At 35.8% G+C, this 43395-nt stretch carries 36 protein-coding genes and 1 pseudogene; 16 read left to right on the forward strand and 21 right to left on the reverse strand.

What is annotated here, in order from left to right:
* Nucleotides 1–64: 64 nt before the first annotated feature.
* The gene (locus M0Q17_RS02010; RefSeq protein WP_295082766.1) at nucleotides 65–1888 is read right to left on the reverse strand and encodes a hypothetical protein; all 1824 of its coding nucleotides are present in this window, start codon (nucleotides 1886–1888) and stop codon (nucleotides 65–67) included.
* A gap of 127 nt (nucleotides 1889–2015) precedes the next feature.
* Here M0Q17_RS02010 and tgt point away from each other — a divergent pair, with 127 nt between their 5' ends.
* Nucleotides 2016–3134, forward strand: a complete 1119-nt coding sequence (gene tgt, locus M0Q17_RS02015; RefSeq protein ID WP_295082768.1) for a tRNA guanosine(34) transglycosylase Tgt — start codon at nucleotides 2016–2018, stop codon at nucleotides 3132–3134.
* A gap of 20 nt (nucleotides 3135–3154) precedes the next feature.
* On the opposite strand, the gene M0Q17_RS02020 is transcribed toward tgt, so the two are convergent.
* Together M0Q17_RS02020 and M0Q17_RS02025 are read right to left on the reverse strand one after the other, a co-directional pair.
* Nucleotides 3155–3391 (reverse strand): DUF465 domain-containing protein, encoded by a 237-nt coding sequence (locus M0Q17_RS02020; protein ID WP_295082770.1) that lies wholly within the window; start codon nucleotides 3389–3391, stop codon nucleotides 3155–3157.
* Between the two features lie 36 nt (nucleotides 3392–3427).
* On the reverse strand, nucleotides 3428–4624 hold the full coding sequence (locus tag M0Q17_RS02025; protein WP_295082772.1) for a dihydroorotase: 1197 nt from the start codon (nucleotides 4622–4624) through the stop codon (nucleotides 3428–3430).
* Between the two features lie 128 nt (nucleotides 4625–4752).
* Between M0Q17_RS02025 and M0Q17_RS02030 the strand changes: the two genes are divergently transcribed.
* The 6 genes from M0Q17_RS02030 to M0Q17_RS02055 are packed head-to-tail and all read left to right on the forward strand — an operon-like array spanning nucleotide 4753 to nucleotide 11156.
* On the forward strand, nucleotides 4753–6972 hold the full coding sequence (locus M0Q17_RS02030; RefSeq protein ID WP_295082774.1) for an ATP-binding protein: 2220 nt from the start codon (nucleotides 4753–4755) through the stop codon (nucleotides 6970–6972).
* Between the two features lie 30 nt (nucleotides 6973–7002).
* The gene (locus tag M0Q17_RS02035; RefSeq protein WP_295082776.1) at nucleotides 7003–7368 is read left to right on the forward strand and encodes a c-type cytochrome; all 366 of its coding nucleotides are present in this window, start codon (nucleotides 7003–7005) and stop codon (nucleotides 7366–7368) included.
* Nucleotides 7365–8420 (forward strand): lipid-A-disaccharide synthase, encoded by a 1056-nt coding sequence (gene lpxB, locus M0Q17_RS02040; protein WP_295082778.1) that lies wholly within the window; start codon nucleotides 7365–7367, stop codon nucleotides 8418–8420. The genes M0Q17_RS02035 and lpxB overlap by 4 nt, the downstream gene beginning before the upstream one ends.
* A complete protein-coding gene (locus tag M0Q17_RS02045) occupies nucleotides 8410–9501 on the forward strand; it encodes a DegT/DnrJ/EryC1/StrS family aminotransferase (protein ID WP_295082780.1) in 1092 nt (363 codons plus the stop codon). Before lpxB ends, M0Q17_RS02045 begins: the two co-directional genes overlap by 11 nt.
* A gap of 3 nt (nucleotides 9502–9504) precedes the next feature.
* Nucleotides 9505–10413 (forward strand): Gfo/Idh/MocA family oxidoreductase, encoded by a 909-nt coding sequence (locus M0Q17_RS02050; RefSeq protein ID WP_295082782.1) that lies wholly within the window; start codon nucleotides 9505–9507, stop codon nucleotides 10411–10413.
* Entirely contained in the window at nucleotides 10413–11156 is a 744-nt protein-coding gene (locus tag M0Q17_RS02055) for an acyl-ACP--UDP-N- acetylglucosamine O-acyltransferase (protein ID WP_295082784.1), read from the forward strand. Before M0Q17_RS02050 ends, M0Q17_RS02055 begins: the two co-directional genes overlap by 1 nt.
* A gap of 34 nt (nucleotides 11157–11190) precedes the next feature.
* Here the strand turns inward: M0Q17_RS02055 and metE are convergent, their stop codons facing one another.
* Nucleotides 11191–13470, reverse strand: a complete 2280-nt coding sequence (metE, locus tag M0Q17_RS02060; protein WP_295082786.1) for a 5-methyltetrahydropteroyltriglutamate--homocysteine S-methyltransferase — start codon at nucleotides 13468–13470, stop codon at nucleotides 11191–11193.
* Nucleotides 13471–13886: 416 nt separating this feature from the next.
* The gene (gene dsbD, locus M0Q17_RS02065) at nucleotides 13887–15686 is read right to left on the reverse strand and encodes a protein-disulfide reductase DsbD (protein ID WP_295082788.1); all 1800 of its coding nucleotides are present in this window, start codon (nucleotides 15684–15686) and stop codon (nucleotides 13887–13889) included.
* 184 nt (nucleotides 15687–15870) lie between these two features.
* On the opposite strand from dsbD, the gene M0Q17_RS02070 reads away from it, so the two are divergent.
* The 4 genes from M0Q17_RS02070 to pdxA all read left to right on the forward strand — a co-directional run bounded on the left by M0Q17_RS02070 (nucleotide 15871) and on the right by pdxA (nucleotide 20912).
* A complete protein-coding gene (locus tag M0Q17_RS02070) occupies nucleotides 15871–17070 on the forward strand; it encodes a cation:proton antiporter (RefSeq protein WP_295082790.1) in 1200 nt (399 codons plus the stop codon).
* A gap of 77 nt (nucleotides 17071–17147) precedes the next feature.
* A complete protein-coding gene (locus tag M0Q17_RS02075; protein WP_295082792.1) occupies nucleotides 17148–19082 on the forward strand; it encodes a thioredoxin domain-containing protein in 1935 nt (644 codons plus the stop codon).
* A 127-nt stretch (nucleotides 19083–19209) separates the two neighbouring features.
* Nucleotides 19210–19992, forward strand: a complete 783-nt coding sequence (locus M0Q17_RS02080; RefSeq protein WP_295082794.1) for a pyridoxine 5'-phosphate synthase — start codon at nucleotides 19210–19212, stop codon at nucleotides 19990–19992.
* Nucleotides 19989–20912, forward strand: a complete 924-nt coding sequence (pdxA, locus tag M0Q17_RS02085; protein WP_295082795.1) for a 4-hydroxythreonine-4-phosphate dehydrogenase — start codon at nucleotides 19989–19991, stop codon at nucleotides 20910–20912. The genes M0Q17_RS02080 and pdxA overlap by 4 nt, the downstream gene beginning before the upstream one ends.
* Here pdxA and M0Q17_RS02090 read toward each other — a convergent pair.
* The 6 genes from M0Q17_RS02090 to M0Q17_RS02115 all read right to left on the reverse strand — a co-directional run bounded on the left by M0Q17_RS02090 (nucleotide 20899) and on the right by M0Q17_RS02115 (nucleotide 27008).
* On the reverse strand, nucleotides 20899–21525 hold the full coding sequence (locus M0Q17_RS02090; protein WP_295082797.1) for a YceI family protein: 627 nt from the start codon (nucleotides 21523–21525) through the stop codon (nucleotides 20899–20901). The genes pdxA and M0Q17_RS02090 overlap by 14 nt on opposite strands.
* A gap of 105 nt (nucleotides 21526–21630) precedes the next feature.
* Complete coding sequence (locus M0Q17_RS02095) at nucleotides 21631–23601, reverse strand: ATP-binding protein (RefSeq protein WP_295082799.1); 1971 nt, start codon at nucleotides 23599–23601, stop codon at nucleotides 21631–21633.
* Between the two features lie 67 nt (nucleotides 23602–23668).
* Nucleotides 23669–24724, reverse strand: a complete 1056-nt coding sequence (locus M0Q17_RS02100; RefSeq protein ID WP_295082801.1) for an HD domain-containing phosphohydrolase — start codon at nucleotides 24722–24724, stop codon at nucleotides 23669–23671.
* Nucleotides 24724–25008 carry a hypothetical protein gene (locus M0Q17_RS02105; RefSeq protein ID WP_295082809.1) on the reverse strand — a complete coding sequence of 95 codons (285 nt, stop codon included), beginning with the start codon at nucleotides 25006–25008 and terminating at the stop codon, nucleotides 24724–24726. The genes M0Q17_RS02100 and M0Q17_RS02105 overlap by 1 nt, the downstream gene beginning before the upstream one ends.
* 128 nt (nucleotides 25009–25136) lie before the next feature.
* On the reverse strand, nucleotides 25137–26126 hold the full coding sequence (locus tag M0Q17_RS02110; RefSeq protein ID WP_295082811.1) for a hypothetical protein: 990 nt from the start codon (nucleotides 26124–26126) through the stop codon (nucleotides 25137–25139).
* Between the two features lie 219 nt (nucleotides 26127–26345).
* Nucleotides 26346–27008, reverse strand: coding sequence for a class I SAM-dependent methyltransferase (locus M0Q17_RS02115; protein WP_295082813.1), 663 nt, complete (start codon nucleotides 27006–27008; stop codon nucleotides 26346–26348).
* Nucleotides 27009–27052: 44 nt separating this feature from the next.
* Between M0Q17_RS02115 and M0Q17_RS02120 the strand changes: the two genes are divergently transcribed.
* On the forward strand, nucleotides 27053–28177 hold the full coding sequence (locus M0Q17_RS02120) for a metallophosphoesterase (RefSeq protein WP_295082815.1): 1125 nt from the start codon (nucleotides 27053–27055) through the stop codon (nucleotides 28175–28177).
* 9 nt (nucleotides 28178–28186) lie between these two features.
* On the opposite strand, the gene M0Q17_RS02125 is transcribed toward M0Q17_RS02120, so the two are convergent.
* From M0Q17_RS02125 to M0Q17_RS02140, 4 genes are read right to left on the reverse strand one after another with little or no spacing between them, the layout of a single operon-like run.
* Complete coding sequence (locus M0Q17_RS02125; RefSeq protein ID WP_295082817.1) at nucleotides 28187–28900, reverse strand: class I SAM-dependent methyltransferase; 714 nt, start codon at nucleotides 28898–28900, stop codon at nucleotides 28187–28189.
* Nucleotides 28872–29498, reverse strand: coding sequence for an ATP phosphoribosyltransferase (gene hisG / locus M0Q17_RS02130; RefSeq protein ID WP_295082819.1), 627 nt, complete (start codon nucleotides 29496–29498; stop codon nucleotides 28872–28874). The genes M0Q17_RS02125 and hisG overlap by 29 nt, the downstream gene beginning before the upstream one ends.
* Nucleotides 29492–30109: a type III pantothenate kinase gene (locus M0Q17_RS02135; protein ID WP_295082821.1), complete on the reverse strand. Its 618-nt coding sequence runs from the start codon at nucleotides 30107–30109 to the stop codon at nucleotides 29492–29494. The genes hisG and M0Q17_RS02135 overlap by 7 nt, the downstream gene beginning before the upstream one ends.
* Entirely contained in the window at nucleotides 30109–30429 is a 321-nt protein-coding gene (locus tag M0Q17_RS02140) for a hypothetical protein (protein WP_295082823.1), read from the reverse strand. The genes M0Q17_RS02135 and M0Q17_RS02140 overlap by 1 nt, the downstream gene beginning before the upstream one ends.
* A 219-nt stretch (nucleotides 30430–30648) precedes the next feature.
* Here M0Q17_RS02140 and M0Q17_RS02145 point away from each other — a divergent pair, with 219 nt between their 5' ends.
* The 4 genes from M0Q17_RS02145 to M0Q17_RS02160 are packed head-to-tail and all read left to right on the forward strand — an operon-like array spanning nucleotide 30649 to nucleotide 36085.
* Nucleotides 30649–32019: a TolC family protein gene (locus tag M0Q17_RS02145; RefSeq protein WP_295082825.1), complete on the forward strand. Its 1371-nt coding sequence runs from the start codon at nucleotides 30649–30651 to the stop codon at nucleotides 32017–32019.
* Complete coding sequence (locus M0Q17_RS02150) at nucleotides 32016–32804, forward strand: efflux RND transporter periplasmic adaptor subunit (RefSeq protein WP_295082827.1); 789 nt, start codon at nucleotides 32016–32018, stop codon at nucleotides 32802–32804. Before M0Q17_RS02145 ends, M0Q17_RS02150 begins: the two co-directional genes overlap by 4 nt.
* Before the next feature lie 10 nt (nucleotides 32805–32814).
* A complete protein-coding gene (locus M0Q17_RS02155; protein WP_295082829.1) occupies nucleotides 32815–34404 on the forward strand; it encodes an efflux RND transporter permease subunit in 1590 nt (529 codons plus the stop codon).
* Entirely contained in the window at nucleotides 34397–36085 is a 1689-nt protein-coding gene (locus M0Q17_RS02160) for an efflux RND transporter permease subunit (RefSeq protein WP_295082831.1), read from the forward strand. The genes M0Q17_RS02155 and M0Q17_RS02160 overlap by 8 nt, the downstream gene beginning before the upstream one ends.
* 93 nt (nucleotides 36086–36178) lie before the next feature.
* On the opposite strand, the gene serA is transcribed toward M0Q17_RS02160, so the two are convergent.
* The 6 genes and pseudogenes from serA to M0Q17_RS02190 form a co-directional block, all read right to left on the reverse strand.
* The gene (gene serA / locus M0Q17_RS02165; RefSeq protein WP_295082833.1) at nucleotides 36179–37768 is read right to left on the reverse strand and encodes a phosphoglycerate dehydrogenase; all 1590 of its coding nucleotides are present in this window, start codon (nucleotides 37766–37768) and stop codon (nucleotides 36179–36181) included.
* A complete protein-coding gene (locus M0Q17_RS02170; RefSeq protein ID WP_295082835.1) occupies nucleotides 37768–38247 on the reverse strand; it encodes a hypothetical protein in 480 nt (159 codons plus the stop codon). The genes serA and M0Q17_RS02170 overlap by 1 nt, the downstream gene beginning before the upstream one ends.
* A gap of 5 nt (nucleotides 38248–38252) precedes the next feature.
* Nucleotides 38253–39908: a 30S ribosomal protein S1 gene (locus tag M0Q17_RS02175; RefSeq protein WP_295082837.1), complete on the reverse strand. Its 1656-nt coding sequence runs from the start codon at nucleotides 39906–39908 to the stop codon at nucleotides 38253–38255.
* Between the two features lie 103 nt (nucleotides 39909–40011).
* Complete coding sequence (locus M0Q17_RS02180) at nucleotides 40012–40851, reverse strand: 4-hydroxy-3-methylbut-2-enyl diphosphate reductase (protein ID WP_295082839.1); 840 nt, start codon at nucleotides 40849–40851, stop codon at nucleotides 40012–40014.
* Between the two features lie 16 nt (nucleotides 40852–40867).
* Complete coding sequence (gene aroA / locus M0Q17_RS02185; protein WP_295082841.1) at nucleotides 40868–42154, reverse strand: 3-phosphoshikimate 1-carboxyvinyltransferase; 1287 nt, start codon at nucleotides 42152–42154, stop codon at nucleotides 40868–40870.
* Nucleotides 42151–43395 (reverse strand): annotated as a pseudogene (locus tag M0Q17_RS02190) (phenylalanine--tRNA ligase subunit beta); the annotation flags it as partial. The gene aroA and the pseudogene M0Q17_RS02190, both read right to left, overlap by 4 nt.

Consider the following 43395-nt stretch of genomic DNA (forward strand, 5'->3'; position numbering starts at 1 on the left):
ACATGAGATTGAGGAGATCTGAGTTTAGTGTTATTATATTGAGTTTGTATTGTTGATGTTACATTCATGATTTATCCTTTGTATTCATTTCATCAAGTACAGAGTTGTCAAATATTTTATCTCCGTATTTCTCTAAAATCTCTTTAGCGTATATAGCGTTGTCATATTTTGTTTGAAAACTACTTTTAAAATTTTCGTTGAACTTACCATCTTCATTTCGCCAGTCATACCAATCTTTACCGTTTTCGCTCTCGTAAGCTCTATCTTTAAGCTCGGCTAGTTTTGTATCTACTATATCTTCATTTTCAAGTAAAAATGAATAAAGTTCTATATCATATAAAATTCTCGACTTAACTCCAACAGAGTCATTTCCATAAGTGTCTAAGTAAGCATCACTCCAAAAATTATGCTCAAAACCATAATCACTTAGATTTATCTGTTTGTCATAGTCTATCTCCTCTTCTGCTATCTCTGTTGCTGCTTCTATGTCTTCAGGTAAGCCTGAGAAGAACATCAGAGAAAAACTTTGAGCTTGATTACCACCAAATGTAGATAGTAAACTACTTGCCTTTGCGGTCGCCTCGCCAATACTCAAACCACTCTCAAGTCCCTCATAAACTGCAAAATTATACGCTTTACTTGACTCTTTTGAAGCTGCCATAAAACCTCCAGTGGACATATCTAAGTCATGTTTTTCTCTTAAGTATTTATTGTAAGCTTGATAATCCCAAAACATCTCTTCAAAGGCTTCTTTGTCCTGCTGTGTTCCACCCATATAAGCTTTTTCTCTCATCGCTCCAAACTCTGGAAACTGAGCGTTTAGTTCTTGCCCTATTTTATCGGCTTTTTCGGTTGTGTAGTTAGAGTAGATCGGAGTAAAAACATCTTTATACTTCTCATAATGTTCATACTCTTTTTGGAAGTAAGGCTCATGTTTTGCCAAAGATGCAGCTCTTTGTTCTTCAAACATTCCCTCGTAAGCGATTCCGCCCTGCCCGGGCATCGCTCTATACTCCGCTATAATCTCCTCAGGAGTTCTTGTCTCTACTTTTGTACTTTTTATAGCTACTGCTAGTGGTTCTTCTTTTACTTCGTTTTTATTCTCTTTTATTTCTTGTTTTATCTCTAATTCTTCTGCGGTGCTTAGTTTCTGGGCTTTAGCTTCAACTTCTTCTATGGCATTTTGTAAAGCTTCCCTTAAACGCTCTAACGATTTAATAAGTTCAGGAGATGAATATCCCCCATCAGTTGAATTTATTTTCGCATCTACTTCATCTAAAACATCCAATACACTAAGAGTTTTTGGGCTATATGGTTTAGATAGTGTTTCATTTATAAAAGCTCTTATATCAAACGAGGCACTCTCTTGCATCTTATCTATTTGAGCATCAGACATTTGACTTAAGTGACTAGCTATTTGACGGTTATTGAATTCTTCATTTAAACTCATGGTCATTACACTTATACCCATTAAGTCATCACCCATGGCGTTTAAAGCCTTGACCCAAGCCTTTTTTGCTTCATCATCCATATGCTCGGGAATATGTGCTAAAGTTTTTGCCGCACCACGCATAACAGCGCCATCGCCATTAAAATCATACTTTTCATAATCATGAACTAGTAAATTATAAGCACCCTCATCACTCAAACTCCCTACATCTATAGCATCAGCCAAACCCTCAAACTTTTGTAAAGTTCTAAGTTCATCGCGTGATAATTCACTAAGAAACTCTTTTGCATCTGAGAGTTTTACATCTGCTTCTTTTGCTTGTGCATAGATAACTTCAAATTTATCTTCAAAGGGTTTTTGATTTTCTCTAACTCTGTTGTATAGATTCAAATCTTTTACTATATTTACATGATTAATATAATCTATTGAATTTTCCACTTCTTTTCCTTAAGTATCAATCCTTTGATTTATTTTTGTTATATTCAAGCAAAAAACATTCCATTAAGTCTTGTAAAACAACATTTAGATATAATTCAATTAAATATTACATAGGATATTAACAAGTATGAAATTCACTCTAGATGCTACAAGTAAAAAAGCCCGCGCATGTACAATAACAACCGCCCACTCAACTATTAAAACACCGGTTTTTATGCCTGTTGGGACTGTAGGGAGCGTTAAGGCTCTTGATATGGAAGATGTTTTAGACCTTCTAGGTGCTGAGATAATCCTTGCAAACACTTACCACATGTATCTTCGTCCCGGGGATGAGACGGTTGCCAAAATGGGCAAACTTCATGGCTTTACGACTTACCCTAAGAGTTTTTTAACAGATAGTGGCGGTTTTCAGGCATTTAGTCTTAGTGACATCTCTAAGGCATCAGAAAATGGCATAGAATTCAGAAGCCACATTGACGGTAGTAAACACTTCTTTACTCCTAAAAAAGTTATAGACATCCAGCATAATCTAGGTTCAGACATTATGATGATTTTAGATGATTTAGTTGCACTTCCAGCAACTCAGGAGCGCATTGCTCTAAGCATTGAGAGAACTACTGCATGGGCGAAAGAATCCATAGATTACTTTAGAGAAAAGCAAAAAGAGGGTGTTGGAGTAGAGCAAAATATCTTTGCAATTATCCAAGGCGGAACGGACAAGACTTTTCGTACAAAGAGTGCGACTGAACTCTGCGCGCTTGATTTTGATGGTTTTGCCATCGGAGGTCTTAGTGTCGGCGAAGCAAATCAGGACATGTACGATACAGTAGAACATACAGTAAAACATATGCCTAAAGATAAACCTCGCTATCTTATGGGAGTAGGAACTCCTGAGGATTTGCTAGAAAATATTGAGCGTGGGATTGACATGTTTGACTGTGTTATGCCGACACGAAACGCAAGAAACGGTACTCTTTTTACATCCTTTGGAAGACTTAACATAAAAGGTGCAACATATAAAGAGGACAACTTGCCCGTTGATAGCGAGTGTGAATGTCTTACATGCAAAAGATACTCCAGAGCCTACCTCAACCACCTCTTTCGTGCTCGTGAGATAACATACTTCAGACTTGCAACTATTCACAATCTTCACTACTATTTAAACTTAATGAGAGAAGCAAGAGAGGCGATTTTGGAAGATAGATTTGGGGAATTTAAAGCAGAGTTTTATGCAAAAAGAGGTTAATCCATCAAAAAGATGATGGATTAAAGATTGTGCTCTTTTTTATATTTTATAAGAATACCGTACGCCTCATCTTTTAACAATAGTTTCTCTTTTTTAAGAGTCTCTACCTCTTTATCAGTTAGTATGACATCACCTTTTTCAGCTTTTACAATTTTATCATCAAGCTCGTTGTGCTTGTTGAAAATTCTCAAAAAGTGAGCATTCTCAGCTCCCGTTTCTTTCATATGTGTAATAATATCTCGATATTCATGTAACATTTTGACTCCTTATTTTTTTTGAATTCTAGCATATAGTTAGTTAAAAATCTTCTCAACTTCGCCGTAGAGTTCTTCCCCGCAGTACAAAGAGAGCTTTTCTTCCATTATAACTTTTTTATTTGGATTAAAAAGCATTGCACTTACTCTCTCTTTGGTTTTTATCTCGCCTGCGCTTTGCCCAATAGCGTTAGCGGGATTTTTCACGCAGAGCCTTATAAGTTCTTGCATAGGTATGATACCGCTCTTTATGAGTTTCGTGTAGTAAACACTCATGGCATTTTTAAGACCTTCGCACCCATAAGCTGCATCATAAAAAGCAACCTCTTTATTTAGTGGAGAACTTGGTTGATGAAGAGTTGTCAATATATCTATTTTACCACTCTTTAGAGCCTCTTGCAAAAGTTGTAAATCCTCTTTTGAAGCAAGCGGGGGATTTAGCTTTGCAGCGGTATTAAAATTTTTACAAGCTTCATCCGAGTTGCTAAGATGATGGATAGATACCTCACATGCAACATTTACGCCATCTTGCTTTGCCTTGTTTATAAGATAAATAGAACGAGGAGAAGCGATTGATTTGAAAAGTATCTTTATCTTAAAGTGTCTTGCTATCTCTATCATGCGTGAGACATGCAAAACTTCGCTCAAGTCAGGTATGCCGGCAAGTCCTAGTTTTGAGCTAACATCACCTTCTAGCATCACGCCGCTATTTATAAGAGAGTTATCCTCCGCCTTGCAAAGGAGCGTTATCCCGTACATCTGACAATACTGCGCTATTTTTATAACAACATCATTCTTTGCAATGGTGCTCATATAAGGCGCAATAGCTCCACGCTTTAGTAAAATAGCAATATTACTAAGCGTGTTATCCTCCTTTAGAGTGTTTAGCATCAAATCGACCTTTGCACCGCTTAACGCATGCAATCCATTTTGAGCAAACTCTAAAACTATCTCGTTATCTATTGCAGGAGTGCTCTGGGCATTTAACACAACATGCCCTATACCGCCCAAAAGTGCCTCCTCTGAGAGAGCTTTAATGTTTTTTGCATTAAGAGAAGAGTCTTGAACCCTTACATTTATATCCACTAAAAGAGGGAGAAAATATAGCCCTGTGGCATCTATAGTTTCCTTACAAAAAAGGTCTGCACCTATCTCTGTAATCATGCCCTCTTCTATACGGATATCAACCTCTCTTTGCCCATTTACGTCACAAACTGTTGAATTTTTTATTACCATCGCTTGAACCTTTGATTTGATAATGAAATTGTAGTCGATTCTCCCTTATAAATAAGATTGATTTTACGACCTTTTAATCAATTTTGGTTATACTAAATCCGACATATATTTTGCAAATAAGGTAACTATTGATACACTCTTTGAAAATAATCAAAATACTTATTATACTTATATTTTTATCTATATATTCTAGTGTCTATATTACCACTACAGCAGATAAAAACTCCCGTCTAAAACTTCTTTTAAATCAAGAAGTTGAGAATCTAACAAACAGCTATGAAGTAACAAAGGATAGATACGACGATATATCCAAGATTATAAACCAAGAAGTTTTTAACAGCAACAAAGTTCTAGAACTTTTTTACAATGCAGAAAATACAAAAGATGAAAATGAGCGCAATATACTTCGTGCAATTCTCTACCGGGAACTTTTGCCTCACTTTAAAAATCTTCAAGAGACGGGGATAAATATTATCCATTTTGTCTTTAGAGACAACAAATCATTTCTAAGAGTTCATGAAAAGGATGTATATGGGGATGATCTCTCGCATACCCGTCCCTCTATTGCACATGTAAACGAAACACACAAACCTATAAGCGGCTTTGAACAAAATAGTCAAACGCACGCTTTTAGCAATATTTTTCCGCTCTTTTATAACAATGAATTTATAGGAAGCGCAGAGGTCTCTTTTTCATCACAGAGTATGCAAAAAGCAATGCTAGAGCTTCATTATACATACACAAATTTTATAATTAAAAAAAGCGTTTTTGACTCATATCTTTATAAAAATGACTTTTTTGCACACTATATCCATAGCGTTGAACACGAAGATTTTGTTTTATTAAAAACAGATAACAATAAAAAAAATATAGCTGTCAAAAATATACTCTCAGATAAAAAATTAAAAGCAGATGTAGTTAAAAATATTGAGCATCAAAACCCTTTTTCACTCTATACTCACCACCTTGATGACTTCTACATTATTTCATTTTTACCCATTAAAGATATAGAAAAAAAAGAGACTTTAGCATATCTAATCTCCTATAAAAAAAACAGATATATCTATGACATGACGCACGAATATCTTATAGTAAACAGTGTGGCATTTTTTGGTTTATTAATCCTCTTTATTGTTGTTTATTTCAACATAAAACAGCGCATCAACCTAGAGATGATAGTAAGCGAAAGAACGCAGGAGCTTGAGAGTGAAAAAACTATAGCTCAAAACGCAACAGAAGCAAAGTCTCAATTTTTGGCAAATATGTCACATGAAATCCGAACACCAATGAATGGGATTATAGGGATAACTCATCTGCTTTTTAAAACCGGCTTAAACGAAAAGCAAATAGATTATCTTACAAAAATTGATGACTCGGCAAAATCACTTCTAAATATTATTAACGATATTTTAGATCTCTCAAAGATAGAAGCAGGAAAATTAACTATTGAGAGTGTGGAGTTTAATCTCAAAAAAGCAATAAGTCAGACTTTAGCTCCCCTAGAGATAATCGCGAATCAAAAACATATAAAAATCACAATTGAGTATGCTAATAATGTAGGAGATTTTTTCATAGGAGATAGCTTGAGAATCTCTCAGGTTTTAACAAATCTTATAGGAAATGCAATTAAATTTACACATAATCAGGGCAACATAAATATCTATGTTTCAAAGATTGATGACTCCGTATATAGATTTAAAATTCAAGATTCTGGAATAGGTCTTAGCGAAAAAGAGCAAAAAAAACTCTTTAAACCATTCTCGCAAGCTGATGAGAGCACTACAAGAAAATATGGTGGAACTGGACTCGGTCTGGTAATCTCAAAACAGCTTGTAGAGTTAATGAGTGGCAAGATTTGGGTTGAGAGCAAGGAGGGGTTAGGAAGCAGTTTTTTCTTTGATATCAAACTAAAAGAGATAAGCTTACCTAAAGTGAAAAATGAAGTCAAAAAGATAGAACATAACAAAAATTTCATAAAAGCAAAAAAAATACTTATAGTTGAGGATAACGTCACAAATCAACTTGTTCTGCTTGGTCTTTTAGAAGATTATGTAGAAAAAATTGATGTAGCAAAAAACGGCAAAGAGGCGGTTGAGATGTATGAAAAAGGCAAATATGAGCTTATTTTTATGGACCTGCAGATGCCTGTTATGGATGGATATGAGGCAACTAAAATCATTAGAGCAATGGATGAAAAGATTCCTATCATTGCGCTAACAGCAAATGCCATGAGCGAAGAGATGCAAAGAACAAAGGCTCTTGGAATGAACGGACATCTTGTTAAACCCATAAATTTAGAAAAACTTTTTGATACTTTATTTAAACATATTAACTCAAATACGAAATAATTTTATTCTAAGAAAGCACGGGAGAGAGTATTGAAAATAATATTTTTATATATAATGTCATTTTTACTTTTAAATGCACAAAGCGACAGATATGAGCTGGGAAAAGAGCTATATATTAAAAATGGCTGCTATAGTTGCCATGGGATGAAGCTAGAAGGTCTTCACCAATATCCATATCTTGCAAATCGAGCAAAAGGTTACATGGTGCACAAACTAAAGAGATTTCGCTCAAAACTATCAGACAACCAGCAGCAAGAGATGATGATACCCTTTGCAGTAGGCTTGAGCGATGAAGATATAGAGAATCTCTCAATATACATAAATGAATTTGTAGAAGAAAAAAACAAAGAGAGGTATGATGACAGTTATCAAATCCATGGAGACGGTGATTCATGAAGATTTTAGTTAGCGCACTGGAGCACTCGGCAAATATCCATCTTAAATCCCTGAAAAAAGAGTTAAGCGATAGTGTGGAGTTTATAGGTATATTTGACAGAGAGCTTGGAGAGAGCATAATTGATTTGAGAAGTTTGGCGATAATGGGCTTTGTTGATGCTATAAAGAAGTTAAGGTTTTTTTTAAAACTAAACAATCAAATGGTCAAGTTGGCAAAAGATGCTGATAAGGTTCTACTGATAGACTCCTCAGGATTTAATCTCCCACTTGCCAAAAAAATCAAAAAAAAGTACCCAGACAAAGAGATAATCTACTACATTCTGCCACAAGCATGGGCTTGGAAAAAAAAGAGGATTCAGGTACTTGAAAAAACAATAGACCGCCTAGCCTCAATCCTTCCGTTTGAAAAAGGGTACTACTCAAAAAATGCACCAATTGAGTATGTCGGGCATCCTCTACTAGATCAGATAAAAGAGTTTAAAGGGAGCCTAAATGATGAGAAAAAAAGTATAGTATTTATGCCAGGTAGCAGAAAAGCAGAGATAAAAAAGCTTCTTCCTGTTTTTAAAAATGTTCAAAAAAAGCTAGATATTGAAGCCATAATTATTATCCCAAAACACTTCTCTGAAGAAGAGATAAAAGAAGTTTATGGTAGCCTTTCAGATTTTAAAATAGCTTATGATGCACACAAAACGCTTTTTGAGGCAGACTTCGCATTTATATGCAGCGGAACTGCCACTTTGGAAGCCTCGCTCATTGGAATTCCTTTTGTGTTAACATATATTGCTAAACCACTAGACTACTTTATTGCAAGCAGACTTGTGAAATTGGAGTATATAGGGCTAGCAAACATAATGTTTTCTAAGTTTAAAAACAGGGCGTTGCATCCGGAGTTTATACAAGAAGAAGTTACTGCCGAAAATCTCATAAAAGCATATCAAGAGTATGACAGAAGCAGATTTTTAAGTGACTCAAAGGCACTAAGAGAGTATTTAGTTCACGGCAGCTCAAAAAAAGTAGCTGCAATTATAGAGGAAAAAGATGAAAATTAATTTTATAGATTTACAAGCACAGTATCAAGAATATAAGTCAGAGATAGACAAAGAAGTTTTAGAGGTTTTTGCTTCAGCACAATTTATAGGCGGAGAGAAGCTAAACTCCTTAGAGAAAAATCTTGCAGCTTATACAGGCTCTAAACATGCAATAGGTTGCAGTAGCGGGACAGATGCTCTTTTGTTAGCCCTTATGGCGCTTGGTGTGGGAGCCGGTGATGAAGTAATCACGACTCCTTTTACTTTTATCTCTACTGCTGAAGTAATTGCGCTCTTGGGTGCTAAAAGCGTATTTGTCGATATAGACGAAGATAGTTACAACATAGACCCCACAAAAATAGAATCGCGCATTACTGACAAAACAAAGGCAATAATGCCAGTCTCTCTTTACGGGCAATGCGCCAATATGGAAGCTATAAACGAGATAGCCGCAAGGTATGAGCTTCCTGTTATAGAAGATGCCTGCCAGAGTTTTGGCGCGATATATAGAGGCAAAAAGTCATGTAACCTCTCAACCATAGGATGTACAAGCTTTTTTCCCTCAAAACCTCTTGGTGCTTACGGGGACGGTGGAGCTATCTTCACGGATGATGATGAGCTTGCCACTAAGATGAGAATGCTTTTAAACCATGGTCAAAATGAGAGATATAAGCATAAATACATAGGTATAAACGGTCGTCTTGATGCAGTTCAAGCCGCTATCTTAGATGTAAAACTAAGACATTTTGACAAAGAGGTAAAACTAAGGGATGAGATAGGCTCAAGATATAGCGACCTACTTGAAAATGTTGATGTCATAACTCCAAAAATTGCCGAAGCAAACACAAGCGTTTATGCACAGTATTCAGTAAGAGTCAAAGATAGAGAAGCCATGATTGCTAAGCTTGCAGAACAAGAGATTCCGACTGCCGTTCACTACCCTGTTCCGCTTCATCTTCAAGAAGCATTTGAGCATCTAGGCTATAGAGAAGGTGACTTTCCTATTAGCGAGCTTGTCTCAAAACAGATAATGTCGCTTCCTATGAGTGCTTATCTAGGCGAAGCCGAACAAGATTTTATAGTTCGCGCTATTAAAGGTTAACTATTGAAAAAAGTTGCTATCCTCGGTCTTGGCGCCATGGGAAAAAATCACTACAACACCCTTAAAAATATAAGCGGTGCTAAAATAGTCGGACTATGTGACGTTGTAAAAAACTCTGAGTTCAACGAACCGTTTTTTACAGATTTACAGAGTATGTTAGATAGCGTAAAACCGGATGCTGTTATTATCGTGACACCCACGTTTCTTCATAAAGATGCAGCTCTAAAGTGTGCCGAGCGTAAGATTGATATCTTTATAGAAAAACCTGCTGCTTCAAATATAGAAGATGCCAAAGAGATACTAAGAGCGGTAGAAAAAAACTCCATAAAAAGTTGTGTCGGACATATTGAGAGATATAATCCGGTTGTAAATTCCCTTATAAATGAGATAGCTGACCATGAGATACTATCTATCTCAATAACAAGAAGCGGCTCTTTTCCCGAGCGCATAGCAGATGTCGGGATTTTAACCGACCTCTCTGTTCATGACAGCGACTTGATACGCTTTATAACCAAAAAAGATATTGTAAATAGTGCTGTATTTAAATCTCAAAAAATTCACAAAACACATGAAGACAACGCAATTCTTGCATTTGAGCTAGAAGGTCAAATTATCGGTGACATATCTACAAACTGGTTAACTCCCTACAGAAAAAGAACTATTGCCGTTGCATGTAGAGAAGATGAACATAGCAAGATAAAATATTTTGAAGCCGATTTGATTTCTCAAACACTTACAGAGAGAATCAATATAAATCCAAACTCACACATAACAAAAAACTGCTTTGTAAATAGAAGCAATGCACTTCATGATGAACTCGAAGCCTTTATAAACTACTTACAAACAGGCAACCGCGGCTCCTTGGCAAGTGTACAAGATAGCATAATTACTCTAGAGATTGCGAGCAAATAGTGTCGGATAAAAAATTAAATATTCACAAATCAACCATCGTAGAACATGGGGCAAAGATAGCTTCTGATGTTACGATAGGTCCGTTTTGTTTTATCGATAAAGATGTAGAGTTAAAATCAGGGTGCACTTTAGAGTCAAATGTCATATTAAAAGGCAAAGTGAGCGTTGGTGCGAATGTAAAAATATTCAGCTTTGCCGTTATAGGTAGTGATGACTCAGAGATACACATAGGCGAGAAAACACACATAAGAGAATTTGTACAAATAGGTGCTCAAGAGAGTCTTGATAATAAAAAGATAGTTATAGGTGCTAACAATTTTCTCATGGGGTATGTTCAAATTCTTAGCGGCGTAGAACTTGGTGATTTTTGTATCATAACAAATGCCGTTAAACTTTACGAAAATGTTAGATGCGAGGAGAGAGTCATCATCGGCGGTCTTAGCACTATTGAAGCAAACAACAAGATAGGCACCGGTGTTATGATAGGCGGAGCATCAGTTGTAAACTCAGACATCCCTCCATTTATGCTTGTCGAGGGAAACAAAGCGACTATAAAAGGACTCAATGTTATCGGTCTCAGAAGAAGGCTGGAGAAAAAAGGAGACATTGAGGAGATAAAGGGTGTCTTTAAAAAGATTCTCGGTGATGGTGCGGATAAAATCTTAGCTCAAGAGATAGCAGATACAAACACCAATGAATTTATAAAAAAACTAGCATCTTTTGTCGCGTCTAGTAATATTTAGAGCCCTGCTTACTTGCAGGGTTCCGTTTTTAAAATTATAAGCCAGCGCGTTCTCTTATAATGTTAACTGCTTCAACCATGTTTTTCAGACTTGGTTTTACCTCCTCCCATTTTCTTGTTTTTAGTCCACAATCCGGGTTTATCCAAAGTTGCTCTTTTGGCAATACCTCTAGTAAAAGCTCTATCTGTTTTACTATCTCCTCTACACTTGGAACTCTCGGTGAGTGTATGTCATAAACCCCAGGTCCAACCTCATTTTTATAGCCGACCTCTTTAAAAATCTTAAGTAGTTCATTTCCGCTTCTTGCCGTCTCTATGGAGATAACATCTGCGTCCATATCTTCTATGGTATTTATGATATCGTTAAACTCGCTATAGCACATGTGCGTGTGAATTTGCGTCTCTTTTTTAGCACTGCTAATGGCGATTTTAAAATCTCTAACTGCCCATGCTTCATAAGCTTTTATCTTATCCTCTCTTAGCGGATATCCCTCTTTAAACGCCGCTTCATCAACCTGTATAATTTTTATACCTGCTTTTTGCAAATCATCTATTTCATCACTAAGCGCAACTGCAATCTGTTTAGAGACTTCGCCTCTTGGCATATCGTCTCGCACAAATGACCAGTTTAAAATCGTAACGGGACCCGTTAACATCCCTTTCATAATCTTGCTTGTTTTGCTTTGTGCATAAGTTATCCAATCAACCGTCATGGACTTAGGTCTACTTATATCTCCATAGATAAACGGCGGTTTCACGCATCTGCTCCCATAACTCTGAACCCATCCGTTTTGTGTAAATCCGTATCCGTTTAACTGCTCGCCGAAATACTCAACCATATCGTTTCTCTCAGGTTCCCCATGAACCAAAACTTCTAAGCCGCACTCCTCTTGAAACGCCACACAGTCGTCTATGTAGTTTTTAATCTCTTTTTCATACCTCTCTTTTGAGATAAGAGAATTTTTAAAGTCGCTTCTAGCCTTTCTCAGCTGCGGAGTTTGAGGAAAAGAGCCTATGGTTGTCGTTACCAAATCTTTATACCCCAAAATCTCTCTTTGATGCGCTATCCTCTCTTTTGCGCTGCCCTCTCTTTGAACTTTTGTATGATTTTTTACCCTTTCCTGCACGGTTTTGTCATGTATAAGAGTGGATTTTTTTCTGTTTTTGTTTGCTTTTATATTTCTTTCTAACATCTCTTTTCGAACCTCATTCAGGCTCTGTTGAGTGTAAAAGAATATTTTTGAAACAAGAGAAATTTCATCCAGTTTTTCAAGTGCAAAACTTAACCACTTTTTTATCTCGCTACTCATCTTTTCTTCATATTTTAAAGTAAAGGGGGAGTGAAGAAGAGAGCAAGATGAACCAACCAAGATATTCTCTTTTTTCACTACTTTTGAGATATTTTTCAAAAGCTTAAGACTCTTTGTGATATCACATCTCCAGATATTTCTGCCATCAACTACTCCAGCTATAAGTTTTTTACCGCTATTTGCAATAATCTCAAGGGATTGTAAGTTTTCATCTCCATGTAAAAAATCTACTCCTAACGCCCATACAGGCGTATGAACCAAAATTTTTGTAGCTTCATTTGAGTGTTCAAAATATGTAACAAGCGCAATTTTTATATTTGATGAAACATTTGAAAGCCTCTCATACGTCGGTTTTATAAGACTAAGAATTTTCGTATTTAACTCCCTAGCAAAAATCGGCTCTTCTATCTGAATAGTTATCTCATCATCAAGGATGCTAATAATCTTCAAAAGCTCTTCATATATCGGCAACACCTTATTCCACAGTTCATAGGCATCACCGCGATCAACTCTTTTACTAAGTCCCAGATATGTAATGGGCCCTATAATATTTATCTTTGTTTTTATTCCTAGCTCTTTCGCCTCATTATATTCATCTATAATTTTTGAAGCATTTAGCGAGTAACTATCTTCCACACTAAGTTCTGGGACTATATAATGATAATTTGTATTAAACCACTTTGTCATCTCCATAGCCACGCTTGAAGCATTACCTCTTGCCATTGCAAAGTAAAGCTCTTCGTCGCTTAGATGTTGAAATCTTTTTGGAATAGCTCCCAGCATAATTGAAGTATCAAGCATGTTATCATAGAGAGAAAAATCATTTGAACTTATAAAATCTACTCCGGCATCCCTTTGATACTTCCAATGTCTATTTTTCAGCTCTTTTGCTACTATTTCAACATCCTTAAATGAACATTTATTTGCCCAAAACTCCTCTAAAACTCTTTTTAACTCTCTTTGCTCCCCAATTCTTGGGAATCCAACTATATAATTTTTTGACATTAAAATATCCCTTCTACTATTTATAATGCTAAAGGAAGTAACTCCTTTGGCTACGCTAGCCACTGTGGCACAAAACTGTTTTCAGTTTCTTTAGAAAAGCTTCATATCTGAAGATATGAGAATTATTATGGTAATTTTGTAAAAAAGGGTATTAAAGTGGAGGGTGCACGCCGGTGCGTCTGAATGCAAAATATGTCGTATAATATGGACATCTAGGGATGAAGTGATTTATTAGAAGCGAGATTCTTACCTTATTGGCAAAAAAGATATTACAGTAACAAGGCTTAGAATCTGAAATGAACAACAATTTTGACAATTTAAAACTATCAATACCATAAACTGATTTCAAACACTCTCTCCTTATTAAATAAATTTTTTAAATTATACCAAATTTGTTTTTATTTTCATGCACTATCTTACATACTCTTTATATTCTCTAAAAACTCTTTAGGCTCTATAAAACCGACTATAGTTTTTGACTCTATCACATTTAGCTCTTTATCAAAAAATATCAAAACGGGCGGACCGAAAACTCCGTACTTCTTGCTTAACTCTTTTTGCTCTTTATTGTTTTGAGTAATATCTGCTGCGATAAGTACAAATTCGCCGAGTTTTGCTTTTACAGTCTCATCTGAGAATGTTTTTTTATCAAGCTCTTTACATATTGCACACCACTCAGCCGTAAAATCAAGCATAATTTTTTTGCCTCTGTTTGCCTCTAAAACTTTATTAAGCTCCTTGATTGAGGTTACCTTTTCAAACTTTAGATGTTTTGCACTATCAGACGTTGTCGTCACTGATGGTTTTAAAAACTCCAATGGTCTTGTCATACTGCTCGAACCACCCAGAACCCCTATAAAAAGAGCTACAGAGTAGATAAAAATAATGATTGCGGTGCTTTTTCTAAATGTATGTGCATCCTTCTCAAACGCACCAAAATATACGGCAAAACCAATTCCCAAAATAGAGTATAGAAGCACAATGAGGTGGTTATCTAAAACTCTCTCAAGCATCCAAATAGCAACGCCGAGCATCATTACGCCAAATATTGCACTAACCATAGTCATCCATGCACCAGGACGCGGCATAAACTTACCTGCACTTACACCTACTAAAATCAGCGGAAGCCCCATTCCGATGCTCATGGCAAATAAAGCCCCACCTCCAAGAAGCGCATCTCCGGTTTGACCTATATATACTAGAGCGCCAGCAAGAGGAGCCGCAACACATGGACCTACTATAAGAGCCGACAAAAAGCCCATTATAGCAACACCGACATAACCGCTTTTGTTTGCATTATTGTTTGAACTTATCTTTGCCACAAAGGAGTCAGGAAGTTTCAGTTCATAAAATCCAAACATGCTAAGTGCCAATGCAACAAAAATTCCTGAAAATGTATATATAGCCCATGGCGCTTGAAGAGAAGCTTGCAGATTTGAACCAAAAAGACCCGCCAAAACTCCCGCAATCGTGTATGCAACCGCCATAGCAAGAACGTAAACCAAGGAGAGCATAAATGCTTTTTTTGTTGTTATTCCCTCGCCTTGAGATATGATAATTCCTGAGATAATTGGAATCATAGGAAATGTACAAGGAGTAAGTGCTAGAAGAAGTCCAAAACCCAAAAAGCTAAGGAGCACAAACATGATGCTTCCTTTTTTAATAGTATCGGCAATAGAATCACTCTGTGAGTGCTCTTTTATTACTTCAGTTTTTTCTACAACTTTTTCTACAACTTTTTCTACAGTTTTTTCCTCTGATTTTACCTCTATTTTACTCAAAACCTTTCCGATATCAAGCTTTGTGCTATCTACCTCTAGGCTAAAAGACTCTGTATATGGCTCATAGCAAAGGCCCTGCTCCGAGCACCCTTGGTAGGAGAGTTCAAAAGTGATATTTCTCACACCCTCTACATCACTATCTTTGTTTAGATGAACTAAAAAAACAGGCGATTGAAGATATGTCATATCTCCATGATGTTCTACGCTCTTAGGTTTTTCAATCTCTTGAATATTTATGCCACTTCCATCTTTTATGACTAACTTTAGCGCATCTTCATAAAGATAAATATCCTTTGCTAAGACAATAGTAGCCTCTATCTGCATCTTGTCGTTTAGTTTTGCAGAGGGCTTAAAAGCCTCTTCGGGCATCAAAAATTTAGGTTGTGCACCAAAAAGCAAGAGGGATGAGAAGATAAGTAAAACAAGTTTTTTCATAATGTATCTATCCAATTTTTTAAATTTTGCAAATTATAACAAATTTATACCAATAGCAGAGATGCTAATTTTTTGACAAAAGATTGTAATCTTTAATTTGTTTAGAGACTTCAATAACAACTCCAATTTTATTACTCTTTAGAGCCTCTTTATTGTTTTAGAAAAAAAAACAGTACAATTTGACATGGATGTACATAACTTTTTTTTAACACTATTTCTTATCTTAATAGTAGCAAGAATATTAGGCGAGCTTTTTGCAAGAGCAGGCATACCTTCCGTTCTTGGCGAACTTTTCGCAGGAATCCTTCTAGGTTCATCTGTTTTAGGCATTATTGAACCCAGCGAAATTTTAAAAATACTAGCAGAAATCGGTATTATCTTGCTCCTTTTTGAAGTTGGTTTAGAGACAGATTTTACTCGCCTCAAAAATGCCGGAACAAAATCTCTCGTAGTTGCACTACTAGGCGTTATTTTGCCTTTTAGCTTTGGATTTGTTACGGCACACTACTTTTTTGAACTTGCTTTTGATATCTCTCTTTTTATAGGCGGAACGCTTACTGCCACAAGCATAGGCATAACGATAAGGGTTTTAAAAGATATCCACATGCAAAACACCAACATCGCTCAAATCGTAATCGGTGCGGCTGTTATTGATGACATCATAGGGATTATACTCCTTGTTTTTATCTATGATTTTTCTATCTCGCAAGAAGCAACTTTTAATCATACTCTGTCCGTAGCAGGAATGATTGTTACCTTTTTGTTTTTGGCTCCGATATTTGCCAAAATTCTTTCCTATATGATACATAAGTTTCATGGAAACGATTTGGTTCCCGGATATATTCCTACGATTATCATCTCGCTTATTCTTCTTTTTTCATATATTTCATATCTTGTCGGTGCACCCGCTATTTTAGGCTCCTTTGCAGCTGGAATTGCACTCTCAAGAAGATTCTTTTTACCCTTTGGAACACTTTTGAGTGCAAATGAACCTCTTCTTAGAGTGGTGCGTACTAATATGACGCCTATAATTCAAATATTTACACCTATTTTTTTTGTTATGGTCGGACTCTCTATGGATTTAAGTATTATAGATTTTTCATCATCATCTTTTTGGATAATGGGGCTCTCTTTTATCTTCATAGCCTTTTTAAGCAAATTTTTAGGTGCATTTTTTATTATTCAAAAATGTGCAAGAAACAATGCACTTATAGGAATATCTATGGTTCCACGAGGGGAAGTGGGTCTTATATTTGCCGAAATGGGCAGAGTAAACGGTGTTTTACCAAATGAGATCTACGCGATGCTTATCTTTGTTATTATCATCACAACTATTGTACCGCCATTTTTACTTAAGAGATATTTTAAAGGGGAATGTATTTAGAGAGCCAGAGTATTTATTTAAGCGCAATATTAGTAATATTTCTCTACTCTACAAAAAATTCATATAAAGAAATTAACATGTCAAACAGATTAAAATCAGAAGATTCACCATACTTACAACAGCATAAAAATAATCCTGTGGATTGGTATCCGTGGGGCGAGGAGGCTTTTTTAAAGGCAAAAAAAGAGAACAAAACCATTTTTATCTCCATCGGCTACAGCTCATGTCACTGGTGCCACGTTATGGAGGAGAAAGTTTTTGAAAACAAAGAGTGTGCAGATATACTAAACGAGAATTTTGTCTGCATAAAAGTTGACCGAGAAGAGCGCCCCGACATAGACAAACACTATCAGGAAGTCTATACGATGTTAAATCGCCGCGCAGGAGGATGGCCCACTTCCATATTTTGCACCCCAGAGAATAAACCTTTTTTTGCAGGAACTTACATCCCGTCAGAGTCAAGAGAGTCAAGCATAGAGGGGATGGGTTTTATAGAACTTACAAAACTTATAGCTGAGAAGGTTTCGCAAAAAGATGAACAACTTCTTAAGAGTGCTGATGAGATTGAGAGTTTTTTAAATCATAAGGAGCATCCAAAAGAGGCAACGGTTTTAAAAGAGGATTTTGTTAAAAACTTTATGCTTCAGGTAAAAAACAACTACGATACTCTCTACGGCGGCTTTTCAGTCTCCCCGAAATTTCCACATGCAAGTACGCTCGGCACACTTCTTGTTATCGACAAACTATATGATGACAAATCGGCAAAAGCTATGCTCACAAACACGCTTTTAAATATGAAAAAAGGCGGGATGTACGACTTGATAGACGGCGGTTTTTGCCGCTACAGCGTTGATGAGAAGTGGATAGTTCCACATTTTGAAAAGATGCTCTACGACAACGCCCTGCTCTGCGAACTATATACAAATGCTTACCTCGCATACTCTGAGGAGAGTTTTTTAAATATAGCAAAGGAGATTGCTGATTTTTGGCAAGACCGCATGAGCGAAGATAATCTCTTTTATAGTGCTAGCGATGCCGATAGCAAGGGCGAAGAGGGAACCTTCTTTATCTATAGTTATGAGGAAGTGCATAAACTTTTATCAGACAACGGATATAAAAATGTAGATGCAATATTAGAGATGCTAAGCATTACTAAAAATGGCAATTTTGAGGGTAAAAATATAGTTAGATTTAAAGATGATGAGATGCCGAAAGATTTTGAAAATATAAACTCTTTGCTAAGAGGATTAAGAGCGCAAAGAGAGTACCCATTTATAGATAAAAAAATCCAGACTTCATGGTCAGGCATGATGATAAAATCTCTATTTAATCTAGGCAAGGTTGATGATGCGTATAAGCAAAGAGCGATAAAAAATCTAGATGCTTTACTAAGTGTTATCTATATTGACGGCAAACTTTATCACACCACTCTTATTCATAAAAAACCAAAAGTTGAAGCGTTTTTAGAGGATTATGCATTTTTGGCTCAGGCACTTATAGAAGCATTTAACGCAACGCAAGATGAACTGTATCTCATTCGCGCCCAGCACTTTGCAAATCTTGCATTAGAGAAGTTTTACGACAAAGGAGCGTGGAAGTTTAGTATAGGAGAGTTTGAGACAAAAGCGGAAATCTCAGATAACACCTACATAAGTCCAGTAAGCATAATGGTTGATGTTTTACTCTCGCTAAACTCCTTGCTAGAAGATGACAAATATAGACACTTTGCATTTAAAACACTTGAGTACAGCTCTTATGAACTAGGAAAACGCCCCATAGTTTACCCATACATGTTGCGCCAAATGCTAAGATATTTAAAGGGCGATAGAGTTATAAAATCCAGCCAAAAAAAGTTACAAGCAAATACTTTAAAGCTCGCCCTACTTGAGTATCCGTTTATCCAGAAAAAAGTCTCTGGGGATGAAAACTATATGGTTTGTGGCGATAAAAGCTGCTTTGCAGGCACTAATGACATTAATGAAATCAATGCTATAATCAAAAAAAGTTTTTAGGATTTATGATGAAAAAGATTATTTTAACAGCTGTTTTAGCACTTGCCGTTATGAGCATTTTTAGTGCATGTGAGAGAAATGATTATCAGCATCCGATGCACAGAAAGTAGAAAAAGATTTGAATAACATGAAACTAGGCGTAAACATCGACCATATAGCAGTTTTAAGAGAAGCAAGAAGAGTAAATGACCCTGATATTTTAAATGCCCTTTATGTTGCTTGTCAAAATGGAGCCAATCAGATAACTATTCATTTAAGAGAAGACAGAAGACATATACAAGATGTAGATGCCTATAATATTATGAAACACTCTACTGTTCCTGTAAACTTGGAGTGCTCTATAAACAGAAATATTTTAAATATAGCAACAGATTTAAAACCTCACCGTGCGACTTTAGTTCCAGAGAAGAGAGAAGAAGTCACAACAGAGGGCGGGCTCGATGTTTTTGCCCATGAGGATGAAATAACTTATGCGATTGAGTTATTGCATGACTACATCATTCCTGTTTCCCTCTTTATAGATCCAAACATTGAAGCAGTTGAGCAATCAAAAAAGTTAGGAGCAGAGATGGTTGAGTTGCACACTGGAACTTTCGCAAATATTTATGCTATGTTAAACGGCTCACTTCTGCACTCAAGCCACTCACTAAAGGAGCTTGAACTTCCACGAAATGAGCTATCTATCAGACTTGAAAAAGCAGTTAGTGACATAACTGCCGCTGCAAAATATGCCAAAAGCATAGGTCTTGAAGTTGCCGCAGGTCACGGGCTTAACTATCATAACGTACATGAGATGATGAAAATAGCAGAAATTACAGAGTTAAATATCGGGCAAAGTATTATTGCAAAAAGCGTATTTGTCGGTTTAGCTGATGCTATAAAAGAGATGAGAAGATTAACTACAAGATGAACAAAGCACACATTGCCGTAAGTGTTGGCGATTTAAACGGGGTAGGGATAGAGATAGCTCTTAAAGCCCACAAAGAAGTCTTAGCATTTTGTACTCCACTTTACTGCATAAACTCTGCCATGCTGCATCAGGCAGCCGAGCTTTTAGATGCAGAGATTCCAGCTGATTTTGTCCTGCATGAGGTTGAGGGAAACTTTAAGATTAAAAAAGGATGCGTTGATAAAAACTCCGGCAGATACTCCTACGACTCCTTTGTAAGCGCTATTAAACTTTGTGAAAACAAAGAAGCTGATGCTGTAGTTACGCTGCCCATTCATAAAGAGGCATGGATGTTAGAGGGCATAAAATACAAAGGACATACCGACCTTCTGCGTGATTACTTTAAAAAAGATGCCATTATGATGCTTGGATGCGAGAAGATGTTTGTGGCTCTGTTTACTGAACATATCCCTCTAAAAGATGTGGCTTCGTCTGTGGGGTATAAAAAACTCAAACAGTTCTTTTTAGATTTGCACAAATCAATTCCAAAAGAGAGAGTAGCAGTTCTTGGTCTAAATCCGCATGCAGGAGACAACGGTGTGCTTGGAGATGAGGAACTTAAAATTACAAAAGCGATAAAAAGTGCAAATAAAAAGATAGGTTTTGAGCAGTTTATAGGTCCAGTTGTTCCGGATACCGCTTTTACACCGAACTTTAGAGAGAAGTTTAGATACTTTGTGGCTATGTATCATGATCAAGGTTTAGCACCTCTAAAAGCGCTCTATTTTGATGAGAGCATAAACGTCTCGCTAAATCTACCGATAATAAGAACATCGGTAGATCATGGAACCGCTTTTGACATTGCTTACAAAGGCAAGGCAAGCACTCTTAGCTACATAAATGCAATCAAGAGTGCGATAAAGCTTACTACAATGGCTTAACGTTACAAAGAAGAGCTTCTATCTTTGTTTTAAAACTGATTGCAACATCGCTCCATGTTTTTCCCTCATGAAGGTCATAACATGCTTTATTAATCGATGAGAGAGCTTTGCTTGCGCTAAAATCTAAAATATCAATATCTCCTTTTGCCTCAAAAACACCATCACTAAAACTATATGCCATAGGAACTATTTTTTTAATGCCGTTCATCTCTATCTCTACCTCGACAACACCTGTTCTTGGTGCATCTTTTACTTTTTTGTCTGCTTTTATATCTACTATTTTTGCATTTATATTCTTAGCACTCATCATGCCAAAGAAAAACTTTACAAGCTTTTCGTCACGCTCTGAGTGTTTTGAGTTTACAGTTGATGTATCTACAACAACGCTTGAGCCCACTAAAATAGAGCGGAAATTCTCCCCGCTTTTTGCAACAGGAGTATATAGCACATTGTCGAAACTTCCACCCACACCCACTTTCTTCTCTGTTTTATATCCAGTCCAACTAACTTCAACAGCGCCGACTTGAGAGAGTTCACAACCAGCTTTTTGACTTGCATCTACGCCTGATGCAATAAAAAGCACCATAAGTGCAGAAATAACTACATTTTTCATTTTTTAATCCTTGCCATAATTTTGACATAGTATATCATTTTAAACTGCTTTTTTTTAGCAAGTTATTTTTCATAGCTTCTTAAGTGCTATCTTATTTTATGAAGGTTACCCCTGCTTTATTTGCAGGCAAAACAGACAAAGCGTTCCGTGTCCTATACCATCACTTTTAAGTGTGACATCTCCGCCTAAGATATTTGCCATTTTTTTACTTAATGATAAACCCAAACCCGTTCCTCTGTGCCTCTTTTGTATGACATTTTCAAGTTGAGTAAAGTCATTAAATAGATGCTTCATATCATCTTGGGATATTCCTATGCCACTATCCTTTACACTGACACATAGTTTTTTTTCATCATTATATATCTCTAGCAGTATGCTTCCCTCAGGAGTGAATTTTATGGCATTTGAGAGAAGGTTTACAACAATCTGCTTAAACATTTTGGGGTCTGTTTTATAAATTTTATTGTCAAAATTATCAGACAACAAATCAAATTTAATTTTTTTATCTTTAACTAAAGGAGAGAGCATATTGTAACTGCTTTGAACTATCTCTAAAATATTGACATTTTCAAGATGCGCTTCCATTTTGCCGGCTTCAATTTTAGCTATGTCCAATATCTCATTTATCATGCCTAGAAGATATTGCGCCGATGATTCAATATTTTTAACTGTATCTTTTTGGTCTTCATCTAACTCTTCATACTCAATCATATACTGTGCAAAACCTATAATCGCATTTAGCGGAGTTCTAAGCTCATGCGACATGTTTGAAATAAATGCGGATTTTGCTTTTGATGCCGAGGTAGTTCTCTTTATTAGTCTAATTCTCTCAAGCTGCAATGTAATCATCGAAGCGATAGAGTTGTAAAAATCCTGTTCATTTTTATCTTCAAAGCTCTCTATTCCTAATTCAATTGAACCAAAATAAATTTTCTCATCATTCTCAAAATCCGTAACATAAAGATTTGTACACTCTTTATCTCTAGCCCTATTTTTATCTTTTTGAAAATGTAGATTTTCTTTATTTGTTAATTTTTTTATCTCCTCAATGGAGACATTTATGCACTCATCTTCACTTTTTGTCTGAATGATAGTATTGAAAACTTCGATTAGCTGCGTAAATCTTTTTAGTCTTAGCCTGTTCTCTTCCTCTAGAGTTTGCAGCGCGGAGTAGGTAGTTTTAAGCATATTATTAAAAGAGTGTGTAAGTGTAGCTATCTCATCTTGCGAATTTACATTTAACTGTGCAGAGTAGTTTTGCGTTTTCGTAATGAAATCGGTTGTGGCAGTTAACTCTTCAATCGGTTTAACAATCTCTCTTGATTGTTTGATGGACATATATATTATCAGTATAAAAATAACAATCGATATATAGAGCATAAAGCTTATAAAGTCATACAAAAATTCAAGAGCAACACTTTTATCTACAGCATAAACAATGTACCAATCATTTAAAAAAGATGATAATTTTTTATATACGACAACATAGTTATTATCTATAATACTGTTTGTCTTGTTGTTAAAGTTTATTTTTAAATTTATATCTTCACCTATAATAAAACTATTTTTCGAGTCTATTATGTATGAGTGAATTGTTGTGTTGTGTGTTAGATATAAATCTAAATTTTTTAAATTATACTTTAAAACCAAAAAACCCAATTTTTTTGTTTTATCAAAAGAGGCATTTATTTGTGAATGCATATATAAGTAGTTATCTTTTACATAGGCTCTACTATTTTTTACATTTAACTCATCTATGCTATATTTTTTTAGTAAATTATCTCTGCTTGATGAGGCGATTATTGTAGAATCAGGAGCAACAGCCATAAAGCTTATATCTAAATTTAAATCGTCTCTTTTTTGGGTTAAAAGTCTTGAGATTCTTTTATCGATATCTTCTGCTAAAAGGTCATCCATCAAATCAAGAGAGCTTAGAAATTTAACCTCTTTAGTTAAGCTCTCTAGATGGTTGTCAATTAGTTCTATTACAACTTTGGTTCTCTCAAGATGTTCATCAATAGTTTTGTTTACTATTTTTGATTCACTTAAAAAAAGCGTATATATTAAAAGTGTCAAAAATGGCAAAAACCCAATAATTATAAAAATCGATAGAAGTTTATTGCGTAGTGATTTTTTTATAAAATTAAACATCCTGAAGTTTTGTTCTTATTGCTATAATTTCATCCAAGCTATCCATAAATAATTCAACTACCTTTGGGTTAAAATGTGTCCCTGAATCATTTTTAATAATTTCAAGAGCCGTCTCAAGCGTAAAAGCTCTCTTGTAAGGCCTCTCGCTAAGCAACGCATCAAAAACATCAACAACAGCTACGATGGCACCGCTAAGCGGAATATTGTCGCCTATTAAGCCATTCGGATAGCCTTTGCCATTATATTTTTCATGATGTGTGTTGGCTATTTCAGCCGCAAGTTTTAGCAAAGGTGTCTCTTTTTGAGAGAGTATTGAGTAGCCAATAGTGGAGTGCTGTTTCATTATCTCAAACTCCTCCTCATCAAGTTTTCCAGGTTTTAGAAGTATATTGTCTGCAATGCCGACTTTTCCAAGATCATGCATAGGAGATGCTAACCTAATAAGCTCGACATCATCACTGCTCCATCCGATTTTTCTTGCTATTAGTGCCGCCATTTCACCAACTCTAAGAGTATGTACTGATGTTTCATTATCTCTGTATTCAGCAGTTTTGCCCAAAATAGAGATGATATCTTGTTCACTTTTTTGAATTTCTATGAGCGCATCTTGAAGCTCTTTAGTTTTCTTTGCAACTTCTTGCTCCAAAATTTTCTTGTGCTCTTTGAGCATATTTTGATAAGCTCCGAGTTTAATAGCATTTTTGACTCTAAGTCCGAACTCTATGATGTCATAAGGTTTTGTCAGATACTCATCTGCACCAAGTTTCAAACCTTTGTTAATGGCTTCCTTGTCTGAAAGAGCGGAGATTATAATTAGAGGAATCGTAGAAAATCTATCGTCACTTTTTATAATAGCCGTGGCTTCATATCCGTCCATAACAGGCATCATTAAATCCATCAAAATCAAATCAACTTTTTGTCTATTTAAAACTTCTATAGCTTCTTTTCCGTTTTGTGCCTCGATAACATTAAAACCCTCTTTGTTTAATATTTTGGAAGCCACTTTTCTATTCATCAACTCATCATCACACAAAAGTATCGTGTTCATTATTCACTCCATCTGTATAAAACTTTTACGCTATCGTCAAGATTTTTAGCATTGATATATCCTATGGCGCCTTCAACTTTTTTTACAAAAGCTATGACACTCTCTTGAGATTGCATAGTAATCGGCGGCCTTTTTCCAAGATAGTGCTCTTTTGTCCAGTATGATTTTAGTCTCTCAAAATCCATCTCGACTAGTCTGTTTTCAAATTTTTCTCTTATTGAATCCAAAGCTGACAAATTTACAGGAACTGCATTAAGATTATCTATGAGGGCTATTTTTTTCAAAAATACCGCCTTAATTTGTGCAGTTGATAAATCTTTCATTTTAGAGTTTGAAATAACAACATACTCCTCTCCAAAAGATAGGGTGGATAACATAATAGTTGATAAAAAAATTATGCTAACTGTTTTCATTAGAAGAGCACTGAAAAAGAGAATAAAAACTGATTTTGGTCACTTTGTGAGTGAAACTGATATTCAGATTTGATTGCGATAGGATATAGCGGTCTATATGTATAGCCAATAATCAACATGTCATCATCGATTGCTTTTACATTGTCATCATATGACTCAACTCTTATGACTCCTATATGCTGTTGGCTAAAGCGATATAAACCCTGAATATATCCAGCGTACTCAGTCGTATATCGACTTTTTGATTTTTGAGAGCCTATTTCGGATAAAATTTGATATTTACTAGATTCATATCTTGCAGATAGAAGCAGATAATAGAGATTGTCTTCAACTGCATTCTTATCAAGATTGTGAAAGTAACCACCGTTTAATTTAACTGCATAGTCATTTTTTTCATACGATACGCCAAAACCGTAATGTTCATTAATCTTATAATTATTATACTCAAAATCTATGTCATTATTATGCTGAAGCATAACATCAACTTTTAGTTCACCCTCGCCATATGAGATATAAGAGCTGTTTAGACCGGTTGTAAATTTGGGGAAGAGTATATTTACACTCATAGGATTTGATGTTGTTTCTCGCAGAACGTTTACGGGTAGGAGGTTCCAAAAACCTATGGGAGAGTTGTATTTACCGACTCTAAACATGTAGTTTTCATTAAAATTATAGTCTAAATAGAGCCTTTCGGTATAAAGATTGTTATTATTTGTAGATGTTTTTAAGCCATTTTGCTCTGTTTTTACATACAACTCTTTAAACTCAAACTCTGCCATGTAAGAGAATTTTTCATAATTTCCATAACCTATAATAGCTACATCATCAACTCTATATCTATCTATATCATCTGTATGTTTGTAGTCAAGTGAAAAGTAGCCGCCTACATAAAATGGGAGTGAGCCGACTTGTATGCCTTTGCCTAACTGATACTCTTCCTCAGCTTGCAAAAAGAGCAGAAATATAAAAACAAGAGAGAGATAACGCATATTAAATTTCCTTTTAATTGTTTTATATATTTAACCACTTTTTGCCAATAGCTTTTAGGGATTCTCTTTTGTAAAATAGTTTTGAAGCGCATTTAATATTGCCAAAATATCTATTTCACTATAAATAATTATATACAAATAAAAATAAAAAAATAGCTATTAATTTCAGAAAATTAAAAGTTAGATAGCATCAGAACTTAATCTTCTTGTTAAATCTCTCTAGTACATTGCAAGTCTAGGCTTTTTTTGAAAAAGAATAGTGTTTTTAGAGTTATGTTTTATTATTGTAAGAGAGTTTTTTTTCGCTAAATACTCGAATGTTGCAAGAGTAAAAAATCCTATATGCGTTACATCGCGAATATACCACCATTTTAAAAACTCATCATCATTTGAGGGATGAAAGGCACTCATAAGCAGAAGATAGCCGTTTTCTTCTACATGCAAAAGCAACTCTTTTAAAACTTCAAGCGGATTTTGCAAATGTTCAAACACCTCGGTAGAGAGAATTAAATCATATTTTTTGTTTTCATAAACTTTTTTGGGAAAGTAAAAAAGATCATATCTATCACATAAAATAGTATTTGTCTCTAACAAAATAGGCAAAACCTCTCCCTCCCCGCATCCAAAATCAAGAGCACTTTTGATATCTTTTTTGTATGAAAGAACAAACTCCTCTATCAGATTTTCAAACATCTTTACATAGCCTAGAGATTCAAAACTATTATGATGCTTGTCATAATGCTTTTTTTCATAAGCCTCATCAACATAAAAAACTTCATCCAGAAATATATAGCTGCATGCGGGGCATTTATGATATATTTTTTGAGTTTTTGTATCGGTTATAGAAGTTATAGCGCTGTTACAAATTTTACATTTTTTCATTGAGAGAATGATAACATTTTTTCAATTTTGATATACTTCCTCTTATGAACTATATACTCTTTTTTACCGCTTTTATCGGTGTTTTTATCTTACTTAACATCTATATATCAAAAAGGCTTATTGCAAAGCTTGATATAAGTTTAAAAAACAAACGCTATCTTCGCATATTTCTTATCATTAACCTTTTTGGCATTTTATGCTACATGCTCTCAAGATACTATATAGATACGCCAAGCTGGCTCTATTTTCTATTTTCTCTTCCTATTGGCATACTCTTTTTGCTCTTTTGGAGTGCCGTTGTTTATGATATCTCAAGACTTTTACTCTACCTTGCTCCAATCTCACAGCAAAGAAGAAAATTTCTAAAAAAATTACTTGATATTGCATCTGTAACAGCCGCTGCTACTTTGACACTAAAATCTATCTACAATGCCAAATATGTAGAAATTCAAAAAGTAGAGGTAGAGATTAAAAACTTAAAAAAACCCTACAAGATTATCCAGCTAAGCGACTTGCATATAGGCGGGTTAATTGACAAAGATTTTATAAGCAATATAGTAAAAAAAGCAAACACGCTAACTCCCGATATTGTGGTAATAACAGGCGATTTGATAGATATTGATGTACGTAGTGCAAAAAAAACATTGGCAGAACTAACTAAGCTAAACTCTAAATATGGAACATACTATATCGTTGGAAATCACGAATATTTTCACTCCATAGAAAAAATTATAAGCGCTGTAAAGTCTCTTGGCATCAGAGTTTTAAAGAATGAAAATGTCTATATAGGAGAAGATGACAAAGGCTTTAATCTTGCCGGTGTTTATGATATTTTTGGATATAGAGTTAAAAATTATATACCGGATTTACAAAAAGCTCTGCAATATAAAAAAGATGCTCCAACGATACTTTTAGCGCATCAGCCTCTTTATGTTCATGAAGTTTTCGATGGGGTTGACTTGATGCTAAGCGGACATACACATGGCGGGCAGCTCTACCCTTTTAAATATCTTGTTAAATTACAGCAACCTTACATAAGCGGTCTGCATCAACACAATAAAAACTTGCAGGTTTATGTAAACAAGGGAACGGGGTTTTGGGGACCGCCCATGAGACTAGGAGCGAGTAGTGAAATAACAGAGATAGTTATTAAGCCCCTTAAGAACTAAATTTAAAGGTTATCTCTTTTTAAAAATAAGAAGTGTTTTATCTTTTGTGTCATAGAGAGAAAAGGTCTGTTTTTCTATGAGTTTTAGCGCAGAGAGCTTCTCAAAAGCTCTTATTTTATGAAAATACTGAACTATTGTATCTTGATATTTTGTATATCTCAAATCTTCATTTTTTTCAAAAAGAGTAAATTTTGTGAAGAGTTTTTCATCCTCAAAAACAGCATCAACTACTAAAAATTCTCTCTCATTTTCACTGCTCATAGTGCCCTCTGCCACATCGCTAAAACCATAAAGAGTATTTATATCTGCTATAAAAACACCATCGTCGCTGAGTCTGCATGCAACCGCATCTAAAAAGTTCAAAAGTTCTTCTTGGTTTAAAAAGTTTAGCACGTCAAATATAGCCACAACAGCGTCATACTTCCCCTCTTCTTGAGCAACATCAATGCACTCTGCATCCAAACCTTTAGCCCTGCACTCATCAACCATAACTAAGCTAAGATCGATTCCCTTGCATGTTACTCCATCACTCATCATGCGCTGCATAAATCCGCCGCGTCCGCATCCCACATCTAAGAGTGTTTTTATTTTATACTCGTCAAGTTCTGAGCGATATAGGTCATAAAGAGCCTCTGTCGCCTCCTCGATGCCTAGAAGATGTTCTGCTTTTGCGTATAAATCAAGATTTGTCATATTATGCTTTTTGCTCGGCTTGTACAACATCGTTTATCTTTTTGTATATATCCAAGACTTCATCTTTTTTTGCAATATAACTATTTTTGTTTGCGATTAAGTATGTTGAGGATGTCATGATATCTTGCACAACTTCTAAGCCGTTTTGCTTCATCGTTGTACCTGTTTCTACTACATCGACTATCATATCTGCAAGTCCTATAAGCGGTGCCAACTCTATAGAACCGTAGAGTTTTATGATATCAACAGAGACCGCACGCTCCTCAAAATAACGCTTTGTAATGTTAACCATCTTTGAAGCTACTTTTATCTCTGGCTTATCTAGGTTAAATTTCTCACCCTTTTTCATCCCGATAGAGACTTTACAGATTCCACGCTTCAAATCAAGCAAGCGGATAACATCCAAACCCTGCTCTTCTAGCGTGTCAAGCCCAACAACGCCGATATCTGCCGCCTGATGAAAAACATAAGTCGCAACGTCTTGATTTCTTACTAATAAAAAACGAAACTTTGGAGTCTCTAAGATTAATTTTCTATCATCAAAAGCAAAATTATCGCCAAAAATAGTCTCAAAAATCTCTAATGTCTCTTGCGCAATGCGTCCTTTTGGAAGTGCAACTGTTAGCATATATTGGCCTTTTTCATAATATTTTTCATTCCTTTAAATAGCAGCATCTCGTCTATATGTGAAGCAGGGAACAGTTTTGCAAACTCAAAAGCGTCTCCTCCTGTGAGATATATCTCCATTTTATATGATTTTACTTCACTTTGGAGCAGTTTTATATATCCATAACTGATAGCATCACGGGAATTTTTCGGCATTTTATCTAAATCAAGCTCAAAGTTAAATGAGTAAGCAAGCGCAGCTGATATATTTTTATAGCACTCACCCATAGCTCTTACTCCGGGATAGATAAAACCGCCCTCAAATTTTCCAGCTTTTACAATATCAACGGTAATAGCACTTCCGGCATCAACAACAACGCCCTCTTCTATAGCCTCACATGCCATGATTCTGTCAATTCCCATCGTATCGTAATAATTTTTTCTATCTACATATTCAGAGAGATCAATCCAGTTTTTAAGAGGTTTTAAAAGCTCCCTTACCTGCTTATTTACGCAGATATAAAAGACCTCCTCTTTCACAGAGGAAGGCATAAACAGCTCCGCATCTTCCTTATAGCTCTGATGCTCATCAAAAAAATGGTAGGTCGTATTTCCTATATCACAAAGAAGCATTATTGAATCTTCCAGCCTTGTCCCACTAGTGCTTCTTTGGCTTTTGAACATATCGGCGCATCGATAAAAATAATTTTATGCTTAAAGTTATGTCCATAAAAAAGGGTCAATTTTGCGTATATCTCCTCAAATTTATGTACATCTTTCATAAATAGTTTGCTTTTTTGACTTATCGCAAAAATTGCCCAAAAATAGCCGCTGATATCAGTTGCTTTAAATATTTTTATTTTGTTTCTCACGCCTAAATCTCTTGGCGCAATCTCTTGCATTTTCTTATAAATCTTCCCTTTTTTTCTAAGAGAATCAACTACACTCTGCATAACTTTGCCTTTTTATCGAAAAATGCTATTTTATCAAAATATAGCTTTAGACATGAGTAATTCTTACAATAGTGCAGAAGACACAAACAAAAGAAGTAAATTTAGCTAGAAGTACCGTCTTGGGACTTTTAAGCTATTATAAATAAAAGTTAACTTAAATAGAAGAAAAATAAATATGCTATAATTCGCTCTAACTTTTAAACAAAATCAAGGATGACTATGAAAGAAATATTCGCTTTTGTATTTGTAGCACTCTATATTTTTGCCTCCTCGTTGCAAGCTTCCCAAGCTATCAACTTAAGCAGTGCTATTGAAATATTAAAATCACAAAATTTGGAGATAAAAGGTGCTCAAATAGAAATTGAGAGTGCCCTCCAAGATGCTAAAACAGCTTCTGCAAACCACTATGGAAAACTTGAATTTATTCAAGATTTTGCCAGAAGCGATGATGCGGGAAATGTGTTCGGATTTAAACTAAGCTCAAGAGAAGCAAATTTTGGAGATTTTGGAACTCAAGAGTTTATGGATAACTTTATGGCAGGAAGCCCAGACTATACGACTCCTCCTCATGATTTAAACTACCCAGAGTCAAGAAATTACTTTCAAAGCAAATTGAAATACGAAGTGCCTATCTTCACAGGTTTTAAAATTTCAAGCTATGAAGATATTATGAATTCTGTTACAAAAATCAAAAAACTTGAAAAATCACAAGTAACAGATGAGAAGATATATGAAACAAGAAAAAGCTTTTACGACATGGCGTTGCTTGAGGAGTCCATTTCAAACCTAAACGTCATCTTAGAAAACATAAAAACGCTTGAGTCAATTACAAAAGAGATGATTGAAGTCGGCTATGCAAAAAAAGTGGATCTGCTTGAAGTAAAAGCAAAAAAAGGAAATGTTGAGAGACTTGTGTCACAAATGGAGTCAAACAAAGAGCTTCTCTACCACTATATAAGTTTTTTACTAAACCAAAAGGTAACAGCTATAGAGACTCCCCCGCTAGAGATAAATACACCTTCTATTTCAAACAGCGATATAATAAATAACAACCTAGATATACAAAAAGCAAATACAGGACTAGCTATAAAGAAGAAGATGATAGATGTATCAAAAGCTTCTTACTACCCAATGGTAGGTGCTTTTGCAGAAGTTGCAACTGCTGATGATACCTTTTTAGGTGATGCTAACGATCATAAATCATATACCGTTGGAGCAAGGCTGAGTTGGAATATATTTAACGGTGGTGCCGACATGGCAAATATCGAAAAATCAAGACTTAACTTTCTTAAAACAAAAACTGATGTAGCTCTTGCAAACAGCGGCATTGAGCTTCAAATACAAAAGATAAAAACAGAGATAGAGAGTTTTAACAAAGATATAGAATCGCTCAAAAAAGAGCTTGCATTTGCTGATGAGATTTATAAAAATTATGAGGCTAGATATAGAGAAAAACTATCTTCAATGAGTGACGTTATTATTAAACAATCAGAACAAATACAGAAGATTCTGCAACTGCAACAGACAATGAACAAGCGAAACGAGAGAGTTTTCGCACTAGAAAAATTAGCAAACGGAGAACAAAAATGAAAAAACTACTACTACTTTTAGCTTTAGCGGCTTGGCTTATGGCAGAGGGAATAACACTATCAGGAACAGTAATAAGTGATAACAAAAAGATGATTACAAGCCGTTTTATGGGCTTTGTCACAGATGTAAAAGTCTCAGAAGGCGATGAAGTTAAAAAAGGAGATTTGCTTTATACGATTGATTCAAAGGAGATAGATTCGGCTCTTATTCAAGTTGAGCTTGGAATTTCTCAGGCACAACTCTCCCTTCAGATGTATCAAAACCAATACACAAACGTAAAACTAAACCTTGAGAGACACAAAAGACTTTTAGAAAAAGATATGGTTTCAAAATTTGAGGTTGAAAATTTGGCACTTGCTGAAGAGAACCTAGCAAATATGATTATTATCGCAAAAAAGCAGGTTGCTCAAGCACAAGCGCAACTTGAAGAGGTTAAAAACCAGTACCGCTACTTAAATATAACAGCACCAAATAACGGTGTAATAGTTAGTAAAAATATAGAAGTCGGAGAGATGGCAATGCCCGGAATGCCAGCACTTGAGCTTTCTGATTTAACGAATTTGAAAATATCCGCAGAGATATCAGAAGATAATTTAAGTCGCATTCAAGAGGGTAAAAAAGTGGTAGTAAATATCCCTTCTCAAAACATAAACACCATTGGTACCGTAAGCGCAATCATACCTAGCTCAAACCCAATGACACACTCTTTTAAGATAAAAATATCTTTTAAAAATATCTATAAATCAATCTACCCCGGTATGTATGCTACCGTAGTTGTTGAGTAGGAATTTAGTGATGAACAGTTATAAACCAACAGATATATCAGGACGGTTGGCCGCTGGATTTTTAAGAAATCCGCTTACTGTGGTTCTTGGTATTTTTTTACTCGCTATTGGATATTTGTCACTTAACATTATGCCTCGTGAAGAGAATCCGCAGATGGTAGTAAGCGGCTCTACGGTAATAGTAGCACTTCCCGGAGCAAGTGCAGCTGAGATACAAAAAGCCATAGTAAAGCCTCTTGAAAGAAAATTAAAAGAGGTTAAGGGTGTTGAGAATATATCTTCTATGGCTATGGATAATGTAGGAATTGTAAATGCCGCATTTTACATTGGAGAAAAAAAAGAGGACTCTAACCTTAAAGTCTATGATAAAATAATGCAAAACTCAGACATGTTTCCCGAGGGAGCCATGAATCCAGTCATTAAACCTTTAGATATTGACATTGATATTCCCGTTGTCTCTGTTGCCTTTTACTCAAAAGATGTGAAGATGAGCAAGACAGAGCTTTACGACAGAGTAAAAGAGATTCAGCACCGCATCAACGGACTGCAAAACGTTGCAGTTACCGAGATAAAAGGCGGAAACAAGCATCAGTTCAATATTGAAGTGGATTTAAACAAACTCTCTGGATACAACGTCTCCATGGGGCAGATAGTTCAAGGTGTGCAATCACTCTCTTACAGTGTTCCTGCGGTAAAAAACAGAACAAAAGATAATGAGATAATTATGCTTGGCGTTAAAAATGCCATTGATAGCGCTGAGGACATAGGCAATATCATAATTGCCAAATATATGAACTCGCCAGTATATCTTAGACAAATTGCAAAAATAACCGCTTCATATGATATGCAAAATTTTAAATCTGCCTCAATAAGCAAAAAAGATGAGAGCGGAAATTTCTCATCTTTGCAAAATCAGGTAACGCTTAGCGTATCAAAACTCCAGGGCACAAATGCAGTAGTAATTGCAGATGCCGTAAAAAGTGAACTTGAAGCAAGCAGAGATTTTTTTAACAAAAACAACATCGGGTATGTAATTACTAGAAATGATGGACAAAGAGCAAATGAAGCCGTAAACGAACTTGTTTACCACCTGCTCTTATCTATTGTAATCATCGCTATTTTACTTATTATAGTGCTTGGATGGAGAGAGTCTCTTATCGTTACTTTTACCGTTCCTGCAATTTTAGCAATTACGCTTTTTGTTGCCTATCTAACAGGGCAAACTATAAACCGTATTACTCTTTTTGCTTTCTTACTCTCGCTTGGACTTTTAGTAGATGCTGCTATTATCGTAATTGAAAATATTCATAGGCACTACCACTCAAAAGAGTCTGCCAACAAAAGTGTTGATGACATAATGATTGAAGCAACGGATGAGATTGGACCGCCGACGAATATTGCAACCTTGGCAATTATTATGACGATGGTACCGATGGCATTTGTTGGGCAGATGATGGGGCAGTTTATGAAACCGATTCCTGCAAATGTCCCAGTCGCACTTATAGCATCTCTGTTTGTAGCATATATTTTTACCCCATATCTTGCAGTTAGAATGCTAAAAAAACCGAAATTTCATTCTCAGGATAGCGAACATGTTTAAAAAATTTCAAGATGCCGTATTTAACGGTATTCAGACTCCTCTTAAGAGAAATTTAGTTCTAATTGCAACATTTGTTGCTTTTGTTGTGTCTGTACTTATGATAGCACCCGGCGAAATCGTCTTAGCAAAGATGCTCCCCGGAAAAAACAACGATACCTTTACTATCTACACAACTCTTGCTGAAGGGAGTTCGATTGAGCAAACCAGAAATGTGACAGAGTGTGTTGCCGATTTTATAAAAAAAGAGAAAGAAGTTGAAAATTTTGAGATATTCTTGGGAATGGGCGCTCCGCTTGATTTTGCAGGATTGATTAAAGGCTCACACTTTAAAAATAGTGAAAATGTTGCAGAGATTGTAGTAAATATATCTCCAAAACATCATAGAGATGAGCCATCATACTTTATGGTTCAAAGAATTAGACCTACAATCCAAAAAAGCTGCACCGAGCTTTATGATAAGACAACGATAACATTTGTAGAACCGCCGGCTGGACCTCCTGTTTTAGCAGCTATAGTTGCGGAGATATACGGAGATGATACAGATGGGATAAGAGAGCTCTCAAATAGAGTTGCAGATGTCTTTAAAAATACTAAAGGCTTAGTTGATATAGAGATTATGCAAGATGAGATTTATGATACATTTGAAGTAGAAGTTGACAGCACAAAGGTTGCACTCTCGGGTATAACTGTAAAACAGCTAAACGATATACTCTACCTTGCATTTGAGGGCATGCAGATTGCGGTTAAAAACTCAGATGTTATCAATGACCAAATTCCTATATATCTATCTCTTAGTCTTGAGTCAAAGAAGTTCTCATCAAAAGATGTTAATGCTATAAAAGCAAAACTATCATCCCTAAAACTTATGAACCAGATGGGGATGATGACTCCTATAACCGAGCTTGTAACTATTGCACCTAAAAAATCAAATCCGATGATTATGAGCAAAAACTTACATCAGTTTACAAACGTCATGGCTGAGACGGATATGGTATCGCAGGTTTATCCACTTATTGAGGCAAGAGCTGAGATATTAGACAAATTTAGCGACAAATATGATATTGAAAAAACAGGTCTTTTTAACCTTAAGCTTACAGATAAAAACTCTAAAAATGTTTATAAGTTAGTTTGGGATGGAGAGATGGAAGTGACACTAGATACTTTTGTTGAACTCGGTGCTGCATTTATTGCAGCCCTTGTACTTATCTTCTTGCTAATGGTTATATACTATAAAAGCTACGCACTTAGTGGGATAATACTTTTAGGTTCGTTTTTATCAATCATCGGCGTAATTCTCGGGCACTGGATTATGGATATATTTACGACAGACACATTCTTCCTAACAGCAACCTCGCTAATCGGCTTTATTGCACTTATCGGGATAAGTTCAAGGAACTCCCTGCTTCTCATTGACTTTACAGCATCGCTAATGAGAGACGGCGGCATGAAAAAAGCCGAAGCAATAGCTTACGCAACAGCAACTCGTGCAAAACCGATTTTTCTCACAGCCGCGGCAATTATACTTGCTTCAACTCTTTTAGCAGGAGATGCTGTATTTGTCGGCCTAGGCGTTGCTCTTATATTTGGAACGGTAGCAGCAGTAATTGCGTCACTTGTTGTTGTTCCTATACTTTTATATAAGAGCGATTTAAATAGACATTTTAATTTGGATAAAGAGTAGGAACTTCTAAAAATTTTAAGAGGGTTATAGGGATTTTTATCCCTGCCTAACTGTATGGGCGGCTTTGCCCATACAGTAGTTTGAAACTATAATCTACATTCTTGCATATTGAACACTTAGACAAGCATCAATATCTAATAACTCTTTGAGCGTAATGTCATTTATAACATTGTCCACTAAAATTACCGCAAGAGCCTCTTTTTTATCATTTCTAGCAAGTGAAAAGTCTGCAATATTTACGCTGTGCTTTGATAAGGTTGAACCGATATTTCCTATAACACCGGGAACATCTCTGTTTTTAAGAACTATCATATCGCCCTTAAGTGCTACTTCTATATCAAAACCGTCAATTGAGACGATTCTAAAGACATTATCGTCAAAAATTGTAGCGCTTATTGTAGTAGTACCACCTTCTGCGGTAGTCAACTTTATAGTAATTAAATTTTTATAAACAGAGGAGTCAAGGAGTGCTTCAAATTCTATCTTTATCCCTTTTTCTTTAGCAATAAAATCTGCATTAACATAGTTAATAGTATCATCGCTGATTTGGCTCATAGCGCCTACTGCCACAAAGGTAGCAAGTGATTCTACATATTTTGAAATTTCACCCTGCCCGCTTACTTTTATAGAGATAATCTGAGATTTGTTAAGCTGAGACTCTAAAAAACCAATTTTTTGTCCCATCTCTAAAAATGGTTTTACAAACGGAGGAATTTTGCTCTCATCAATAGGTAAATTCATCGCATGTGGATAAGAGATTCCTTTTGCTGCAGCAATAGCATTTGCAGCAGCCTGAACCCCGATATTGTATTGAGACTCATAAGTGTTTGCGCCTAGATGTGGAGAGACTGTAACATTATCAAGATCAAGAAGAGGATTGTTGATTGCTGGCTCTTTCATAAATACATCTATACCCGCAAAACGGATTTTACCACTTTTAAGCCCTGTGTATAGTGCCTCTTCATTGTAAAGACCACCTCTAGCACAGTTTATTAAAACCACTCCATCTTTCATTTTTGCAATCTCTGCACTGCTTATCATATTAACAGTCTCTTTGTTTTTAGGCGTATGGATAGTGATAATATCACATGCTAAAATATCTTCAAAGTTCTTTGTATAGAGCATATTGTAGTCGGTAACTTTAGACGGATTTATGTATGGGTCGTATGCCACAATATCCATCTCAAAAGCCTGGGCTCTCTTTGCCACGCGGCTCCCAATATTACCAAATCCAATAACACCGAGTTTTTTGCCTTTTAGCTCATATCCGTACCACTTCTCTCTCTTCCATACTCTATCTTGTTTTAAGTGATTGTGTGAATATGGAAACATTCTCATACATGAGAGCATATGTGCCATAGTTAGTTCAACTGCGGCAATAGTGTTTGCAGTAGGAACATTCATGACTATAATTCCCTCTTTAGAACATCCGGGAATATCAACATTATCTACTCCGACGCCTGCACGCACGATTGCTTTCATGTTTTTAGCATGTGCAATAAATTTATCGTCAACATCTGTTGAACTTCTTGTAATCGCAACATCTGCTTGTTCAATAATATCTAAAAGCTTTACTTTATCTTCATCAGCTGCCATTATAAAATTTATATTTTCATCACTTCGAAGCATCTCTAAGCCAGCTTCATGAATATGGTCACAAACAACTATTGTATGTTTTTGCATTATGTATCCTCTTTATATAGCCCAACAGTGGCTGAAATTTGGTAATTTTTTAAAACTTCCACGAGAGAGTCTAACTTGTCTCTCTTTTTTGAGTAAATTAGCAACTCTGCACCACTCTTATCTTTTTTTAGAAAATACTTCAGTTGATGCTGTTTTAGCTCCTCTTTTAAACAGAAGAGCTGATAAGGGTCAACTATCGGCGCAGATAATTTATATATGGTTTGACTTGCTACTTTCTCACTTAAATCAACTTGAATCAAAACTTCATTAACTGGATAAAAATATCCTAATCTCTCTGTTTTAGAAAAACTATCTAACCAATTATTTTTCGGTTCTTTTATAACAACTTCACTTTTGTGTTCAAGCGGAGTTAAGCTAATGGATGTTTCATTAAAGTTTATTGAAATAAGAAAGAAAACAACAAAAACAGCTACCCCTACTGCAATAAGTAGGGCTAACCATTTTAAATTTTTTTGCACGATGTTTACTTAAATTTGTCTTTTATCAAATCACCTAGAGAGTGTGATTCATCATCATTTATCTCATCAAGCATCGCCTGATTTTTTATATAATCAAGTTTTTTAACAGATAGACGGATACGGTCACGACGAGTGTCGATAGCCGCGATTGCCGCTTCAATTTCTTGACCTATCTCTAGTTCACTCTTCTCTAACGGAGAGAGATCTTCATCACGAATAAGTGCATCAACGCCATCTTCTAAAGATACAAAAACACCAAAATCTTTAATGTCGCGAACAGTTCCTGTTACAACACTGTTGAGTTTGTGAGTTTTAGCAAATGCATCTATAGGACTCTCTAGAAGTGCTTTTCTATTGAGTGATATTTTTTGATCTTCTGGGCTGATTTTAGCGATTTTTACTTCAACTTCATCCCCTGATTTTAAAACGTCTCTACATTTAACATTTTTATCCCATGAGATATCTTGGTTATGAAGAAGTCCCTCAACACTGTCAATGCGTACAAATGCACCAAAATCAGTCAATGATGTTACAACTCCTGTTACAACATCTCCCTCTTTGTGATTTTTAACAAACTCATCAAACGGTTTAGGAAGAAGTTTTTTCAGTGAAACACGAAGCTTGTGAGTTTTAGGATTGATTTCAATAACTTCAACATCTAACTCCTGCCCGACTGTTAAGTAGTCATTAGGATTTTTGACATTTTTGTCCCATGAAATCTCAGATATATGCAAGAAACCTTCAATATCATTTCCTAAATCAACAAATACACCATATGCTTCAACATTTGAAACGGTAACAGTAATCGTATCCCCTTCATCTAGCTCGCTCTCAACCTCTTCCCATGGATCAGACTGAACTGCTTTGATAGAGAGAGAAAGATGTCTTTTGTCTTTATCATAAGAGATTGCTTTTACGGATACGGTATCGCCCTCTTTATAAAGTTTTGACGGATTTACTGGACCTTTATAGCTGATTTCGTTGTAGTGGACCAAGCCATCAACACCACCGACATCTACAAACATACCATAGCTTGTAATTTTCTTGATAGTGCCTTCTATAATAGCATCATCTTCCATCAGCTTGTCGATAATCTCTTTTTTCTTTTTACGCTCATCATTAAAAAGTTTACGACGAGAAACGACTATTGAATTTTGCTCTTCATCAATTTTAACAACTTGAGCTTTTATCTTACGACCTACTACTTCATCTGTCTCTTTAAAAGCAGCTAATGAACGAGGCATAAAGAAAGATACTCCATCTGCTTCTAAAACATAGCCGCCACGATTTTTCTTAGTGATAATACCATCAACAATTAAATCTTCGAAGTTTTCTTTGTATTTGTCAATAAAGTCTATTGTTTTTTGTTGTTCTAGCACCTTTTTGTAAGATATTTTAGGACGCTCATTGTAGTATCCTGTTACCATTACTTTGATTTTATCGCCAACATCAAACTTTAATTTTCCATTTTCGCTAATCTCTTCTAAACTAAGGATACCCTCTAGTTTATCGCCAACACCTACTAATGCTCTATTTTCATCCGCTTGGATTTCAACAATCTCACCCTCTACAATGCGACTTGTCTCTTGCTGCTTCTCACTTGCAGCAAACATCTCTGCAAAATTTTCTTCTTCTTCAAATGATTCGTTATCGAACGCCATTACCTATCCTCTGTTACATAAAAATTTCGTGATTATATCCAATTATTGATAATTTTTTCATTAAATTAAGCATGAATAAAAATAAAAAAAGATGTTTTTATGGCTAACTGCTTGCTTGTTGATTCTTTTGTATAGCATTAACTACATTTTGTATAATCCAGTCAGGAGTTGATGCTCCCGCGCTTATACCGCAAAACTTTTTACCCTCAAACCATGAAAAATCTAGGTCATTTTCATCTTCTATGTGATAGCTGTCTGTGCAGTTATCTTGAGAGATACTAAAGAGTTGTTTTGTATTTGATGAGTTTTTCCCGCCTATAATTATCATAACATCAGCTTTTTTAGAGATTTTTCTTACCGCTTCTTGGTTCTCAAATGTTGCGTTGCAGATAGTGTTAAATACTCTAACTTCTTTATGGCGCGGTATAAGATAGTTTGCAACTTCCAAATAATCTTCAACTTTTCTTGTTGTTTGCGCGACAAGAGCTATCTTCTCTTTTAACTTCAAATTCTCAAGCTCTTTTGGTGAAGTGACTACTGTTGCGCCATAGGTTGCGTAGCTTTTAACGCCCTTAATCTCAGGATGGGCTTCATCCCCAAAGATTATAATATCATAACCCTGCTCGCTCATCTCTTGACAAATCTGCTGCGGTTTCGTCACATAAGGGCATGTGGCATCTACTACATCTACTCTGTTTTCTTTTAACTCTGCAAGCTCATTTTTAGGTATTCCATGTGTACGAATAACCGCCTTGTCTCCCGAAGAAAAACTTTTATGATTATTCGTTAGGCTCACTTTATAATCTTTTTCAAGTCTCTCAATCTCTTTTGAGTTGTGAATAAGCGGTCCGTATGTTGATGAGTTTTTATTCTCTTCGGCAATTTTAATAGCGCGTTTTACGCCAAAACAAAAACCGTAACTCTCAGCTAACTCTATCTTCATTATTATCTCTCTCCTTTTACAAAGAAGTAAATTCAACTTTTGTAATCTTTTGTAATAGTTCAAAAAAGTTTGGAAAGGAGGTATTAATACAATCTAAATCGCTCACTTGCATCCCGCACTTAAGCCCAGCTATAATAAAGCTCATAGCAATCCTATGGTCTCCATGGCTATCAATAGTAGCATCTTTAAGCTCGCCACCTTTTACGCTATAGCCGTCTTGAACTTCTTCTACTTCAATACCACAGGCTCTAAGTCCATTTACTACCGTAGAGATTCTATCGCTCTCTTTTACTCTAAGCTCTTCGGCATTTTTGACAACACTCACCCCTTGAGCACATGCAAAAGCTATAGAAAGCGCAGGAAGTTCGTCTATTAGCCAAGAAATATTATGCTCAACAGTGATTGCTTTTAGAGGAGCATACTTTACATGAATATTGCCGATTGGCTCATACTTACTATCCGTAGTTTCATAGCTAATATTAGCACCCATTCTCTCTAGCGCTTTGAATGCTTCTATTCGAGTAGGATTAAGAGTGACACCCTCTAGCACTATATCAGAATCAGGCGTAATTGCAGCTGCTACTGCAAAGAAAAATGCACTTGAGGGATCTGCAGGAACTCTTAATTTAAGCGGTAAGAGAAGTTTTTTCATAGGTTTGATTTTAGTAACCAAACCCTCAACTTCTATCTCGGCACCCATTCCTTTTAACATTCTTTCCGTATGGTCACGGCTAAGTTCAGGTTCACTGTAGCTGCATTCGCCATCAGCTCTAAGAGCAGCTAAAATCATCGCACTCTTAACCTGTGCCGAGGCTATTTTACTCTCATAATGAAATGCTCTAAGCGAAGCCCCACGTATGCTCAAAGGTGCTAAATCGCCTCTATTTCTTCCGTCAAGTTTTGCACCGATATCACGCAGGGGCGCAGTCACTCTATTCATAGGACGGCGTCTTAGATACTCATCTCCACTTAAAATAAAATGCCCCTCCGCTGAACTTAAAAGACCGCAAAAAAGTCTCATTCCAGTTCCGGAGTTACCGCAATCTAAAATTTCACTACTCTCTTTTATACCCTCTGAACTTATTTTTATAGTTACCCCATCATCAACTATTTTTGCACCTAAATTTTTGATAATATTTAGCGTGTCAAGCGTATCTTCAGCTCTTAAAAAGTTGGTAATCTCACTTGTTCCCTCTGCAAGCATTGCGAACATAGCGGACCTGTGTGATATAGACTTATCAGGTGCAATCGCCGAAATAGCAAGCGAAAATGGTGATGCTTTTAGAACTTTTACACTACTCATCTAATCGTAATTCCTAGTTTATTATTTAAAGCATCTAAAATACTTTGTGTGAATCTTGTCATATCCTCTTCTTCTAGCGTTTTTTCCATTGACTGCAAAATAAATCTAATTGTTAAACTCATATTCTCATCCAAAGATTCATCACTATATTTATCAACCGGGTAGAAGCGAACAAGATGTTCTACAGAGGACTCCTCTATGACGCTTTTGACTTTTTCATACTGCATCTCTTTTGGCATAACCAAGCTCAGATCTCTATATGATGCCTGATATTTTGAGCTGTTTTCTGCGGTTTTTAGCCCACTTGGAAGCTTTGAGAAATCTAGCTCACACATATATGTAGTGTCTAAATCATAACTATCCTCTACCTCTGGATGAACACGAAATAGCTCGCCTACAGCCTCCCCGCCAATAACAATTTTGGCAGATTGAAAAGGGTGTGAGAGCGAGTGTGTGGTTTTAAACTCACAAAGTTCAAACTCTCCTATGATGTTTGAAATCTTCTGAGTAAAAAATCCAAAATCTACTTTTAGAGGTTTACCCGTATTTGACAAACTTTGAGACTCTCTATCTCCAGAAAAAAGCATTGCCATCTTCACGGACTCTTCTCTTTTGGAATTAAATACAGAACCGATTTCAAAAAGCTTTACTGAGAGATATCCATTTTTAGAGTTATTTGATGCAGCTCTAAGCAAGCCGCTCAAGAGTGTGGACCTAAGGGTATCAAGCGTATTTACGATTGGATTAAGAAGTTCTTTATCCGCATCAAGAGTTTGAAATCCATACTGCTGCAAAACTCTCTTCTCATCAAACACAAAATGAACAGACTCAAAAAAGCCGCTAAATGCCGCTTTGTGTCTATACTCACTCCTCTTTTTATAAGCAAAATAATCATCTTTTAGTCTATTTTCTTCAGTAAATATAAAAGGTTTTGAGGGAATATTGTCAATACCTACAAGTCGAACAATCTCCTCAACTATATCTTGTTTATTAGATATATCATGTCTAAATTTAGGAACTAAAACAACAATACTGTTAGCTGAGGATTTTGTAGTATCAAAACCGAGATTTTTAAGTATTTTCGTTATTTTAAGTTTATCGATATTTGCACCGATTATCTCATCTATCTCTTTTTTGCTAACACTTATAATCTTATCTTCATGTAAGTCGCCGAGTTCAATTGTTCCACCGAAAATAGAGGACGCTGAGTTTGCCTCTATTGTAGAGATGCAGTATGAGAG

The sequence above is a fragment of the Sulfurimonas sp. genome (assembly GCF_023229105.1).
Lineage (GTDB): Bacteria > Campylobacterota > Campylobacteria > Campylobacterales > Sulfurimonadaceae > Sulfurimonas.

Excerpts from the sequence above, each read along its gene's own strand:
- pdxA (WP_295082795.1), top strand. The coding sequence starts at position 19,989 with ATGAACAAAGCACACATTGCCGTAAGTGTTGGCGATTTAAACGGGGTA.
- serA (WP_295082833.1), bottom strand. The coding sequence starts at position 37,768 with ATGCAAAAACATACAATAGTTGTTTGTGACCATATTCATGAAGCTGGC.
- hisG (WP_295082819.1), bottom strand. The coding sequence starts at position 29,498 with ATGCTAACAGTTGCACTTCCAAAAGGACGCATTGCGCAAGAGACATTA.
- M0Q17_RS02090 (WP_295082797.1), bottom strand. The coding sequence starts at position 21,525 with ATGAAAAATGTAGTTATTTCTGCACTTATGGTGCTTTTTATTGCATCA.
- M0Q17_RS02070 (WP_295082790.1), top strand. The coding sequence starts at position 15,871 with ATGGATGTACATAACTTTTTTTTAACACTATTTCTTATCTTAATAGTA.
- M0Q17_RS02135 (WP_295082821.1), bottom strand. The coding sequence starts at position 30,109 with ATGCTTCTTTGTGATATAGGAAATACGACCTACCATTTTTTTGATGAG.
- M0Q17_RS02120 (WP_295082815.1), top strand. The coding sequence starts at position 27,053 with ATGAACTATATACTCTTTTTTACCGCTTTTATCGGTGTTTTTATCTTA.
- M0Q17_RS02020 (WP_295082770.1), bottom strand. The coding sequence starts at position 3,391 with ATGTTACATGAATATCGAGATATTATTACACATATGAAAGAAACGGGA.
- M0Q17_RS02045 (WP_295082780.1), top strand. The coding sequence starts at position 8,410 with ATGAAAATTAATTTTATAGATTTACAAGCACAGTATCAAGAATATAAG.
- M0Q17_RS02075 (WP_295082792.1), top strand. The coding sequence starts at position 17,148 with ATGTCAAACAGATTAAAATCAGAAGATTCACCATACTTACAACAGCAT.
- M0Q17_RS02110 (WP_295082811.1), bottom strand. The coding sequence starts at position 26,126 with ATGCGTTATCTCTCTCTTGTTTTTATATTTCTGCTCTTTTTGCAAGCT.
- M0Q17_RS02145 (WP_295082825.1), top strand. The coding sequence starts at position 30,649 with ATGAAAGAAATATTCGCTTTTGTATTTGTAGCACTCTATATTTTTGCC.
- lpxB (WP_295082778.1), top strand. The coding sequence starts at position 7,365 with ATGAAGATTTTAGTTAGCGCACTGGAGCACTCGGCAAATATCCATCTT.
- M0Q17_RS02180 (WP_295082839.1), bottom strand. The coding sequence starts at position 40,851 with ATGAAGATAGAGTTAGCTGAGAGTTACGGTTTTTGTTTTGGCGTAAAA.
- aroA (WP_295082841.1), bottom strand. The coding sequence starts at position 42,154 with ATGAGTAGTGTAAAAGTTCTAAAAGCATCACCATTTTCGCTTGCTATT.
- M0Q17_RS02080 (WP_295082794.1), top strand. The coding sequence starts at position 19,210 with ATGAAACTAGGCGTAAACATCGACCATATAGCAGTTTTAAGAGAAGCA.
- M0Q17_RS02125 (WP_295082817.1), bottom strand. The coding sequence starts at position 28,900 with ATGTTGTACAAGCCGAGCAAAAAGCATAATATGACAAATCTTGATTTA.
- M0Q17_RS02150 (WP_295082827.1), top strand. The coding sequence starts at position 32,016 with ATGAAAAAACTACTACTACTTTTAGCTTTAGCGGCTTGGCTTATGGCA.
- M0Q17_RS02115 (WP_295082813.1), bottom strand. The coding sequence starts at position 27,008 with ATGAAAAAATGTAAAATTTGTAACAGCGCTATAACTTCTATAACCGAT.
- M0Q17_RS02155 (WP_295082829.1), top strand. The coding sequence starts at position 32,815 with ATGAACAGTTATAAACCAACAGATATATCAGGACGGTTGGCCGCTGGA.
- dsbD (WP_295082788.1), bottom strand. The coding sequence starts at position 15,686 with ATGAAAAAACTTGTTTTACTTATCTTCTCATCCCTCTTGCTTTTTGGT.
- M0Q17_RS02025 (WP_295082772.1), bottom strand. The coding sequence starts at position 4,624 with ATGGTAATAAAAAATTCAACAGTTTGTGACGTAAATGGGCAAAGAGAG.
- tgt (WP_295082768.1), top strand. The coding sequence starts at position 2,016 with ATGAAATTCACTCTAGATGCTACAAGTAAAAAAGCCCGCGCATGTACA.
- M0Q17_RS02160 (WP_295082831.1), top strand. The coding sequence starts at position 34,397 with ATGTTTAAAAAATTTCAAGATGCCGTATTTAACGGTATTCAGACTCCT.
- M0Q17_RS02140 (WP_295082823.1), bottom strand. The coding sequence starts at position 30,429 with ATGCAGAGTGTAGTTGATTCTCTTAGAAAAAAAGGGAAGATTTATAAG.
- M0Q17_RS02175 (WP_295082837.1), bottom strand. The coding sequence starts at position 39,908 with ATGGCGTTCGATAACGAATCATTTGAAGAAGAAGAAAATTTTGCAGAG.
- M0Q17_RS02100 (WP_295082801.1), bottom strand. The coding sequence starts at position 24,724 with ATGAACACGATACTTTTGTGTGATGATGAGTTGATGAATAGAAAAGTG.
- metE (WP_295082786.1), bottom strand. The coding sequence starts at position 13,470 with ATGTCAAAAAATTATATAGTTGGATTCCCAAGAATTGGGGAGCAAAGA.